Below are 55,936 nucleotides of genomic sequence, written 5' to 3'. Positions count from 1 at the left end.
AGTAACTAGCATAGCTAAATTACTAAACGATGCCGATGCTACTGATGAACAACTTCCGTTGGATGCTGTTACGGTATAACTTGTACCAACTGTCATTCCACTTATCAATCCGCCTGCTCCTGCGGTAGGACCAGCTGGTGTAAAAGTATACGTTAACGCTCCGTTGTAATTTGTGATAGTAGATATTCCATCTGATGAACACGTTGGAGCTGTTGTTGAAATCGTTGGTTGCGATGGAACTGCTAAAGTAGCCAAATTAGTAAACGATGCTGATGCTGCCGATGTACATGATCCAACTGTAGCCGTTACCGTATAACTCGTGCCAAGAATCATACCCGAGATTAATCCTGTTCCATCAACTGTTGGACCTGCAGGGGTAAACGTATATGTAGTTCCTCCTACATAATTCGAAATTTGACTAAATCCATTTGCTACACATGTTGGTGCTGTAGTATTAATCGTTGGAACCGGTGGTGCTCCAGCTGGAGGATTAATCACAACCACTGTCGCAGTTGACACACAGTCAGTTGTGGTATTTCTAACAGTAACATTATATGAACCAGGAACTAAACCTGAAAAAGTGGTTCCTGATTGATAAACCACATCATTTATACTATATTCTAATGTAGCTCCTAATGGCGCTGTTACAACAATAGTTCCTGTAGTAATAGCACATGTTGGCTGTGTAACTGTAACTGTTGGAGCTACAGGCGGTGTATCACAAATTAAACTAGCTGAAACTTGTATATCATAAGTACAAGAAGTTCCTGCAAAACCGTCTAAAACAATTAAGTAACATTGATTAGCTGTAGCTGTAAAGGTATAGTTATAATCCGTTGTTGATCCTGGATTTTGACAAACTACCGAAGTAGCTGTTCCTGCAGTAATTTGCGCACAAGTAGTTCCTGGTCCATAAATAGACAACTGAAGACCTTGTGTACTATTACAAACCTGATTATTTACATTTAAATATGCCAACTGACCTACTGGCCAGTTTGCAGGCGCACACCATTGGTACCAAACATTATTTTCTACAGAACCCGAAGCTGGATTTTGACAAACACTCGGACCATCAGCTGTACTATCTGCATTTGTAGATGTATATGAAACATTATTTTGCAACACAAAAGCATTAGAACATGCATCATTAGAAGCTACGTGTGGCACTGTACTCGTTATACAGGTTGCAGCAGCATTTGCTGTTGGATACCCACTAAAAGCCGCAGCAGATTGTGAAACCATTATATAATAAGTCTGTCCTGCAGTCAAACCTGTCACATTTAAAGTCCCATTAATAGGAATTGAAGCTCCACAAGCAATCTGAGTTAAACTAGAACATGTTCCTGAAAAAACCACATAATCTCTTTGCTCAGCAGTCGCAGCACCCGCACCTGAATAATCTGTTAAATTTGTAATTGTAAAAGAAGTCGTTGTTGCAACCACTTCAATCCATCTAACTGATTGTGCTGTTTCATTATCAGTAGTACATGCAGGATTTATTGTACTTGTTCCTGTCATCGGAACATTATTGCCTGAAGCTTCTTCTGTTTGATAGTGTCCTGCATATTGCGGCCCAGATTGATTTCCGCAACCGGTGTAAGGATATAATTGTAAAGCATCACAAGGACTACTTCCTGCTTGAGAAAAAACATTAAACCCTGTAAAAAACAACAATAGTAGTATAACTTTTTTCATATTACTTAGTATTAGTTGTAAAAGAATTTACTACTACATAATCCTCAATATTTTTATTTTTTCCAGAAATTAAATCTTGACGTGAAAAAATTTTAATTCTTCTTTTATCATCAATTTGAAGATAAACTAATTCGGAATCCTTTCTTAAATCATCAATTTTTTCTAATAATTCAGAAGTAATTGAAACTGGTTCAACATCCATTTTTAGAATTTCTAACTGAAAAGTCCCTTTTACAACTTCTAAATTTTTAACTTTGTCTTGCGAAAAAGCTATAACAGAACTTAAAAAAGAAATTATTAAACAAATTTTTTTCATAATGTTAATATTAACAATTAATAAATAATTTGTTAAAAATATTTGTTTTTTCATAACTTGTTAACACAATGAGTATTAAATCGATGAAATGTGAAAATAATCGATGATTAACATAAATTTAACACAAAACAACTTGAAAATTTACTTTACATCCGATCAGCACTTTGGAGCACCAACCCCAGAATTAAGTTTTCCAAGAGAACAAAAATTCATTCAATGGCTTGATATTGTTAAGCAAGATGCTGATGCAATCTTCCTTTTGGGTGACTTATTCGACTTTTGGTTCGAATACAAAACCGTTGTCCCAAAAGGATTCGTTAGAGTATTAGGAAAATTAGCCGAAATTAAAGATTCTGGCATTCCTATTTATTTCTTCGTTGGAAACCACGATTTATGGATGAGCGATTACTTTCAAAAAGAGTTAAACATTCCTGTTTATCATGATAATCAAGAATTTACCTTTAACGGGAAAACTTTCTTAATTGGTCACGGTGACGGAAAAGGACCTGGCGACATGGGTTACAAACGAATGAAAAAAGTCTTTACCAATCCGTTTTCAAAATGGTTGTTTCGTTGGTTACATCCAGATATTGGTGTAAAATTAGCCCAATATTTATCAGTTAAAAACAAATTGATTTCAGGAGCAGAAGACGTGAAATATTTAGGAGAAGAAAACGAATGGCTAGTACAATACTGCAAACGAAAGTTAGAAACTAAAGAATACAATTTCTTCGTTTTTGGCCACCGCCATTTACCTTTGGAAATTGAATTAACCGAAAATTCTAAATATGTAAACTTAGGCGATTGGATTGGTTACTTCACCTATGGTGTTTTTGATGGAGAAAAATTGGAATTGAAAGAATTCAAAAATTAAATCGTTTCCAAATCTTTTTCGATATCTAATTCCCTGAATTTTGGTGATGCTACAGCAGTAACGCCTACAATTCCTAAAGTCATCATTCCGCCAAAAACCACTGCTGGAACTACTCCCATGATTTTAGAAGCCAAGCCACTTTCAAAAGCTCCTAATTCATTGGAAGAACCCACAAAAATAGAATTCACAGAAGACACGCGTCCTCGCATGTGGTCAGGTGTGTAAATTTGAAGAATCGTTTGACGAATGACTACTGAAATTCCATCTGTTACACCGCTCAAGAACAAAGCTACGACTGATAACCAAAAGTTTGTTGATAATCCGAAGACGATTATACAAACTCCAAATCCAAAAACAGCTAACAATAACTTTTTACCTGCTTTTTGATGTAATGGAATGGATGTCGCAATTAACATCGTAAGTAACCCTCCAATAGCAGGAGCGGCTCTTAAAATTCCAAATCCTTCCGAACCTACTTTTAAAATATCTTGAGCAAAAATGGGTAATAAAGCAATAGCTCCACCAAATAAAACCGCAAACATATCTAATGAAATAGCATTTAAAATTGTTTTATTTTGAAACACAAACGATAATCCTTCTTTCAGACTTTTGAAAATTGGTTCGCCTATTTTTGGATTTAAAATTGGTTTTCTTTCAATTTGTGTCAATACCATTAAAGCCATAATCACACAAAAAACCACAAAAAATAACGACCAAAAAACACCAACCCAACCAATAGCAAATCCCGCTAAAGCAGGTCCAATTACAGCCGCCACTTGCCAAGTAGAACTACTCCAAGTCGCCGCATTTGGTTGCTCTTTTTTCGGAATAATCAATCCCAATAAACTAAAAACAGACGGAATTAAAAACGCTCGAATAATTCCACCTACAAAAACTAGAGCGTAAATTCCGTACAAAATGGTGTTTTTTGAAAAAGAATCGATGAAATTCGGATGCACTAATAAACACATCAAAGCACTGATTGTTGCTAATCCAGAAAAACATTTGATTAATAAACTTTTTTTCTCGTTTTGATCTACAATGTGTCCAGCAAACAATGCCATACTAATCGCTGGAATGATTTCCATCAAACCTATTAACCCCAATGACAACGGATCTTTTGTGATGCGATACACTTCCCACTCAATCAACACAAACTGCATCGACCAAGCCAACACAATAAACAATCTCATGGCTAAAAACCAGCGAAATTCAGGAATTCGTAAAGATGAAAATGGGTCTTTTTTAGCCATTTGAAGTATTGATATCGCGTAATTGCAGTTGCAAAGTTACAGTATCTTTCCATTCATTTTCTTCCAAAGAGAAAATTGCATCAAATTTATTCTTATTGGTAACCAAGTCTAATTTATTTCCCAATCCAAAACCAATAGCTCCAAAACTTTCCGAGTTTCCTTGTTTTACAAATGCTTTCAAATGTTCGTTATCGGAACCTAAAGTCTTCGCATAACCTGAATCGATTAATCCTTTCGCTAAAAATAACGGCGTCATATTTTCCGGACCGAAAGGTTCGAATTGTTTTAATAATCGCATTAATTTCGGATTGATTTCGGATAATTCGATTTCGGCATCATATGAAATTTCAGGTGTCAACAAATCGGGATGAATGGTTTCTTGCACGACTTTTTCGAAGGCATTTTTGAAATTTTCATAATTTTCTTCTAAAAGCGTCATTCCAGCCGCATACATATGGCCACCGAATTGTTCCAAGTGTTCCGCACAAGCTTCCAAGGCATTATAGACGTCAAAATCTTTCACAGAACGTGCCGAAGCCGCTAATTTTTCACCACTTTTTGTAAAGACAATCGTTGGGCGATAATAATTTTCTACCAATCTTGAAGCTACAATTCCGATAACGCCTTTGTGCCAATTCTCTTGATATACAACAGTTGAAAATCGATTTTGTTCGTTATTTTCCTCGATTTGAAGTAAAGCTTCTTTGGTAATTTGTTTGTCTAATTCTTTTCTATCGGAATTATGTTGTTCGATTTCGGATGCGAATTGCTCCGCTTGGTCTAAATCGTATTCGGTTAATAAAGCAACTGCTTCGTTTCCGTGTTTGATTCTACCTGCGGCATTGATTCTTGGTGCCACAATAAAAACGACATCAGTAATTGTCAAGACTTTCTTCTTTACATTTTGAATCAAAGCCTTAATTCCTGGTCGCGGATTCGAATTAATAACCTCCAAACCAAATTTCGCCAAAACTCTATTCTCACCATTTATCGGAACAATATCGGCAGCAATCGCAGTGGCGACTAAATCTAAATATTCCACTAAATCTTCAATGGTTTGGTTTCTATTTTCGGCTAAAGCCTGAATCAATTTAAATCCGACACCGCAACCACATAATTCATCATACGGATACGAACAATCTTCGCGTTTTGGATCTAAAACTGCAACGGCATCGGGCAAAATATCGCCTGGTCGGTGATGGTCGCAAATGATAAAATCGATGTTTTTTGCTTTGGCATAATTGACATGATCAATCGATTTGATGCCACAATCCAAAGCGATTATTAAAGAAATATCGTTGTCTTCGGCATAGTCAATTCCCATATAAGAAATACCGTAACCTTCTGCATATCTATCAGGAATATAAGTCGCAACATTTGGATAAAAACTACGTAAATAGCTAGAAACTAAAGAAACAGCGGTTGTTCCATCGACATCGTAATCACCGAAAACTAGGATGTTTTCATTATTAGCAATGGCATTTTCAATTCGCACCACCGCTTTGTCCATATCTTTGATGAGATACGGATTGTGTAAATCGGCTAAAGTGGGACGAAAAAAGGTTTTGGCTTGTTCGAAGGTTTCGATTCCTCTTTGAACTAAAAGTGTCGCAATAATTTCATCGACTTGAAGTGCTTGCTGAATGGCTTGTACTTTTTCTGGCTTTGGCTTAGATTTTGGATTCCAACGCATAGTTTAATTACGAATTAAAAATTATGAATTATTTATTTTGGCTTATATTATTGAATAACAAAGGTATAAATATTTTTGAATTTACTTAATGAAAAAAATTAACCACATAGAAACATAGGTTGATTTTTATCAAATTAGTCGTTACACTTTTTATAGGTTAGATAGACTTTGTGTATTAAGTATGAACTATAACAATCTTTTTATCTATGTTTCTATGTGGTAAAACCTCTAAATTATTTATATTTTATGATAAAAAATCGCTACCTCAACTTTTGCAAATTGACGGAACATTTCCATTACGCCACAATATTTTTCTACCGATAAATTTACAGCTTTTTCTAACTTTTTTTCGTCTAAATTGTTACCGTAAAAATGGTAATCTACTTTTACGGTGTGATAGGTTTTTGGATGTTCTTCGGTTAGTTCACCTGATGTTTCAATTTTGAAATCGGCTACTTCTAACTTCATTTTTTCCATTAACGAAGCGACGTCTAAACCTGTGCAACCCGCTAAAGCCGATAACATCAACGCTTTTGGACGCAAGCCTTTTCCTTCTCCTCCGTTTTCTGGTCCGGCGTCAATTGAAATGATATCGCCACTTGGATTAGTGGACTCAAATTGCATGTTACCTTTCCAGGTAGTAGTTATGTTGTGTGTTTCCATTGTTTTTTTGCTAAGAACAAACTATTTTAATTAATTACTATTTGCGATTCTCTTTAACAGTGATGTTGTTTTTTCATCTAAACCAGCATTAAAATTTAATCTCGTTGGATTTTTATTCGTAATCATTTTATAAAAAATACAAGCGTTTAAAAACGAACCTATTTTTGAAGGATGATAATCATCATCATACAACTGAATTTCTGGATATTTATTTCTAATATTAAAATGAATATTTGGATGATTAGAAATTATCATCTTTTGTTTTAAATTTATCTGATTTAATGCTTCATTCAAAATTCTGAGATATTCTTTTTCATTTAAAACTTCTTCTGAACAAAACTTTTCATCTGAATTTAAATTATTAATTGGAAACTTTACATAATCAAAATCAGATTTAGGCAAACAAATACTCTTTATTGGATAATGTTGAACTTTTGGAATCCATGTATTAAAAAATATATACTTACAATTCTTATTACGATTTAACGCCTTTATTTCTTCTATATCTGACTGAACTAGTTCATCAACCAACTCTTTAGAAAACAACATATCTGGTGCTTCTTGAATGATAATCAAATCCCAACTTCGAGAAGAAATTATTTTTTCTGTTTCAGTTATCTCAAAATCATTTTTGCGCATCGTATAAATATGATCTCCTTCTCTTTTGTAAATAATGTTATTGAGATGACTATTTAATGTCATACCTGGAAAAGTAGCTTGTTCTATTAGATAATGTGTTGATTTCTCATCCAACATTTGCTTTACCATTTTTGGCATATCATGATAATAGGTCAAGCTATTACCAATAAACAATATATTTACTTTCTGAACCTGTTCGACAGGTTTTGATTTACAGCTATAAAAAATAATAAATAGTAATGCTAAAATTTCTTTCATATTAACTTACTTCAAACTCTTCCCTCCCACAACCACAACAATCTCCCCTTTAGCCGGTTTTGCTTCAAAGTGTTTTAAAACTTCTTCGGCGGTTCCTCTGATTGTTTCTTCGTGTAATTTGGATAATTCTCGAGATACTGAAACCGGTCTGTCAGCTCCAAAATATTGTACAAATTCGGCTAAGGTTTTGTTTAATTTGTGTGGCGATACATAGAAAATCATCGTACGATATTCTTCTTGTAACGCTAAAAATCGGGTTTGTCTTCCTTTTTTATCGGGTAAGAAGCCTTCGAATACGAATTTATCATTGGGCAAACCACTATTTACCAAAGCCGGCACAAAAGCAGTTGCTCCTGGCAAACATTCTACATCAATTCCGTTTTCCACACAAGCTCTCGTAAGCAAAAAACCTGGATCAGAAATCGCTGGAGTTCCAGCATCGCTGATTAAAGCAATGGTTTCGCCCGCTTGTAATCGCTTGACCAAATTTTCAACGGTTTTGTGTTCGTTGTGCATGTGGTGGCTGTGCATATGCGTTGCAATTTCGAAGTGTTTTAGCAATTTTCCGCTGGTTCGTGTGTCTTCTGCTAAAATTAAATCGACTTCTTTCAGTACTTTAATCGCACGAAAAGTCATGTCTTCTAAATTGCCTATTGGCGTTGGAACGATATATAATTTACTCATTTATAAACGGTTTGAATAAACAAAGGTTTTACCACATAGACACATAGCTATACGTGCTAAACAAAACTCAAACAAGAAAAAACCTATGTTTCTATGTGGTTAAAATTAATAACTCAAATTTTAACTAAAAATCTCTGTGTTATTAACTAAACTTTTTCTCCACAATTTCCATGAAACGCGTTTCGAATTCTTCCGCACCTTCCCAATTGTTATAATCGGGTTTTACGAAATCATCTACAAAAGCTTTTGCTTCTTCAAAACTATCAAAAGTATTTAATTGCGAAATTACACGGTTGAAATCATCCGAACTTCCGCCAAATAATTTCTTTTCAAATCCAATTCTATCATTTAAACCGAAAGTAATAGCCTTATTCAATCTATCATTTAGCGAACTGATTTTTGGCTCTTGGCTTACTTTTTCAAAAGTTGCTTTTACTTCTTCTTCTAATACTTTTGGTTCCGAAGTTTCGGAATCAGCAACAGGTTCTGGTTGAACTTCTTCCTTAACTTCTTCAACAGGAGTTACAGCTTCAAAAACAGTTTCAGTAACTTTTTCAACTTCTGCCGGAACATCCTCTACTTTCACAAAATCCAATTCTTGATAATCGTGTACCAATAAATCTTCAAACGAAATTTGTTTCGCTGGTTCTTCTGTTTTTGGTTCCGAAACTTCGGAATCGGCAACTGGTTCTTCTTCGATTATTTCTTCCTCAATTGGCTCTTCTTCCATTGGAGTCATCAAAACTTCTTCCTCTTCTTCGTCATCTTCCACAATTAATTCTGCGATTACGACTTTTTCTTCCGCAATTGGTTCGGCAATAGTTTCTTCCTCTTCTGGAGCAACTTCTATTTTTACTTCTTCCGGAGTTTCAACAATTTTATCCTGAATAGGCGCATCAAAAACTTCTGTTGGTTTTCCTTCTAATTTTTCAGCTAAAACTTCTTCTGAAATTTCGTTTTTTACCAATTCGAAATTCTCTTCATAAAAGCGTAAAATCGTCAATTGATCGTACAAATTTTTAGCTTCTTGTTGCAATTGAACGGTTTCGGAATGGTTTTTTAACTTTAAAATTCGGTGGGCAATACTGATTAATTCAGCGCTTACTCTTTTCTTCATAACTTTATTGGATGGAATTGAATATATCGATACTTTTTTAATAATTTTGTTTTGATTACAAATGTAACAGAAAATAATTTTTAACGTACGAAAGATACAAAATGTTTCTCGAAAATACCGTAAATCAACAAGAACAATTTGGCTGGATTGAAGTAATTTGTGGCTCCATGTTTTCGGGTAAAACCGAAGAATTAATTCGCCGCTTAAAACGCGCTCAGTTTGCTAAACAAAAAGTAGAAATCTTCAAACCGGCTGTCGATACTCGATATGACGACGAAATGGTGGTTTCGCACAACAAAAATGAAATTCGTTCTACACCCGTTCCTGTTGCTGAAAATATCCGAATTTTAGCTCAAGGTTGCGATGTCGTAGGTATTGATGAAGCCCAATTTTTCGACGAGGAAATTGTTGCTGTTTGTAATGATTTAGCCAATTCAGGAATTCGAGTGATTGTTGCTGGATTGGACATGGATTTTAAAGGAAATCCGTTCGGACCGATGCCTGCGCTAATGGCTACAGCCGAATATGTTACCAAAGTGCATGCTGTTTGTACACGCACTGGAAATTTAGCACATTATAGTTTCAGAAAATCAGATGATAAAAGACTGGTTATGCTTGGCGAAACCGAAGAATACGAACCACTAAGTCGTGCTGCCTATTTTAAAGCCATGCGTGAAAACATGGAAGTAAAAGATGTTGAAATTATAAACAAGCAAAAAGACGATAATCAATAAATTGAACCTCAACCTAACTCATATTATTTCGTTTTGTAAAGGCGTTTTTCACGGAAATTCGACTGAGTTTACTGCAAATCACATTTCGATAGACAGTCGTTCGTTGCAAAATGGAAATAACACTTTGTTTTTTGCTATCAAAGGACAAAATCACGATGCGCATTTGTATTTGGAAGAGTTGATTGCAAAAGGCGTTCGCTATTTTGTAGTCGAATATATTCCAGAACATGTATACGAAAAAGCGAATTTCATTATCGTTGAAAATTCGTTAAAAGCGCTACAACAAACTGCTATTGGCTACCGAAAACAATTCGATTTTCCATTTGTGGGAATTACGGGAAGCAACGGAAAAACCATCGTAAAAGAATGGTTGAATTTCTTATTAAGTCCAAATCATTTGATTGTTCGAAATCCAAAAAGTTATAATTCGCAAGTCGGAGTTCCCTTATCGATTTTAGCGATTGAAGGCAATTATGATTTAGGAATTTTTGAAGCAGGAATTTCGTTACCCAATGAAATGTCAAATCTAGAACAGATAATTCAACCGAAATACGGCGTTTTAACGAATATTGGTTCGGTTCATGATGAAGGTTTTGCAAATCGCGAGGCTAAAATAAAAGAGAAAATCAAACTTTTTGAAAATTGTTCCGATATTTTCTTGGAAAAAAATGCTGAAATTGAAGTTTTACTTCCAAAAAACAGTCAAAAACATACTTGGAGTTTTTCAGATGAAAGCGCGAATCTTTTCGTTTCGAAGAAAAATGAAAATGGTAAAACCGAATTAACTTTTAAAAATGCAACCAACACTTTTAATGTAAATATTCCGTTTTCCGATGAAAATTCGATTGAAAATGTAATTACTTGCGTGAATTTCATGCTGTTTTTAGGCGAAGAAATTGCGTTTATTCAAAATAGAGTTTCGGAATTATATCCAGTAGAATTAAGACTTCAAGCTAAAAAAGGCATCAACAATTGTTTGGTCATCGACGATAGTTATTCGGTGGATTATCAATCGTTGAAAATTGCGTTGGATTTCTTGGAACAACAAAAATTACACGATAAAAAAACGATTATTTTATCCGATATTTTCACGAGCGGAATTGCTGTGGAAACGCTTTACAATCAAGTAAAACAACTGCTTTCGAAAAATAAAATCGAGCGCATTATTACCATTGGCGAAACCATCGGAAAACAATTGAACGATTTACCGAATGTGATTTCCTTTGCCACTACGCAAGAATTTTTACAGCAATTCAACACGCAGTCGTTTCAAAACGAAACCATTCTTGTGAAAGGTGCTCGCGGATTTAACTTTCATGAAATTGTGGTTTTGTTGGAAGAGAAAAATCACGAAACTATTTTAGAAATCAATCTCGATGCAATTAGTCACAACTTGAATTTCTACAAATCCAAACTAAAACCAGATACCAAAATTATGGTCATGGTGAAAGCGTTTGGCTACGGAAATGGCGGTTACGAAATTGCCAAATTGCTCGAACATCATAAAGTCGATTATTTAGGCGTAGCGTTTGCCGATGAAGGCATCGAATTACGAAAAGCTGGAATTACGACTCCAATTATGGTTTTAAATCCCGAAAACAGTAGTTTTAGAGCCATGATTGCTTATAATTTAGAACCTGAAATTTATTCGATTACGGGTTTACAAGCGTTTTTAAAAATTGCACAACACCAAAATATTTCGCATTATCCGATTCATATTAAATTGGATACCGGTATGCATCGTTTGGGTTTTGAACCACATTTGATTTCCGAATTGTGTTCCTTACTAAAAAACAACAATTTTGTTAAGGTAAAAAGTGTGTTTTCGCATTTAGCCGCGAGTGATGACTTGCAACTAGACGATTTCACGAAATTACAATTTCAACGTTTTGATGCAATGTATTCCGAATTAGAAAGAGTATTGCCAACAAAACCAATTCGCCATATTTTAAACACCTCTGGAATTTTCAATTATGCTGAAAAACAAATGGAAATGGTGCGATTAGGTATTGGTTTGTATGGTATTGGAAATTCGGAACAAGAATTGAAAGTGTTGGAAAATGTGAGCACTTTAAAAACGATAATTTCACAAATCAGAGAAGTAGCTCCCGAAGAAAGCATTGGTTACAGCCGAAGATTTAGAGTAACACAGAAAATGAAAGTCGCTACGATTCCGATTGGTTATGCAGATGGCATTCGAAGAGCTTGGGGCAATGAAAAAGGATTTGTTACCATCAATAATCAAAAAGCAACCATTTTAGGTTCGATTTGTATGGACATGATGATGGTGGATGTTACGAACATTTCATGTAAAACTGGAGATGAAGTGATTGTTTTTGGAAAAAATCCGAAAGTAACCGAAATGGCTAGTGTTATTGGCACGATACCTTATGAAATTCTAACTGGAATTTCGCAACGTGTGAAACGAATTTTCTTCAAGAATTAACATTTTGTTTTAAATTTTGTATATTCGTTATACTAAAACAAAAACTAACTCTTAAAATTAAAAACTATGGGAATGATTTCAGAATTTAAAGATTTTATTGCAAAAGGTAACGCAATGGATTTAGCAGTTGGAGTAATTATTGGTGGTGCTTTTGGAGCTATCGTTAGCTCATTAGTATCTGATGTAATAACACCAGCATTATTGAATCCAGCATTAAAAGCAGCTCAAGTTGAAGATCTAGCTGGATTAAAAACAGAAGGTGGAATTTTATATGGTAAATTTTTAGCAGCTGTTATTAGCTTTTTAGTAATTGCTTTTGTTATTTTCTTAATGGTTAAAGCAATTAACAGTATGAAGAAAAAAGAAGAACCAGCTCCAGCGGCTCCAGCAGGACCAACACAAGAGCAATTGTTAGCTGAAATTAGAGATTTATTAAAAAAATAGTCGATACCGCTACATTATATATTCTAACTAAACCCCGATTCGTCGGGGTATTTTTTTTGAAATTGATTAGATTTGTTTTGAAATAAATTTACTTAATGAATTCAAATACCAAAATTTACCTACTTAGCTTAATAACTATAATTGGTTCATTTATTCTATATTATGTTGAACAAGATAAAGAAAACAAACTTGTTCCTGTAAAATGTAGAATTTTAGATTATGATTGCTTTGGAAAAGCTGCAAACACAACCTTTATTTATAAAAATAAAAAATATTCTATTGGTGGAGCACCGAATGAATTATGCAATGAAAAAACAAACAATAAAGAGTATGCAACTTTATATTATTTCGTAAAAGACGATAGTTTTTATTTGAAAAATTCAACAAATTCAAAAGTTTACTTATATTTTATTTTACTTGGAATCTTTTTATCTATAATCCCTTATATTAGAAAAAAAGCTGATGATTCTATTCTGAAAAGAGAATTTAAAAAAAGATAGTTATTAAAATCGTAATAGGATTTTTAAAATCTTGTTACAACTCAAAACTTTTGTTATAATTTCATCAATATTTGCTAAGTCGTTTGAATATTCTATATTTTTGCATCATTAAATAACACACACAATGAGAGTAGCCGTAGTAGGCGCTACCGGAATGGTAGGCGAAATAATGCTTCAAGTATTAGCAGAACGTAATTTTCCTGTAACAGAGTTAATTCCAGTTGCTTCTGAAAAGTCAGTTGGAAAAGAAATCGAATGGAAGGGTAAAACCTATAAAGTAGTAGGTTTACAAACCGCTGTTGACATGAAACCTGAAATTGCTTTGTTTTCGGCAGGTGGAGAAACTTCTTTAGAATGGGCTCCAAAATTTGCTGCTGCAGGAACAACTGTAATCGACAATTCATCAGCTTGGCGTATGGATGCTACTAAGAAATTAGTTGTTCCAGAAATCAATGCTTCAGTTTTAACAAAGGAAGACAAAATTATTGCGAATCCAAACTGTTCGACAATTCAAATGGTAATGGCTTTGGCGCCTTTGCATACTAAATATGACATCAAACGTATTGTAGTTTCTACTTATCAATCCATTACAGGAACTGGAGTAAAAGCCGTGCGTCAGTTAGAAAACGAATATGCGGGCATTCAAGATGAAATGGCGTATAAATATCCAATTCATAGAAATGCGATTCCACAATGTGATAGTTTTGAAGCAAACGGTTACACCAAAGAAGAAATGAAATTGGTGCGCGAAACACAAAAAATCTTAAACGACAACACTATTGCGGTTACAGCAACTGCAATTCGTATTCCTGTCGTTGGAGGACATAGTGAAGCGGTAAACATTCAGTTTGAGAATGATTTTGATGTGAATGAAGTGCGTCAAATTTTACACAACACGCCTGGTGTAACGGTTCAAGATAATTTAGACACGTTTACCTATCCAATGCCAATTTACGCACAAGGAAAAGACGATGTTTTCGTAGGAAGAATCCGTAGAGATGAAAGCCAACCAAACACCATTAACATGTGGATTGTTGCCGATAATTTAAGAAAAGGAGCGGCAACTAACACGATTCAAATTGCAGAATATTTGGTTGCGAATAAATTAGTATAATACAAGCCACAGATTTCACAGATTAACACGGATTTAATCCTTTTGAATCCTTTAATCCGTGGCAAAAAACAAATAACCACGAACTAGCGAAATAAGTCATCAAAACTTAAAAATTCGTTAATTCGTGGTTTCTTTTTTTCGTTTCTTTCAAAAAAACTATCTTTGTCATTGTGAAAAAGAAGTTACTCTATATGAACATTGGCTTGATGCTCGCAGTATTGTTTGCTGTAAGCTATCAGTCTATTCACACTTTTTCGCACGAACATCATGTAAAGTCGGAATGTTGTGATGATTCGCATCATTTGACTTTTAAAACTTCTGAAAAAACGTTTACGGAAAGTGATGACTGTCCTGTTTGTGATTTCAAATTTGCAGCTTTCCTTTCACCAGAAGTTTTTCACTTTGACTTTATTCCTACTTTTTACGAAATTCCGTATCAATTCAACAGTAATGAATCTTGCATTACGTTTGAAGGGAATTCGTTTTACCTTCGTGGTCCGCCTGCTTTAGTTTAAAAATATATTTCGATATCATTACCAAAAATAATGATACGTTGTTGTTACATTTAAACTAAAAGAAATGCGATTCTTATCGATATTATTTTTCTTTTTGGTTGGCTTTTTCGGATATACTCAAGTTACGATTACTGGCGTTATTTCGGATGAAAATGGCTTACCACTAAGAGATGCTCACGTACACATTGCCAATAAAACTATTTCAACCGATGCAAACGGAACTTATGTTTTATCAGGCATTCCAAAAGGGAAACAGAAACTCTATATTTCGTTTATAGGCTATTATGCTATTGAGGAAACTATCGAAATTTCAACCGATTTAACTATCAATCGTCAATTGAAATTAGATGTTACCAAATTAGATGATATCACCATCCAACAACTTTCGAATTCAAAAAGTGAAAGTAGTAACGAACAAGTTTTGAAAAGTGCTACCATTGAAAAATTTAGCAATCAAACCTTGGGTGAAGCCTTGAAAGAAGTTTCTGGAGTTTCTATTTTAAAAACCGGAAGTACTATTGTTAAACCAGTAATTAATGGTTTGCATAGTAATCGTGTGCCAATTATCAATAATAATGTTCGATTAGAAGACCAACAATGGGGAACCGAACACGCACCTAATTTCGATATCAATGCGGCTGGAAAAATCACAGTGATTAAAGGTGCTTCAGCTTTGCAATATGGCGGTGATGCTATTGGTGGAATTGTTGTCATCGAATCTGAAGTAATTAAAAAAGACACTTTGGTTGGAAAAACAATTCTAAACTTAGCCTCTAACGGAATGGGCGGAAGCTTGAGTTCAAGTCTTCAAAAAGGAAATCGTTATGGTTGGAGTTGGAATGCTTTGGGAACTTTCAAATATTTAGGCGATCGCGAAACGCCAGATTATGTATTGTCCAATTCAGGAAATCGCGAACAAAATTTTTCGGGAGGCATTCGTTATGCTCAAGAAAAGTATAATTTCAATGCGATGTACAGTTTTTACAATGCACAAATTGGAATCATCAAAGCATCTCACATTGGAAATGTGAATGATTTGTACAATTCTATCAACAACCAACAACCAAGCTTAATTGAACCTTTCACCTACTCGATTGATGCTCCAAAACAAGAAGTACAACATCATTTAGCAAAAGTAAATTACCAAAGATGGCTAAGCGAAAACACTTCGATTGATTTGCAATATGCATTTCAATTCAACAATCGTTTAGAATTTGACGTTAGAAGAAACGATGAAAATACTAACAAAGCTGCTTTGGATTTACAATTAGCAACGCATACTTTTTTAGCTGATTATAAAACGAATGTTGGAAATTGGAGATTGAAATCGGGATTGAATTTGGGTTACCAAAACAATTTTGCGAATCCAAAAACAGGTGTTCGTCCATTAATTCCGAGTTATGAGAAATTGGATGCTGGCTTGTACGGAATTGCCGTTTATAAATTCGACAATGCTACTTCGTTAGAATCGGGAATTCGTTATGATTTTTCGAGTATCGAAGCAACAAAATATTATTTGAAATCAAGATGGACTGAACGTGGTTATGATGCTGAATTTTCACATTTTATTGTGGGTGAAGAAGGCAATCAATGGTTAACGAAACCTACTTTTGATTATCATAATATTACAGCAAACATTGGATTTAGAAAGCAATTTCATCATGAAATGGAATGGTTAGTAAATGTGAGTTTGGCTTCTCGAAATCCAAATCCGTCTGAATTATTTAGCGATGGATTACATCATTCAACTGGTCAAATTGAATTAGGTGATTTGCGCTTGGAAAAAGAGCAAGCCTATAAATTCAACACAACTTTTAAGAAAGATTGGAAATCGTTTCAAGTGCAACTTAATCCGTTTATTAATCGAATTTCAAATTTCATTTATTTGCAACCTATTGGTTTTGAAACTACTATTCGCGGCGCTTTTCCAGTTTGGGAATTCAAACAAACAGAAGCTTTGTTGACAGGTTTCGATGTTAATACCAAATGGAGTATTTCCAACCATTTTTCACACGAATTAGGATTGGCTTATGTAAACGGGCAAAATCTAAGTACTGACGAGTATTTAATTGATATGCCGCCATTTGTAATCAATAATAAAATTCAATATAAAAATGAATCTTGGTTCAATTTCGTTAGCGAGTTAAAAAGTGAAGTGATTTTCAGACAAAATCAATTCCCAAATTACAATTTTGAAACCAATATTGTTGTAGATGATGCATTAACTCCTGTCTTGGTTGATATAAGTTCGCCACCAAAAGGCTATCATTTATTGCATTTTTACAGTGAAATGACGTTTAAAATCAATAAAAAAAACAGCTTAACCACCTCTTTTAGTATTCAAAATATAATGAACACAACGTATCGAGATTACCTAAATCGTCAACGCTTTTTTGTAGACGAAATGGGTAGAAACATTCAAATTCAATTAAAATTTAATTATTAAAAAATCAAAACATGAAAAATTTAAAACTTATCGCGCTATTAGTAATTCCAGTAATATTTTCAACTTCTTGTTCTAACGATGATGCTCCTGTTAACGAGGAAGAAGTTATCACAACTGTAACAACAACGCTTGTTGGAGGTGGACAAACTATTACTTTAACTTCAAGAGATTTAGATGGTGACGGACCAAATGCACCAGTTATAACAGTTTCAGGAAATTTAACAGCAGGAACAACTTACACAGGTTCAACAACATTTTTAAATGAATTAGAAAGTCCGGCTGAAGATATCACAGTAGAAGTGGAAGAAGAAGGAGCTGATCATCAGGTTTTTTACCAACTTCCATCATCTATTGGAACCGTAACTTACACCGATACAGATGCTAATGGAAGACCAATAGGATTAAACTTCACTTTAGTTGCTGGAACTTCTGGCTCAACTGGAACTTTAACTGTAACCTTGAGACACTTACCAAATAAAACCGCTTCTGGAGTTTCGGGTGGTGACATCACAAATGCTGGTGGAAATACGGATGCAGCTGTTAGCTTTTCAGTTGCGGTAAACTAAAAAATTAAATCAAATTTGTTACAAAACGGCTGAAATTTCAGTCGTTTTTGTTTTTTAACAAATCTTTAAAATTCAAATGAATATCTTTGTTTTAATCAACAAATACTATATGAAAAAAACAATAACATTATCGGCTATTGTTTGTACACTTGTTATGAACGCACAAACAAAAATCAATTATCCTGAAACAAAAAAAATCGACCATGTTGACACGTATTTTGGCGAAAAAATTAACGACCCTTACCGTTGGTTAGAAGACGACCGAAGCGCAGAAACGGAAGCTTGGGTAAAAGCTCAAAATGTGGTGACGTATGGTTATTTAGAGCAAATTCCATACAGAAATCAACTGAAATCCAGAATGGAAAAATTATGGAATTACGAGAAAATTTCCGCTCCATTCAAAGAAGGTGATTATACGTATTATTACAAAAACAACGGTCTTCAAAATCAATCGGTTTTGTATCGAAAAGACAAATCGGGTAAAGAAGAAATCTTCTTAGATCCAAATACTTTTTCAAAAGATGGAACTACATCTCTAGGTGGATTAAATTTCAGTAAAGATGGAAGTTTAGTAGCTTACTCTATTTCCGAAGGCGGTAGCGATTGGAGAAAAGTGATTGTAATGGAAGCTAAAACTAAGAAAATCATTGGCGATACGATTGTGGACGTAAAATTCAGTGGCGTTTCTTGGTACAAAAACGAAGGTTTTTATTATTCAAGTTACGACAAACCAGTTGGAAGTGAATTATCTGCAAAAACAGACCAACACAAATTGTATTATCACAAATTAAACACTTCGCAAAAAACAGATAAATTGGTTTTTGGTGGTGATGTAAAAAGAAGATATGTTGGTGGTTATGTTTCGGAAGATGAAAAATATTTATTCATTTCGGCAGCGAATTCAACCTCTGGAAACGAATTGTATTATTTAGATTTATCAAAACCAGATAGTAAAATTGTAACGTTAATTGATAATTACGAAAATGATAATGATGTTTTAGACAACAAAGGTTCTAAAATTTATTTGGTTACCAATTACAAAGCGCCAAACAAACGCGTGGTGACTTTTGATTTATCAAATCCTGCAAAAGAAAACTGGAAAGATTGTATCGCTGAAACCGAAAATGTATTGTCGCCAAACACAGGGAGCGGTTATATTTTCACAAGTTATATGAAAGATGCGGTTTCATTCATTAAACAATACGATTACAACGGAAAATTAGTTCGTGATATTCAATTGCCAGGCGTTGGAACTGCTGGTGGTTTTGGTGGAAAAGAAAAAGAAACTACTTTGTATTTTTCGTTTACGAATTATGTAACGCCAGGAACTATCTACACTTTTGATCCAAAAACAGGAAAATCAGCGGTGTATCAAAAACCAAAAGTTGATTTTAATTCTGCTGATTACGAATCAAAACAAGTGTTTTATACTTCAAAAGATGGCACAAAAGTTCCGATGATTATTACATATAAAAAAGGAACAAAATTAAATGGGAAAAACCCAACTGTACTTTATGGTTACGGAGGATTTAATGTGAGTTTAACTCCGGCTTTCAGTATTGCAAATGCGGTTTGGTTAGAAAACGGAGGAGTTTACGCTGTTGCGAATTTACGCGGCGGTGGAGAATACGGTAAAAAATGGCATGATGCTGGTACCCAATTAAAAAAACAAAACGTTTTTGACGATTTCATTGCGGCAGCTGAATATTTAATCAAAGAAAACTACACTTCTTCAGATTATTTAGCGATTAAAGGTGGTTCAAATGGAGGACTTTTAGTAGGTGCCGTTATGACACAACGCCCAGATTTAGTAAAAGTAGCGTTACCAGCTGTTGGTGTTTTAGACATGTTACGTTACCACACATTTACCGCTGGAGCAGGTTGGGCTTACGATTACGGAACATCAGAACAAAGCAAGGAAATGTTTGAATACATTAAAGGTTATTCACCTGTTCATAATGTAAAAGCAGGTGCAAAATATCCAGCAACTATGGTAACTACAGGCGATCATGACGACCGAGTAGTTCCTGCACATAGTTTTAAATTTGCTGCAGAATTACAAGCGAAACAAGCGGGAGACAATCCAGTTTTAATTCGTATTGATGTAAATGCGGGTCATGGAGCTGGAAAATCTGTTGCGGCTACCATTCAAGAAAATGTAGATATGCAAGTATTTACACTTTACAATATGGGTGTTAAAGAATTGAAATAGAAAAGTTAAAAAACTGATAAAAGAGCCTTCGGGCTCTTTTTTTATGCAATAAAACTTAAAAAAACGGGTTTTCTATTTATGAGAATTCTAGTTTTTATATTCGTTTTAATCATTTCCATTGGATTACAAAGTTGTAATTCGACAGTAAAAAGTGTGTATCGTGATGACTTTAGAAGTGCTTCCAAAACAGAAATCGAGAATATTCAGAAAGAAGCAAATGCTAAAAGCAGTAACAAAAGTATTTTATTCCTGACTCAAGTGTACAAAGGAGAAAAAATCATCATTTCACAAAATGGAAAAACGATCTACTCTGAATATCCCATAACTAATTTAAACAATAGAATTGCTTCTTATTTAAGTTTTAACAACCAACAAGATTTGGTAATTAAAGATGTAAGCTCTAAAAAAGAAATCTTAATTCCCACTAAAAAGTCGAGCAAACACAAATATGTTTACTTGATGAAAAAAGTTACTAAGGGAAAATTTCAATTTATCATTACGTATAGCAATACGCTTAGACCTATTTAGTACTTGTGACTAATTGCGACATCTCCGTAAAATTGCATCAATACAAAAGCACCAATTAAACTAGAAGCAACGCCTTCAAAAAATAAAACACCACAATATTGAATGATATTTATTTTTCCAACAAAAAAGAAAGTGTCTGATAATGTTGTTAAATAGCTTTCTCCTCCTTTTAGATAAATAAAAAATATAAGCCCAATTATCCCTAAAAAAACACCAAACACTCCAGTAATAAAACCAGAAAATAAATTTTCAAAGTAGTCCATCTTCCCTTTTAGGTAATTATGCTTTATTGTTTTATGAATACCATATAAAACTATAAAAGCATTTAAAAAGCGAAGGTAATTTTTACTTGCCAATCCTAATAAATCCATTAAAAGGAAAAACAATCCGATTCCTAAAAAAATTAGAAATCCATTTTGTAACACTGTTTTATTTTTCATGATTTCCAGAGTTTAGATTAATAAAATTATAAATTTTAATCTAAACTACTGAAAATCAATACATAAAAATATGTTAAATTAAAATCGGTTATCGCCGTCAAGCATTCTTCCTAAACCTCCAAGTAAGCTTCCTTCTTCTCTTCCGCTTCCTCCTGCTTTTGGTGCCGATGCAATAATTCTATCGGCTAAACGTGTAAATGGTAATGATTGAATGTAAACAATTCCAGGTCCGCGAAGTGTTGCAAAGAAAATTCCTTCACCTCCAAAAATAGTGTTTTTAATTCCTCCTACAAATTCAATATCGTAATCTACATCTTTAGTAAACCCAACTAAACATCCTGTATCCACTCGAAGTAATTCGCCAGATTTTAATTCCTTTCTAGCTAAAGTTCCACCAGAATGGACAAATGCCATTCCATCTCCTTCTATTTTTTGCATGATGAAACCTTCACCTCCAAACAGTCCTGTTCCTAATTTTTTAGAAAATTCAATCCCAACAGAAACTCCTTTTGCAGCGCATAAAAACGAATCTTTTTGACAAATAAACTTTCCTCCAAATTGTTGCAAATCAATAGGCACAATTTTTCCAGGATAAGGAGAAGCGAATGAAACTTTACGTTTTCCCATATCTTGGTTTTGGTAAGCTGTCATAAATAAACTTTCTCCTGTTAAAACGCGTTTCCCTGCTGATAACAGTTTCCCGAAAACACCTTGTTGTTGTTCTTGACTTCCATCTCCAAAAATAGTTTCCATTTTGATGCCGTTTTCCATCATCATAAAACTTCCAGCTTCAGCAACAACTACTTCTTGTGGATCTAATTCGATTTCCACATATTGCATTTCTTCACCATAAATATGGTAGTCTATTTCGTGTGCTCTCATAATTTTTAGTTTTCTTAATTAGTCGAACAGATAAATAAAATGTTACTGTAAAAACAAAAATCAGAAAACAATATTGCTTTCGGATTTAAATTATAATTAGAAATATGTTATTTCATCAATTCAGATAATTTTAAGGTTTTTCCGCACATATCAGCAGTAATTTTAAAAATCACATCCCCTTTTTTACCTTCATTTGCCCAGCGTACTTCTTTACCAACATTACATCCAATACTTGTTTTCGAACCTTTATTCAAAGACACAAAGCCAGTTCCGGTGTGAATCGAAATTTTGTCTTTTGAATCGTTTATAAGGGAAAAACTTTCGCCAATTACAATTTCAGAATTTGACGTTTTGTTTAAACTTACTTTTTCTACTGTTCCAAAAGCGGTTAACATTACAAAGCTTAAAGCTAAAATGACTAATTTCATAGTATTACGTTTTTAAATTATTGATTACTAGATGATATAAAATTAAAAATGGCCTAAAACCGATTTTCGAATTAACGAATTAAATAATTTATATCCTAATAAACGTCTAATAAAACTCATAAAATTAGCGTCAAAGCCAATGGTGTATCGCTTGAAATTTTTCTTTGGATTTTCTGCTATATGCAATAAAGTTTTAGTGATTATTGGTGTTAGATTGGTGTTTTTCTTAGTTTTTTTATGTAAAATCGCAGTCACTTTATCCATCAATTTATTGTAAGAATCAATTTCAGTAGCAGTACATTTTGTTACGTTAGCCTGAAAAGAAGTAGGTGCATTACCAAATTGAACTGTACTAACGCTAATATTAAAATCAAGAAGTTCATACGCCATGCATTCCGAAAAACTTTCTACTGCTTGTTTTGTGGAATGATAAAAACTCCCTAACGGTAAATTAACCAAACCTGCAATCGAAGAAATAGTAATGAATTGCCCGAAATCTTGTTCTCTAAAAACGGGTATGAAAGCCCTACAAACTTTAACAGCGCCCAACCAATTAACATTAACAATGTTATCAATTTTATTATCTTCAGACAACTCTACAAAACTTCTGTAACCCAAACCCGCATTGTTTAGAACAACATCAATGGTTTTGTGATTGTTTAAAATTTTATCTTTTGCTTTTGTAATACTATCCGATGATGTTACATCAAGCTCGTAGCAAAATACATTTGGAGTTGTTGCTAAATCTTCGGCCAACTCAATTGAAATCATCGTAGCGATAACGTTCCAATTATTTTTTGCAAAATACAACGTTGTTTCTTTACCAATTCCGCTTGAAGCGCCTGTTATTAATATTGTTTTTTTCAAATTTGTGTTTTTAATAATCCAATTTCACGTAACCAATTTCTCTGCTGATTTTGGCTTTTCTTCTGTTGATATAAGAGGAAGAATTGGATGCTTTGTATTCTCTTGGATTTGGTAAAATTGCGGCTATTCCGGCAGCTTCATAACGTGTTAAACTCGACGCGTCTTTTCTGTACCAATGTTTTGCTGCGGCTTCTGCTCCATATACGCCATCTCCCATTTCGATACTATTAAGATAAACCTCCATAATACGTTTTTTACCCCAAATTAGTTCAATTAAAACCGTATAATATGCTTCTAAACCTTTACGAACATAGCTTCTTCCCTGCCATAAGAAAACATTTTTTGCGGTTTGTTGCGAAATAGTACTTCCGCCTTTTAGCCTTTTACCTTTTGAATTACTCTTGAAAGCTTTTTGCATGGCTTCAAAATCGAAACCCCAATGTTCTAAAAAGCGACCATCTTCACTAGCAATAACCGCTTTTTGAAGGTTTAATGAAATTTCGTCAATTGGCACCCATTCATGACTACAAACCATATCTTTTCCGGCACTATTATGCTCTAAAGCTCTTATTCCCATTAAAGGCGTAAATGGAACGGGAACAAACTTGAACAACAAAACAACCGAAAAACTGATGATATTAAACCATAAAAAAAGCAACCAAAAGAAACGTAAAATCTTTTGACCAGTGGTTCTTTTCTTTGCGGGAGATTTTGGTGATTTACTTTTTGGAGTAGTTTTTTTTGCCATTTTAAATTATTTCTTAATGACTTTAATTGTTTTTTGGACATTATTATTAAATAATATTTTTGCCAAATAAATACCATTTTCAAAATTCGACAAATTTAACTTAATATTATTTCCTTCAATTTCTTTCATTTTCATTAAAACTTGACCTCTTAAATTATAAATAGAAACCTCATAAATATTATTGCCTAAAATATTTAAAACATTGTTTGTTGGATTTGGATAGACACTCAAATTCTCATTTGTAAACTCTTCAGAATTTAAAGCTGAAGATAACGTTAAATCATCTAAATATGCATTATCACCATTACCAGCATTACTTTCACCAATATGCTGCAATGAAACTCTAATGTCTTGACCTAAAAAAGGAGTTAAATCATATTGATATGTTTCAAAATTATCTGAATTACTAGTCAAAGGTATAATTTCATTATTTAATACAACTCCATTTACAACAACTCTAAATCTTGATTTATCAGATGAATCTTTATAAGTTTGCTTTAATCTGAAACTTAAATATAATTGTGAAAAATTTTGACTACTAATTTTAAAATCGACTTTAGAAATAAATCTCTGATTATCTAACCAAATATCTCCTTGAGAAATTTTAAATAAAGAATTATTGTTAGAACCAGACATTCTTAAAACTTTATTTGAAGTATTATTAATTTCTGGAACAATATTTACAACATTAGTTTGAGTACTTTCCAATATAAGTCTGTTGTCTATACCATTTTGAAAATCAAAAACTCCCGAATTATCAATAATAGTTTCATAACCTTCTTTTAATTCAAAATTATCCGCAATCAAATTAACAGAACCACTGTATATTGGATTAATTAAAAAACTATATGTACCAGAAATAATTGGGGTATAATAATAATCTAACTGATTGTAATTATACTCGGACAAAACTCCATTAATACCTAAATCTGTTTCCATATAATGACTCTCATGCCCTCTTCCCACTGACATCAAAATCTGCATTGGGCTATATTGATAAGATTTTCTTGCTTGCAAACTAAACTTATATGTAACCCCTGAAATAAGATTAAAGACTGGAGAATGAATTCTTGTTGAATAATTATTAAAAAAATGTAAATAGGTACTATCATCATAACCATTTATAATATGATCAGGATTGTAGAATGAATTCGAAAATAAAGTTTGTGGGCTATTTTTCAAATTGAAATTACCAATTAAATATTTAAAACATTCAGGCAAAATATTTGTCCCATATTGTGACAAATTTCGAAAATCTTCAATCCAAGGTAATTGATTAGAAGAACAACTTGTTGTTAGTTTAATAGGACCGATAGTAACTGAATTATTAACATTACATACTGTTTTGAAATAAAAATCATAATTACTTGCCTCTAAAAGTCCATTTATATTTAGTTCATTTAAATTAGTACTCAAATGAACTCCTGTACCTTGTATAAATCCTTGGAGTCCATATTCAACTTCAATTAAAGAACCATTTGTATTATCCCATTCAACTAAAGCTGAATTATTAGTTATTTGAGTAAAATGAATATTTATTGGTTCTTTACACCCATTTTTATCTTCAAAAATAACATTATCAATTTCAACCATATTACCAACAATACCAGGAGGATGTAAAATTTCTTTTGGTAATTTAATAACAAACATTTTATTAGATCCTAAATAGTTTTCAAAGTCAACATAAATTTCCTTACCATATAAAGGAATATCGTCTAAATCAATTGTCTGATATTCTTCATACGTATTTAAATCTAATGGATTTTTTATTGTACCAACCGAAATTGTCTCAACTGCATCTCTTTCCTGTCCTAAAACCCAAAATTTAAGCTTCTTATTGTTGTTAAAATCACCTATGTATGGTGAAATCAAATATGCATTTTCAATTTCACCACTATTTGAAATTTTTAAAGAATTTGGAGAACTTGTAAAATTTGGTATTTGTGAATTGGATATATGCATGTAAATTGAACTCTGCCAATTTTCATTTGTTGTCCAACAGATATCCGGTTGCAAGTTTACATTACTCCCTGTTATATAGGCATCAAAGTTTTCATAATAAGGTGATGTAACATAACATGAAGATTTAAAATCGTAAAAATCGCTCCAATTAATTGTACTTGACGAACAATTATTTCTGACTCTGAATTGATATTTGGTGTTTGGATTTAACCCTGAAATAATCGTAGGAATCGAAGTTGTATTAATTATAGTCCCTGTTCCTGGAGTAAAACCGATTTCTCCATATTCAATTTGACAGTCTATTGAAGCACTTCTATTTGTTTGCCAACTCAATTCTATACCGTCTAAACTAATTTGGCTTGCCATTAAATTACTTGGTCTTGTGCAATCATTTTGTAAATACTCAAAGTCATCAATAAAAACTAATGTATTATTATTGTTAGCATCCGCAATTCTAATGCCTACATATTTATCAGTACCATAATATGTAGAAAAATCTACAAAATTTTGAATCCATTGATTAATCGCTAAACCAGATAACCTTTTGTATAAAGTAAAGGTTGTAAAATCATCAGGATTAGACAAAGTTCCTATCTCAATTGTTGCTCCAACCAAATTTAAGTAAGACCAAAAAGAAATTTTCTTTTCGTTATCGAAATCAATTAGTCTTGGCGTAACGAGAATCTTTCGTTCTATTTGATTATTTTGAATTCCTGCATTAATGTGATACAAATTAATTGATTTATTTCCCGTATGTCTTCTTTGAGAATCATAATTAATTTGAGAATTTGGCGAATAAAAAGACCTCCTTATTTGTGCTGTTAATCTTCTCCAACAAGTATTTGTATCGAAACTTCCTGTTTCAAAACCATCAACATAACCTGCATAAACCCCTTCACATCTAGTTTTGAATGTTCCTCTATCCGACCAGTCACTGTAACCTGAACTACAGCTATTTCTTACATAAAAATCATATTCTTGATTAGAATTTAAATTAGTCAAAATAAAAGTATTTGAATTAACAACTACAATTGTCCCGGTTCCTGGAACAAAACCAGTTGGACCATACTCTATTTCTGAAAATGTGTTTGATTGAGAAGATACATTATCCCATACTATTTCAGCATAATTATAATCTGTTTTAATACATTTTAAATTAAATGGTTCCTTACATGATGGAATATCCTCATAAGTAAAATCGTCAATATGAAATGTACTACCAATATTTCCTTGCTTAATTGCAATATAATTATGATTCAAGTTCGTATTATAACTATCTAAATACACAATATGCTCTTTCCAATAATCATTAACCTCAAAACCATTAATTTCATTCATTTCAAGCGGTGAAATCGTAGAAAAAGGCACAAACGTACTTGTGTCATTTGGATTTGATAAAGTACCTATTACTAGTGGATTTAAATTATAATCAGAATCACCTCTTGAAACTAGATAAAATTTTATTCTTTTATTATTGTCCAAATCATTAATGTAAGGTGTAATTAAAAATGATTTTTGTGATGTTGAAGTGGAACTATTATACATTTGTATATACTTTGTTCCTGTCCTAGGAATAATACTTGTATTACCCCCTATTGGCGCTTGATAAATATTACTGTAGAGTGTTGAGGTGGTCCAGCATGGATCTATATAACTTGATTCTAAAAAACTCGTCGAATATCCTGAATTAATATTTTCACAAGGTGTAGCAAAACTAACTAACGGTGTCCAATTTGAATATAAACCAACGGCACAATTAGCTCTAATTTTAATCTCGTATGTTGTTTCTCCAGTTAAATTTTCTAATAAAAATGGGGTTTGGTTAACTAAAAATGTCTCTACAATATTATGCGTTACATCTTTCTTATAAACTTCCCATGAAGTTTGATTGATATCTGCATCAAAATTTATTAAAGCTGTAGACTGAGTAATATTTGAAATGTTCAAGTTAGTATTGTCAAAACAATTTACAGATTGCTCATAAGTAAAATCATCAATATAAATATCTCCAAAAGTGCCTTGACTCTTAATTGCAATATAAGAATCTCCCGATTGATAATTATTCATAAAAACATCTACTTTTTGAAAACCAGCACCCCCATTCAAACTAACATTGCTTAATGGATGAAAAGTTGAAGGATCGTACGGATTGCTTATAGTACCAATTTGTATATTATAATTTCCTTGATAACTATCTATATAAAAAGAAAACTTTTTATCTGTTGATAAGTCGGATATTTTTGGAGAAACTAACATAACTCCATAATTACTAACCCATCCCATATATAAAGATTCTCCAGAAACACTATAACCAGGAACTAATACTTCTTGGACATTACTATAAGTGTTAGAAGTGACATTTTGAAGCCTATATCCTCTCCAACCTTCATCTAAATCACTCCCTTCAAAGTCATAAGAATATCCAACACTCTTAGGTAAAATACTAGGATAATTCCCATTTATAACGAAATCGGCTTCCCAAACCGTTGGTTGCCCAAAAGAATTATAAAAATTTCTACTAAATTCATAAGTTATGAAAGGATTTAGCTTAATAGTTGTTGAACTACTATAAACTGTTCCTCCATTAATATAAGTACCACTTCCTAATGGTCTATATCTATAACTCCACCAAACAGAACTTGTTCCGTTAATTTTAAAATTCCCATTAATATCTATTTCAACAACTTGTGAAAAAACATTTAGAGAAAGTAGTAATAATAAGTAGTAAATTTTTTTCATAATATTTTATATCAAATCTGCTAATTCTTGCCCGACTAAACTGCCAATGGCAACTCCCATTCCCCCCATTCTAACTCCGCAATACACATGGTTTGAAAGTTGTTCTACTATAGGTTTTTTGTGTGTTCCCACGCCCATAGTGCCGCTCCATCGGTGTTCAATCTCGAACGTTTGATGTGGCAAAATTACAGTTTTTAATAACTCTTCCAATTTATTTTGAATCAATTCGGTTGTATCATGTGAAGTAGTAGTTTCGCCTTCGAAATCTAAGTTTCTTCCGCCACCAAAAAGAATTCTATCGTTGATATTTCTAAAATAAAAATAGCCTTTATCTAAATGAAAAGTACCTTTAATATCTAAATTCGGAATTGGTTTTGTAATCAAAACTTGCGCTCTTGCCGGCTTAACTTGATTATTGGTCAATTGCAATGCAAAACCATTTGTGGTGTATAATAATTTATTGGTTTTGAATGTAATTCCGTTAGTTTCCACCTCAACACCATCGTTTAGTTCTTGAAAGCTTGTTACTGTTTGATTGTTTAAAATAAGGATGTCGTTTTGATATGCTTTTTTTAGCAACGCTTGCATCATATTCCCAGTGTCGATTTGCGCTTCAAATGGATTGAAAATCAAATTTTCGAAAATACCTCCAAAATTAAATCGATCTATTTCTTTCGAAAAAACATCCGTTTTAAAAAGCGGTTTGATAATATCATTAATGAACGGTATTTTTTGAATACATTCGTTATAAAACGATTCGTCTTCTTTCAAAAACAACTCATAACCACCATAAGGTTTCAAATCAATAACGGAATCACCGAGATTTTTTCGAAGCAATTGCAATCCTGCATATCGTTTTTGAATCAATTGTATTACTTCTTCTTCGGTATGCGTTTTTAAATCGTCTATGATTTCGGAAATACTTCCAAAACAAGCAAAACCAGCATTTTTTGTACTCGCTCCTTGAGGCAAAACACCTTTTTCGAGAATTAAAATTTTTGATGAAGGAAATCGTTCGCGCAAAGCTAATGCAGTATGCAAACCTACAATTCCACTACCAACGATAGTAAAATCTACGTTTGAAAACCAATTTTTTATTTCCCAATAACTGAGTTGCATTGTTCTAAATTTAAAAAGTAAATGTAAGAATTTGTTTTTAGTTACACACTAAATCTCGTTATTTGCGTTATGATATAAAAATCTGAAAAAATGAGAATTTATTTACTTTTTACAACGCTGTTTTTTAGCCAAATTATTTCTGCCCAAAATTCCTCAAAAAGTATAACCCTAGTTTTCAAAAAAAGCAATTACCATTTTGAAGAAACTTCAGGATTTAAAAGAATGAATTCGTTAATAAATTATTCGGAACACAATTCGTACAGAGAAACTTATCTTTCACCAAATAACAAAGAAAAAAACGACACGATACAATTGAATATTGAATCGGATAAGATTTTTTTAATTCACAATTGGAAAGAATTGAATAAAAGTTCAAGGGTCATTTTGTATGCAAATGATGTGGTTGAAATTGATTACGAAAAAGGATTTCCAAATTTCAAAATTCAAAACAGAGCGGTAAAACCGTTTGATTTAAACCTTGAACACCAATTAAATTTAAGTTTTCCGATTGATAATTTTGTCTTTTATCAAACGAATAAAAGAAGTAGAAATTCAAAAGAAGAAAAAGAATATAAAACGGAGTTAGCTAGCTTTATTCAAAGCTCTAAAGTAGCATTGGATGAACTTTTAAATTTGGATAAAATTTCACAAGAAACGTATGATGCGCAATTGAATTACATTACTTTTTACACGTTAAATACAGATACAAAAACAAATTTTTTTGATTATAAAAACAATCTTCAAAACGAAGAATTAATTTGGTTAAAATCGTATCGCTATTTTTTGGAATTATATGTAAAAAACGAACTTAAAATTAAGAAATACGAAAAAGAAATTAAAGATTTTGAACTAAAAACCACTAACAACAAAACCAAAACTAAAGATGTTAGCATTCAGTATGAAGATAGCGAAAATAGTTTCCTTCAAATTGAGAAATCGGACTTGTTTTCTGCAAAAGCAAAAGAATATTTGTTGTACGTTTATTTGAATCGAATTGCAAAAACAGATTCACAAAAGCTATCAACTTATATCTCAATTTTTAAAAAACATTCAAACGATAAAAAATTAATCGAAGGTTTTGAAAGTGCCTTTTTAGTTGATATTGAAGCTTTAAAGCAAAATACTTCAGAAGTTGTTTTATATGACGAATACAAAAAAGCAACTACGTTATCATCTTTTATTGAAGCTAATAAAGGTAAAATAATCTATATAGATTTTTGGGCGAGTTGGTGTGCGCCATGTAGAGCTGCATTTCCAAGTTCGAGAAAATTACACGAAGAATTCAAAGAAAAAGAAATTGTGTTTTTATACTTATCTACAGATGCCAACTTTGAAGCTTGGAAAAAAGCAAATCAATTTGAGAAACTAAACGAAAATAGTTATTTCATCATTAATCCAAAAACCTCAGAATACTTAAAAAAACTAGCTATTGATTTTATTCCAAGATATGTTTTAATTAACTCAAACGGTGAAATTTCAAATTCAAAAGCACCTTCTCCTGATTCTGATAAAATCAAGCAAGAGTTGAATAACTTATTACAAAGTAATAATTAATCCGTTGTATTTTTTCTTGCTTTAATTGCTTTCATAACCAATGGAAAAGTAGTTACTGCAATTAAAATTAGGATTATTTTTTCGATGTGTTTCTTTAAATCGATGCCAAATTCTTCGTTAAAGAATCCGTACAAATAATGTCCAGCAAAAACCAAAAGAAACGACCATAAAAGCGAACTCAACACGTTATAAAACATGAATTTACTTTTTTCCATGTGAACAATTCCTGCGATAATGGGCACAAAAGTTCTAACTATAGGAAGAAAACGAGCAAAAATGATAGCTTTTCCTCCATGTTTTTCAAAAAACGCTTGCGATTCGTATAAATATTTCTTTTTGAAAAAGAAACTATCCTCTTTATTGTATAAAAACTGACCACTTTTGGCACCAAACCAATACCCAAAAATATTTCCTAAAGTTGCCGCTGTAGCAATCAACAATGCCAAAATCGTAACATTAGATAAATCACTTGGAATCATGAAAAAGGTTTCAACTAATTCACGACTATAAATTCCCGAAAGAAACAAAAGACTATCTCCTGGAAGAAAAAATCCAGCAAACAAACCTGTTTCTGCAAAAACGATGAATAAAACCATGTAGATTCCAATAGGAATTCCACCGACTTCCATAGTAATGTAGAACTCAGGATTAAAAAGTTTGGTCCAATGAAAATCGTTCATAGCTATGCCAATTTATTTACAGATTTAGCTACAATCATAGAAACTGCAGCGTCTCCAGTAACATTAACAGTAGTTCTACACATATCTAAAGGTCGGTCAATGGCAAAAATTAAAGCTAAACCTGCTTCAGGAATTCCAGCTTGTGCTAACACAATTACCAACATTACCATTCCGGCACCAGGAACAGCGGCACTTCCGATAGAAGCTAAAGTTGCGGTAACAATAATTCCTAATTGAGTAGCTAAAGACAAATCCATACCAAAAGATTGTGCAATAAAAACAGCTGCAACCGCTTGATATAAACTGGTTCCATCCATATTAATTGTGGCACCAATTGGCAAAACAAAACTGGCTACTTCATCATCAACTCCTAAATTATCAACCGTTCTTTCCATAGTAACTGGTAAAGTAGCTGCACTTGAACTCGTTGAAAAAGCTAATAATTGAGCTGGAGAAATTCCATTGATAAAGAATTTTGGGCTTTTCTTAGCGAATACTTTAACCAAAAATAAATAGAAAGACATTACTAAAATTAATCCTATAATCACGGTTAAGCCATACATCCCAAGTGCTTTAAATAAATCTAAACTTGGTGATTCGGCTACAATAGCAGCTAGTAATGCAAAAACACCAATAGGCGAAAACAACATGATAATATCAATCATTTTCAAAATAATTTCATTGAAACTATCGAAAAAATCTTTAACGGGCTTAGATTTATCTTCAGGCAATAAAATCATAGCAATTCCAAAAATTACTGCAAAGAAAATTACCTGCAACATATTTCCGTTATCAGCAGAAGCTTTAATAATATTATCAGGAACAATATCAATCAATGATTGTAATGGACCAACTTCACTTTGCTTATTTGCTGCTTCAATTTTTGAATTAGCATCAGCAGTATAACTTGAAACTAATTCGGTTCTAGTTTGTTCAGAGATAAAACTTCCAGGTTTAATAATATTAACAATTACTAATCCAATAGAAACAGCAATAACCGTTGTTAGTATATATAATCCGATAGTTCTTCCGCCCATTTTAGACAGCTTAGAAATATCTTTTAAGTCAGAAATTCCTTTAATTAGTGAAGCCAAAATAAGTGGAACTGCAATTAACTTTAATAAATTAATAAATATGGTTCCGAATGGTTTTACCCAATCCACAATAACGTCTTTTCCCCATGTAAATTGAATCAATATAAAAGCAAATAAAACCCCGAAAACCATTCCTAGTAATATTTGCCAGTGTAGTGCTAATTTTTTCATTATCAAGTTTGCTTTTAAGATTGTGAAAATAGGCATATTTTTTGAAAAAATTGCTACATTTAGCTTCGTTTTAAAAATAACAGATATGAAAAATTACATTTTTCTCATTTTCAGCATGATAAGTATGAGTACATTAGCACAGCAAAACCTAACTCCAGAAACCTTATGGCAATTAGGAAGAGTAACACCTTTAGGAATTTCAAAAGATGGAAAACTTTTGGTTTATAAAGTCGGAACGCCTTCCATTGAAGAAAATAAAATCAATTCAAAATATTACACGATTCCAGTTCAAGGTGGAAATGCAACTTTGGTGGAAGATTATAAATCATTATTAGCTGATAAAAACGTTTCTCATGATGGAAAAAACCTTTTATTTTCAAAAGAGGTGAAAGTAGAGAAATTATTAGGAAAAGACATTTATCCAGAATTATCAAAAACTACTGCCCAAGTGTATACAGGCTTAGATTATCGTCATTGGGACACTTGGAATGATGGAACTCACAACCATGTTTTCTATTCCGAAAATAAAAAAGATGCTATTGGAATTGATATTATGCCAAACGAACCATTTGATGCACCTCAAAAACCTTTTGGTGGTGATGAAGATTACATTTGGTCACCTGATGGAACAAAAATCATCTACGTTTGCAAAAAAAAAGCAGGAACTGCTTATGCAACAAGCACTAACACTGATTTATACGAATACGATTTAGCAACCAAAACCACAAAAAATCTTACCGAAAGCAATTTAGGTTACGATACGCATCCGATTTTTTCTCCAAAAGGTGATTTGTCTTGGTTACAAATGAAACGCGATGGTTATGAAGCCGATAAAAATGATATTATCGTTCGTCATAGAGGATTAGACATCAATTTAACTGCTGGTTGGGACGGAACAGTTGATAGTTTTACTTGGAGTACCGATGGAAAAAAAGTATACTTCATTGCTCCAATTAAAGGAACGAAACAACTTTTTGAAGTTAATTTTCCAGGTTTAACAAAAATTGCTGTTCGTATAACTCAATTAACGGATGGCGATTTTGATGTGAATGGAATTGTTGGTTTCTCAGGAACTTCGGTTATAGTAACTAGAAACGATATGAACCATGCTCCAGAAGTATATTCTTATGATTTAGCTAAGAAAACTTGGAAACAAATTACTAAAGTAAACGATGAAGCTTACGCTAAAATCGCTTCTTGTAAAACAGAAAAACGTTGGGTTACGACTACCGATGGCAAAAAAATGTTGGTTTGGGTAATTTTACCTCCAAATTTCGATAAAACTAAAAAATATCCAACGCTTTTATACTGCCAAGGTGGACCACAAAGTGCGTTGACACAATCGTATTCTTTCCGTTGGAATTTCCAATTAATGGCTTCGCAAGGTTATGTAATTGTGGCACCAAATCGTAGAGGAATGCCAGGACATGGAACGGCTTGGAACGAACAAATTTCAGGCGATTGGGGCGGACAAGTAATGGATGATTATTTAGCAGCAATTGACGATGTAGCAAAAGAATCATTTGTAGATAAAACGCGTTTAGGTGCTGTTGGTGCGAGTTATGGAGGTTACTCTGTATTTCAATTGGCTGGAATTCACAAAAACCGTTTCAAAACATTCATTTCGCACTGTGGAATTTTCAATACAGAAAGTATGTATGGAACTACAGAAGAAGTGTTCTTTACGAATTGGGATTCCGGTGGCGCTTATTGGGAAAAAAATAATGCTACAGCTCAAAAAACGTATAACGAATTCAATCCAATTAAGTTAATCAACAACTGGAATACTCCGATTTTAATTATCCAAGGCGGAAAAGATTACCGTGTGCCAATTGGACAAGGACAAGAAGCCTTTCAAGCGGCGCAATTAAAAGGAATTAAAAGTAAATTCTTGTTGTTCCCAGATGAAAACCATTGGGTACTAAAACCACAAAATGCGCTGGTTTGGCAAAGAGAATTTTTTGGTTGGTTGAAAGAAACGCTTTAAAATTTCAAGGGCAAGAGCAAGTTAAATTTTCAAATTGTTCTTGCTCTTAAATTTGATTTTTGACCTTAAAATGATGCCATTCGAAGACATAGAACTTACCATCAAAACCTTTCACAAGCATGATTTAGTGAAAGAAGCGGGTTTGTGGCTTTTAAAGATCTACGAAATGGAGCATCCTAATTTTGGAGGTTTTGAGTTTAGAGACGAAATTCAACCCGACAGTATTTTAATGACAGCTGAAGGAATTATTGGCGGACCTCAAATTGTTAGAATTCCTAAAAATACGTTTTCATTTTCTTTGGTCTTGGTTTTGAATTTATTGGCTCACGAAATGATGCATGTTAAACAAAAAGCACCAGGAATTGCCATGCAAGACAAAAACGAGCGCGAATGGCAAGCGTATTACGAAATGTTGTTTCACAAAGAATTCCCTTTAATTCCGAAGGCTTCTGTACATCATCAAAAGTTTTTTGCAGAAAAAGCGATGGTGTATTACGACCGTTCTGAAAAAGAAGTCAATCCGTTGCGATTGAAGTATGAAAATCAGAAACTAGAAATTGAGGAATTAATAAAAAGTTTAGGATAAAAACCAACACATTAAAAATTGAAAACAAAAAATATCAAATTAGTTTTATACTTTACATTTTTCTTTTCTTTTAGTTGTAAAAACAAAGAAAATCAAGTTTTTATTTATCATTCCGATTATTCATCAATTGAAATCATATCAAAAAATAAAGCTATAGAAAAGAATAAACTTAAACAGATTTTTAATGAACTTGAAAAAGTTGAATACATTTCTCAAAAACATTTCGTTAAAAAAGACACTATTAAAAGAATAATATATTTTGATAGATCATTAAAAAACAAAGTTGTTGTTGATTTCAAAATAAAAAACAATAACTTGACATTTAAAATAAAGGATAGAAAAATCAATAACTTAGAAAATGATTATCTAAATGATTTCATAAAAAACTTAAAACAGGCAATAGATAATAACGAAGATATAAATATTGTTTTTGAATTATATCTTCCTGTAAATTTATACAACGATAATAATAAAATTCAGCCACCACCACCTCCGCCTTTTTAAAACATAAAAAAAGCGATTTCAATTGAAATCGCTTTTTTAGTTATTATTCTTGAGGATCTTTCATTACAAAAGATTCCATGAATTTTGTAGTATAATTTCCAGCCACATAATCTGGTTCGTCCATTAATTGTCTGTGGAATGGGATTGTAGTTTTGATTCCTTCTATTACGAACTCATCTAAAGCGCGCTTCATTTTATTGATAGCTTCTTCTCTAGTTTGAGCTGTTGTAATCAACTTAGCAATCATAGAATCATAATTTGGTGGAATTGTATATCCAGCGTAAACGTGTGTATCTAAACGTACTCCGTGTCCTCCTGGCGCGTGTAAAACCGTAATTTTACCTGGTGAAGGACGGAAATCGTTATAAGGATCTTCAGCGTTAATACGACATTCTATAGAATGTAATTGTGGATAGTAGTTTTTGCCAGAAATTGGCACACCAGCAGCAACTAAAATTTGCTCACGAATTAAATCGTAATCAATAACTTGCTCTGTAATTGGATGCTCTACTTGGATACGTGTATTCATCTCCATGAAGTAGAAGTTTCTGTGTTTGTCAACTAAGAATTCAACGGTTCCAGCACCTTCATATTTGATATACTCTGCTGCTTTAACTGCTGCTGTACCCATTTTTTCACGTAATTCATCTGTCATGAATGGTGAAGGAGTTTCCTCAGTTAATTTTTGGTGACGACGTTGAACTGAACAATCTCTTTCTGATAAGTGACACGCTTTTCCAAAAGAATCTCCAACAACTTGAATTTCGATATGACGTGGCTCTTCAATCAGTTTTTCCATATACATACCGTCATTTCCGAAGGCTGCAGCCGCTTCAATACGTGCACTTTCCCAAGCTTTTTCAAGTTCTTCTTCTTTCCAAATAGCACGCATACCTTTACCACCACCACCTGCAGTAGCTTTCATCATTACGGGATAACCGATTTCTTTTGCTACTTTTTTAGCTTCTTCAAGAGATTCTAAAATCCCTTCAGAACCTGGAACACAAGGAACTCCAGCTTCAATCATCGTTGATTTTGCCGTAGCTTTGTCTCCCATTTTTTCAATCATCTCTGGAGAAGCACCAATAAACTTGATACCATGCTCTTGACAAATTTTTGAAAATTTCGCATTCTCAGATAAGAATCCGTATCCTGGGTGAATAGCGTCTGCATTTGTAATTTCGGCAGCAGCTATAATATTTGACATTTTTAAGTAAGAATCTTTACTTGGTGCAGGTCCAATACAAACCGCTTCATCAGCAAATTTTACGTGTAAACTTTCAGCATCAACAGTTGAATAAACCGCAACCGTTTTGATGCCCATTTCTCTACAAGTTCTAATTACACGTAGTGCAATTTCACCTCTATTGGCAATTAATATTTTTTTAAACATGTTTTTTTAATTAGATAATTAGACAATGTGTCAATTAGACAATTATGAAGAAAGAAAACTTCTAACTTCCAACTTCTAACTTCTAACTTTATTATGACGGATCAACTAAGAATAATGGTTGATCAAATTCAACTGGAGATGAATCATCTACTAAAACTTTTACAATTTTACCAGACACTTCAGATTCGATTTCGTTGAATAATTTCATTGCTTCAATTACACAAAGAACATCTCCTTTTCCAATGGTTGAACCTACTTCTACAAACATTGGTTTGTCTGGAGCTGGTTTTCTGTAGAAAGTACCAATGATTGGCGATTTTACTGTGATATATTTTGAATTATCATCAGCTGCAGGAGTTGCTGCTGGTGCCTCTGTCACTGCTGGTGCTGCTGCTACTTGTGGAGCGGCCATTTGAGGTGCTGCATGCATAGGCATTTGTTGCACGTAAGTTGTAGTGCTTTCAGCTCCTTCAGTTGTTGTTTTTATGGTGATTTTAAAATCGTCCATTTCTAATTTTACTTCTGTAGCACCTGATTTAGCTACAAATTTGATTAGGTTTTGAATCTCTCTAATATCCATAATATTTGATTTAGTTTAGTTTTGTTTTTATTTAGTGTAAGCCCATTTTAAATAGATAGCACCCCATGTGAATCCGCCACCAAAAGCTGCAAAGATAATGTTATCTCCTTTTTTCAATTGGTTTTCGAAATCTGATAATAATAATGGTAGGGTTGCTGATGTGGTATTCCCGTATTTTTGAATGTTGATTAAGACTTTAGATTCGTCTAATTCCATACGGTTTGCAGTTGCGTCAATAATTCTTCTGTTTGCCTGATGTGCTACTAACCAATTGATATCGTCGTGCGATAAATTGTTACGTTGCATGATTTTTTCGCTTACATCGGCCATTCCAGAAACGGCATATTTGAAAACGGTTTTTCCGTCTTGAAAAACAAAATGTTGTTTGTTTTTAACGGTTTCTTCTGAAGGAGGTAAAATAGAACCACCAGCTTCAATTTTTAAGAATTCTCTTCCGATTCCATCACTTTTCAGAATTTCATCTTGTAGACCTAATCCTTCTGTATTCGGTTCAAACAATACAGCTCCTGCTCCATCACCAAATATGATACAAGTAGCTCTGTCTGTATAATCAATAATTGACGACATTTTATCGGCACCAATCAATAAGACTTTTTTGTATTTTCCAGATGCGATATAAGCTGATGCTGTTGACATTCCGTAAAGAAAACTCGAACAAGCAGCTTGTAAATCAAATGCAAAAGCATTCGTTGCACCAATTTGCGTAGCTACATAAACTCCCGTTGAAGCTACTGGCATATCTGGAGTTGCCGTTGCCATAATCACTAAATCGATATCTTTAGGATCTAAATTGGCTTTTTCTAATAAGTTTTGAGCGGCTTTAATCGCCATGAAAGAAGTCCCTTGTCCTTCTTCTTTTAACAATCTTCTTTCTTTAATTCCGGTACGAGTGGTAATCCATTCGTCATTAGTATCTACTAATGTTTCCAATACTTGATTCGACAAAACAAAGTCGGGAACATAAGAACCTACTGCCGTAATTGCTGCTGTTATTTTATTCATCTTCGATTAATTTTTCCTTCTGAATTTTTAGGATTCAAAAAGTGGTGGAAATTACAAAAAAAATTTCAAACGAATCCTATTCGTTTTTATTAATTTAAAACGAATGGGTACTTAACAAAAAAACTCTCACAATGTGAGAGTTTTCTCTATTTTTTTGTTGATGCAATTAAGCTACTGCTTCATTTTTATCAATTACAACTTGACCTCTGTAGTACATTTTACCTTCATGCCAGTAAGCTCTGTGGTATAAGTGTGCTTCACCAGTAATTGGACATGTTGCGATTTGAGCAACTGTCGCTTTGTAATGTGTTCTTCTCTTATCTCTTCTTGTAGACGACTGTCTTCTCTTAGGATGTGCCATTGTTCTATTTTATTTATCCGTTAATAGTTTTTTTAAATTCTCCCACCTAGGGTCAATATCATTATTTTGTTGTTCTTCTTTTTTGTTTTCTTTTGGAGAAAGCGATTCTAATTTTTCAATTACATCAGACAGCGAACCATCTTTAACACCTGGATGTATTCTTCGTAACGGCACTGATAAAATGATTGACTCATAAATATACTGTGCTACATTTACCTGAAATTCGCCATGAGGTAAAACGAGCAACTCCTCATTTTCATCATTAAAGGCATCTCCAAACTTCACTAAAAGTTTTAATTTTCCTTTAATTGGCAAATCAAACTCTTCACCCGATACATCACATGGCACATTTACAGTTCCTTTGTGCTTAAAATCGAGTTCAAGCATGGTGCTTTTCTTCTCTAAAACAATATCTACTTTAACTGAAACGTCATTAAATTCGTCGTAATCAAAGTTTTTAAAGAACGTATTATCTATTTGATAATCAAACTGATGCTTCCCTATTTTTAATCCCACAAATGGAATTAAATATTCTTTTAAATTGTTCATAACAACAGTTTTACCTTTTTAAAAGGTGTGCAAAGATATAAAATATTTATAAATTCAAACTAGTTGTAAACATTTTTTTGTTTATAACTGCTTTTCTTTTGTTTTTAAAGGGTTTTTAATCAGCTCTTGATAGTCATTTCTTTTGTTATAAATATCAATTGCTAAATAAACGGCCTCTTTAAATGACTCGTGATTAGCCACTCCTTTACCTGCAATTTCATAAGCAGTTCCATGATCGGGAGAAGTTCTAATTTTATTTAATCCTGCCGTATAATTCACTCCGTTACCAAACGACAACGTTTTGAAAGGAATTAATCCTTGATCGTGATAAGTTGCAATTACCGCATCATATTTTTCATATTGTGCCGAACCAAAAAATCCATCTGCTGGAAAAGGTCCGAAAACCATATTTCCTGCTTCAAATAATTTTTTCAATGCCGGTTTTATAATTTTTTCTTCTTCTTGACCAATAACACCATTATCACCCGAATGTGGATTTAATCCTAAAACTGCCACTTTTGGTTTTTCAATTTCAAAATCTTGTTTTAACGTCTGAATAATGGTTTTAATTTTGCTCGAAATTAATTTTTCGTTCAAATGTTTTGCTACCTCATTCACTGGAACGTGATCCGTAAGTAATCCAACACGTAAATCATCATGTACCATTAACATTAAAGCATCGCCTTCCAATTCTTTATCCAAATAATCGGTGTGCCCTGGGAATTTAAATTCTTCTGATTGAATGTTATACTTATTAATAGGTGCTGTTACCAAAACATCAACTAATCCTTCTTTCAGTGCTTTAGTAGCTGCTACAAAAGATTTTATAGCATAACTTCCTACTACATCATCATTTTTTCCAAATTCTAAATTTACACCTTCGCGCCAAACATTTAGTACGTTGATTTTTCCAACAACCAATTGCTCTATTTTATCAATTCCGTGAATCGCGATATCAATATTCAACTCTTTTCTTAAGAAAGAAACAATCTTAGCATTTGCAAAAATTACTGGCGTACACAATTCTAACATTCGAGTATCTTCAAATGTTTTTAAAATAACTTCGCTTCCAATACCATTTAAATCTCCAATCGAAATTCCTACAATTATATTTTCTGCTTTTTTAACCATAACAAATGTGATTTATTGCTTACTTTTGATGTGCAAATTTAGTAAAATTAAATCAGTTATGTTTACCGGAATTATAGAAACCCTCGGAATTATAAAAGAAATCGAAAAAGATCAGGAAAACCTGCACTTAACGGTAGAATCTGACATTACCCATGAATTAAAAATTGACCAAAGTGTAGCGCATAATGGTATTTGTTTAACAGTGGTAAAAATTGAAAACAAAAATTACACCGTAACGGCTATTAAAGAAACGATTGACAAAACTTCTATTGGGACTTGGAAAGTTGGAGATTTCATAAATTTAGAACGCGCCATGAAACTTGGCGATAGATTAGACGGACACATTGTTCAAGGCCATGTTGATCAAACTGGAACTTGCACTAATATTAAAGAAGCTAATGGGAGTTGGGTTTTTACATTTGAATACGATGCTTCATTAAACAATATTACTATTGAAAAAGGTTCGATTACCGTAAACGGAACCAGCTTAACCGTTGTTAATTCTGGATTAAGCACCTTTAGTGTAGCTATTATCCCATACACATTTGACCATACTAATTTTAACACTTTTAAAATTGGTACTAAAGTAAATTTAGAATTTGACGTAATTGGAAAATACGTAAGTAGATTGAACGAATTAAGAAAATAGAAACATTAAAAAAGGCTCTTATAAAGAGCCTTTTTTAATAGATATATATTTCTTAGATAAATAATAACCCGAAACTAACGCCAAAAAGAATAGTATTACCAATCCACCATCAATAGGCAACCCAGGTGGAACTGGAGGTGACGGAGGCGGAGGCGTTTCATTAGCAAAAACACCTTGAATACTAAAAAGTACTACTAAAACTGTTATAATTTTATTCATAATTGTTCTCATTGGGCGCAAAAGTATAATTTATATCATTCTCTTACTAATAAAAGAAATTATTTAATAATAAGTTAATATTCTGTAACACAAACTCATTATGAAACACGAAAATATAAATATTTTTATACTTTACAAGTTATTTTCAGAAAAAAACTTAAAAAAAACTTAATTTCTGTGATTTATAAGTATTTTCTTCTTAAATCTTAACAATAAAAGTGGTCCCACCTGGGCTCGAACCAGGGACCACCTGATTATGAGTCAGGTGCTCTAACCAACTGAGCTATAGGACCAGTATTGAAGTTGCAATATTAAGACTAATTTTTATGGCACGCAAATCTTTTTTAAAACTTTATTTAATTTCTTGACAAAGCTCTACTAGTACGCCATTAGTGCCTTTTGGATGTAAAAATACAACCAATTTATTATCAGCTCCTTTCTTAGGAATCTCATTTAAAATCACAAAACCTTCGTTTTTTAGTCTAATAACTTCTTCATTAATGTCATTTACGTCAAAAGCGATGTGATGGATTCCTTCTCCTTTTTTTTCTAAAAATTTAGCAATTGGACTATCTGGATTAGTTGCTTCTAATAATTCGATTTTATTTGGCCCATTCATAAAAAAAGAAGTTTTAACTCCTTCACTAACCACTTCTTCTTCCTTGTATGGTGGTTGACCGAATAATTTTTCAAATAATAAGTTTGATTCTTTCAAACTTTTTACCGCAATTCCTATATGCTCTATTTTTCTCATATTTTCAAAACTTTTATATTTAAAACAAAGTTAACAAAAAACAAGAACAGCTAGTATAAATAGTGTATTAGCAACAAAAGAATTCCGCTTGTTTATTTTTTTGTATTTTTGCATCATGGAAACAAATAGACAAAAAAAAATAGGAGCACTTTTACAAAACGACTTAGTTTCAATACTACAAGGTGAAATTCGTAAAAATAATATCAACAATTTGGTAATCTCTGTATCAAAAGTAAATGTAACATCAGATTTATCAATTGCAAAAGTGCATTTAAGTGTATTTCCTACAGATAAAGCACCCGAAATTTTAGCAGCAGTTAAAAGCAACGCACCACTTATTAAACACGATTTAGCACAACGTGTAAAAAATCAATTGCGAAAAGTTCCTAATTTAATTTTTTATATTGACGACAGTTTAGATTACATTGAAAAAATTGATAAGGCTTTAACTGGAGAAGAAAACCCAATTGAAAACCCAGACTTATTAGAAAAAAGAAAGAAATCATAATTTGAACCTTTCCTTTTACATAGCAAAAAGATATGCTGTAAGTTTCAGCAAGAACAAAGCAATAAACATTATTACAGGAATTGCTTCTGTTGGAATTATAGCTAGCACTATGGCGCTTTTTGTTTTCTTATCTGTTTTCAGCGGATTGAAAGAGTTTAGTTTAAATTTCGTAAACGTTTCGGATCCTGATTTACGTATTGAAAACGCTACAGGTAAAACTTTTTTTATAAGTCCAAAACAAGAGGAATTACTAAAAAAAACCTCCCATATTTCTTCCTACAGTAAAATTATCGAAGAGCGTGTTTACTTTATGTATGACAACAAAGAATTAGTAGCTCACATAAAAGGGGTTGACAATCATTTTATACAAGTAACCGATTTTAAAAAACATTTATATGCTGGAGAATGGTTTGAGACCGATTCTGAGCATGTAGTTGTAGGAGCTGATATTAGCAGAAAACTTGGCTTAGGATTATTTGATTACAACAATGGTTTAGAAGCATTTGCGCCAAAACCTGGAAAAGGAGATATTGAAAATCTGAATGAAGCTTTTAATAAAGTACTATTATTCCCATCTGGAATTTATTCTGTTAACGAAGAATTAGATGGGAAATATGTCTTCTGCCCTATTGATTTAGCACAACATTTTCTTGGGTTAAAAGAAAACGAAATTACTAATCTTGAAATCAAATTAAAACCAAGTGCAAACGAAAATCAGGTTAGAGAAGAACTAACTTCTATTTTAGGTAAATCCATCAAAATAAAAAACAGAGCGCAACTTAACGATTCGCTTTATAAGATGCTTCAATCTGAAAACTTATTTATTTATTTATTCAGCACATTAGTTGTAATCCTAACTTTATTTTGTTTAGCAGGTGCTATTGTTATGATTGTTATTGATAAAAGAGAAAATCTTAAAACTTTATATAATATAGGAGTAACTCCAAATTCCATTCGTTCCATATTTTTTACTCAAGGGATAATCATAACTGTTTTTGGATTAACTATTGGATTAGCACTGGCTATAGGAATTATTTTACTACAACAATATTACTCTTTCATCATGATTACTCCTACCATGCCTTATCCTGTCCTTTTTGAATGGCAAAACATGGTAATAGTAATAATGACTATATTAATTTTAGGAATCATATCTTCTTGGATTGCTTCTGGAACAGTCAACAAGAAATTACTTCAAAAATAATTATTCTTTAGGTAGCGGAGCTCCAACAGCAATATCACATCTATGTCCTTCTTGACCATGAGGCGGATTCATCCCTGGAAGTGTTGTAGTTCCAACAATTGTAGCCGCACCATCTTTTGAATTGATTTTCATAACAGGTTGTTCTGAAGGTTTTGGCGTAACAACTTGAGTTGTTTTTGGCTGCTCTTTTTTTACTGGATTTGAATTCAAAGGTGCTCCTACAGGAATCTCACAGCGATGACCTGGCTGACCGTGAGGAGGATTCATTCCCGGAGCTGTTTGTGCTGTCTGTTGTTGTGTTTGAACTACTTGTTGAGCTTGTTGCTGAACAGGTTGCTGCTGCCCTTGCCCTCCTACTCTTTGCTTTAACCAAGCTTCACCTGAAAAAGGTTGTGCAGGCTGTTTTGTTTCTTCAACAGGTTTAACCTCTTCGTCTTTTTTACAAGAAACAAACAAGATTGAACTTATAACACCTAATAAAAATATTTTCTTTTTCATTATTTGCAATTTTAATGTGTTCAAATATAAAACTTTAATTTTTATTTAAAAACTAAGAATAAGATTTTGGCAAATAAAAAAACCTCTCATTTCTGAGAGGTTTAGTACCCGGAGTGGGAATCGAACCCACACACCTAAGTACACGAGTTTGAGTCGTGCGCGTCTACCAATTCCGCCATCCGGGCAATGGAAAATAATGGTTGCATCATTAAGTGGGTGCAAATGTAAAAAATATTTCTGCAATTCATAAAAAAATAGTTAAAAATATCCTTTCAGAGTTCGATTTTATTTCTAAATTTGCACCTCGTTTACACGACACAACACTAACTAACTACTAAACAATAAATTAACATGCTGTATCAAGAACCAGAAGCAAAAATTTTTGCATGTTCTCAGAGTGTGTATTTAGCTGAACAAATTGCTGAAAAGTATGGCGTTCCGCTAGGTAAGATTACGTTCTCTAAATATAGTGATGGCGAATTTCAGCCTTCTTTTGAAGAATCGATAAGAGGATTGCGCGTATTCCTTGTTTGTTCCACTTTCCCAAGTTCGGACAATTTAATGGAATTATTATTGATGATTGATGCAGCAAAAAGAGCATCAGCACGTCATATAACAGCGGTTATCCCTTACTTCGGTTGGGCAAGACAAGACAGAAAAGACAAGCCAAGAGTGCCAATTGGAGCAAAATTAGTTGCAAAACTATTAGAAACAGCTGGAGCAACCCGAATTATGACTATGGATTTACACGCCGATCAAATTCAAGGGTTCTTTGAAAAACCAGTAGATCACTTGTTTGCTTCAACAATCTTTTTACCTTATGTGAGAAGTTTAAATTTAGAAAATTTAACCATCGCATCTCCAGACATGGGAGGTTCAAAAAGAGCTTATGCGTATTCTAAATTTTTAGAATCTGACGTTGTAGTTTGTTACAAACAAAGAAAAAAAGCGAATGTAATTGACACAATGGAGCTAATCGGAGACGTAAAAGGCAGAAATGTTATTTTAGTTGACGACATGATTGACACCGGAGGAACATTAGCAAAAGCCGCTGATGTAATGATGGAAAAAGGAGCATTAAGTGTAAGAGCAATATGTACTCATCCAATTTTATCAGGTGAGGCATACGAAAAAATAGAAAATTCTAAATTATTAGAATTAATTGTTACCGATTCAATTCCATTAAGAAAAGAATCAAAGAAAATAAGAGTCGTAAGTTGTGCTCCATTATTTGCAGAAGTAATGCATATGGTCCAAAACAACAACTCTATTAGTGGTAAATTTTTGATGTAATCAAACAACCACTTTAATAAGAATTTATTAATTATATATATTTTACAATGAAATCAATTACGATTAAAGGATCAGAAAGAGAAAACGTAGGTAAAAAGGCAACTAAAGCCGTACGTGATGCTGGAATGGTTCCTTGCGTTATCTACGGAGGAAATCAGCCAGTTCATTTTGTTGCAGACGAAAGAGCATTTAAAGATTTGGTTTACACTCCAAACGCACACACAGTTGTAGTTGAGTTAAACGGAACGTCTTACAATGTAATTATGCAAGACATTCAGTTTCACCCAGTTTCTGACAAAATTTTACACATTGACTTCTTCCAATTAAGTGATGACAAAGAAATCATCATGGAAGTACCAGTTAAAGTTACAGGAACTTCTCCAGGTGTATTATTAGGAGGTGTTTTACGTTTAAACCAACGTCGTTTAAAAGTAAAAGCTTTACCTAAAAACTTACCTGACTTCGTTGAAGCTAACATTTCAGAATTACAAATGGGTAACAAATTGTATGTAACTAAATTAGAAACAAACAATTTCAAATTAATGCACCCAGACAATACTGTAGTTTGTCAAGTGAGAATTTCTCGTGCGGCAATGAAAGCAGCTCAAGAAGCAGCGAAAGCAGAAAAAGGTGGAAAAAAGAAAAAATAATTTCTTTACAAACTATACAAAAGAAGCATCAGTTTTTACTGGTGCTTTTTTTATGTTTTCTACTTTCTAAACTTTGTGTTACTTTTACATCATGAATTGGTTTTTAAATATTTTTAAGAAAAACAAACAAGAAGAAATTATTCCAATGAAGAAATTCTTAATCGTTGGGCTTGGAAACATTGGCTCAGAATACGCAAATACAAGACACAATATCGGTTTTAAAGTTTTAGACTATATTGCCAATAAAGAAGGGATTTCGTTTCAAACAGTTAAATTAGGTGAAGTTGCCGAGCTAAAAATAAAAGGAAGAACTATTCTATTATTAAAACCAAACACCTACATGAATTTGAGTGGGAAAGCAGTAAAATACTGGTTAGAGAAAGAAAATATCGAGAAAGAAAACATGTTGGTTATTACTGATGATTTAAATTTAGCTTTTGGAACCATCCGAATCAAAACTAAAGGAAGCGATGGCGGCCATAACGGACTTAAAAACATTCAATTATTATTAAATTCAACCGAATATCCTCGTTTTCGATTTGGCATCAGCGATGCCTTTAAAAAAGGACAACAAGTCAATTATGTCTTAGGAGAATGGGATACGGAAGAAAAGGAAAAACTAAAAGAACGTCTTGAAATAAGTTCAGAAATAGTAAAATCGTTTGCGTTAGCTGGATTAAACAATACGATGAATACGTATAACGGAAAATAAAAAAGGGAAGCTTAAAGCTTCCCTTTTTTCTATAACTACATTAAATTATTGAACTACAATTTTCTTAACCTCTTTTCTAGAACCATCTTGAACAGTTACAAGATAAACACCAGATTGAATACTATCTAATTGTAATGTTTCATTAAACAAACCATTATTGTTATATGATTTATTTAAAATTTCTCTTCCTCTCATATCATGAATATTTACTTTGATTTCATTCCCTGAAGTTGAAGTAAATTGAATATTGAAATTACCGTTATTTGGATTTGGATATAAAGTGAAATTTTGTAAACCAAAAGAATCAGAATTTAATGTAACCACCGTATCAAGTCTACATAATGTTAAAACAACACTTGAAATAGTATTTGTGGTTAGTGTACTTTTAGCCGCAAAACGCCAAATACCTGCTGAACTAATTCCATCTAATGAAGACAATGATGTTGTAGGTATATATCTTTGTCCAGTAGCAGTTGCATTACAATTAAAAGCAGCTCCTTCATCGTCAAAAATTGCATTTAAATTAACTCTACTATTTGTACATCCTGAGGTTGGACCATCAAAAACAACTACATCAACTACTGAAGAACCTGGCTTAACCAATCCAAAAGAAACCTGATTAGTTCTAGCTGCCGTAGAAACAACTTTAAAATCAACATCCGTAATAATATAATCATCCGTAATTGCAATACCTGGCCCTGGTATACCATAAGCACTCCATCCAGTTGTCATAGCTGCTGGCGTACTAAATGTTCTAGAATAGTCTGTACAAACTGTTGTTTGTGTAACCGTATAACCTATAGAAAAACTAGGCGAAACTGCATAATAAATATTCCCAACTGCCTCTACAATAATTCTACAAAATGGTGCAGCAACACTAGGCATTGTAACCGCTTGATTTCCATCATTAGCTGTGTTAGCTAATAAAGTAGAAAACGTTACTCCTCCATCGGTTGAAATTAATATATTTACATTACTAGTATTGATTCCGTTAGCATTTGTACCAGCTACATCCCATGTAATTGTTTGAGTAGAACCGGTATCATATGACGCATTTAAAGTAGGACTTGTAACTACAAAAGGACCTGCGGCACCAACAGTTGTAACTGTCATATTTGCTCTTGCAGTTTGCCCTCCTGTTGGTGTTTGATTATCTCTAACAGTCAATGCAAAATTTAAAGTTCTACCTACAGTTGGTGTAACTTCCCAAGTAGGAGCTAAATCACCCGATAAAACACTTTGGAAATTAGGAAAATATCTTTTATTTGAAGTAGATGGATTTAATGATCTGTAAACAGGACCTGTAGTTTGAGTAGATGTAGGAAAATTAGTTCCTGCGGCAGCATTAGTTTGCTCCCAACAATACGTTAATGAAGCTCCAGCGTTAGCATCTGTTGCGTTTCCTGTTAACACAAAAGCAGTACCTTTTGGAATTGTGTAATTTGATAAAGCTGCTATAACTGGAGGATTATTCCCATTATTAGTTTGTGGAGCACAATTTCCTGTACCAACCATAACTGCATTCATACTCGCAATACTTACAGCATGAAAATAAGCGTCTGAATTTGATTGTACATTCTCCACACAAATTCCGGCATAAGCCATAATTGTAGAGCCACTGCCAGGCTCAACAGCATTTGCGCTACTTACATTACCTGCATTACAATTATATCCCGCTGGATCATCATTAGAACTAAAAGTATGAGGCCCACCAAATTGATGCCCCATTTCGTGTGCTACATAATCAATATCATAAGGATCTCCTACAGGAGAAGGAGAACCTGTAATTCCACGAGCTTTATTTGCACTATTACAAACAACTCCTAATCCAGCTAAACCACCTCCACCTGTACTAACAGTATGACCTATATCAAAATTTGCAGAGCCAATAATTGCTGTAATTTCTGTTTGACTTTCACCTATAAGATTTCCAGCATCATCATTTGAAAAATTATCAGAATCAATAAAAATAACCAAATCATTATTTGCCACTAAATTCATTCTTAAAGACATATCTCTCTCGTAAATTCCATTTACACGAGTCATTGTAACATTCATAGCAGATAAAACTGCAGCTTTTTTCTGTGCAAGTGTTCCAGCACCTAAACCAGCAGCTGTAACATGAAAAGCAGCATATTCTATAGTACATGCCATTGCCAATCTATATTGTCTAAATTTTTCATCAGTAGCTAAGGTTTGGTTTTCAACAGCACTTCTATTTTGTTCTGCAATTTCTTCATGATTGTCTTGGAAATGACAAGCAAATGTTCTTACTGTATAAAGATCTTTTCTGTTATAAACAATATAGTTATTTAAATCTTTAGTATACGTATCAATGTAGTATGTACCCTCATCTCCTGAAGTAGACATAACATGTAATCCAAAAAGAGTAACGCTAAATCTTAATTTAACAGAAGGATTATCAACACCTACAGCAGCATAAGATTTTATATCTGGATATCTATCAGCAAGTCCTTTTTCCATAATTGGCGCTTCATAAACTCTAAATCTAGAAAGCTCTCCTTTTGAATTTGGAAAATTTACAATCGTGTTAGAAAACGCACCTTCTGTATCAACTGGAGCACCAACTAAAGATTGTTTAAAAGCATTTAAATCTAAATGCATAATTTGATAAACAGACGGCACAGATGCTCTCTCCATCTTTTCTAGATCACCTAGTTTCTCTTCAGAAACTTTTGTCCATAATTTACTTTGCCCGTAAGAAAACCCTACAGACAGAATAAACACTAATAAAAAGTGTATTTTTTTTCTCATTTTATGATTATAATTATTTGGTTAGCAAGCAAATGTATTGCTATTTGATTAAATTTCAAAAAAAACACAGCTTTTTTAAACATCAAACAACAATAAAAGACTATGAGAAAAACATGAGATTCGAAAATTTAACACAAAAAAAACAAAAAAACCATATTATTTTAACAAATTAAATATTTTTTATATACTTTTGGAAGATTAACCTATTATTCAAAAAATGAAAAAAATTACTTTATTAAGTGCTTTTTTGTTTAGCATATTTTCATTGAATGCACAAGAAGCAAAAAAAACAACAAAAAAATTTGGCAAAGAAATTTCTGCCGAGAAAATCGCTCCTACTGGACACATTAGATGTGCAACAGACGAATACGAAGCTTATCTACAGGCCAAAGACCCAAGTAGAATGAATAAAGATCAATTCGAAGCTTATCTTGCTCCTTATCTGAAATCTTACAAAAATAATAAAGATTCAAATGAGACAAATTCTCAATCTGGTGGAATTATCTACATCCCTGTTGTGGTTCATATAATTCACAATGGTGATGCTTATGGAGTTAGCGAAAACATTACTGATGAGCAAGTAGCTTCTCAAATAACTGTAATGACACAAGATTTTAGAAGAATGATGGGTACACCTGGATACAATACAAATCCACTTGGCGCTGATATTCAAATAGAATTTGTTTTAGCTAAAGTTGACCCAAATGGAAACCCTACAAATGGTATCACAAGAACCAACATGTGTGAAGATTTCTGGGAAATGGACGCTATTGACTCAACTGTAAAACCAGCTACAATTTGGGATCCTACACAATATATGAATATGTGGTCTGTGAATTTTGGAGGTGCTGACAGTGACATTTTAGGTTACGCTCAATTCCCTAGCAATGGTACAGCTACTGCCAACACAGATGGTGTGGTAGCAGGTTATAGCTATTTTGGAAGTTCAGCTTTATATCCTGCTGGAAATTTTTCAGCTCCATATGACAGAGGACGTACTATGACACATGAAGTAGGTCATTTCTTAGGGCTTTATCACACTTTCCAAGGAGGTTGTGCAGGAGAAAATAATACGGCAGGAGATTTTTGTGCTGATACGCCAGCAGTATCTAGCCCTAATTACGGTTGTACACCAAGAAATTCTTGTCCTACAGGTGCAACTGATATGATTGCAAACTACATGGATTATACTGACGATACTTGCATGAATATATTCACAATTGAACAGAAAGCTAGAGTAGTATCAGTAATGAATACTTTTCCAAGAAGATTAGATCTAAAAACATCAACTAAAGATATTGCAATACCTTTATTTGCAAATGATGCTGAAGTAAAAATTGAAAATCTATGTACTACAGTAGAACCCACATGTGCTGCGCCAATTTCTTCAACAGTAGCAAAAAAAGTATTATTATACAATAGAGGTACTTCAAACTTAACTTCTGCTACATTAAGCTACAATATGAATGGTGGAACTAATTACAACCAAAACTGGACAGGTAATTTAGCTCCAAATAAATACGCTTTAATAACATTAACTAATTCAACTGGAAACGGAACATTAAACGTTTCTGTTGCAACAGCAAATGGAGGAGCAGATCAAAGAGCTTCAAATAATACTGCTACAAAATCTTTTGGAACAAATATCACAATAGCTTATGCTAATGCAACTTCATTTACATTTAATTTATTTGGAGATTCTTATGGTTCTGAAACCACATGGACTTTAAAAAATCAAGCTGGGACTACATTGTATAGCGGCGGACCTTATCCTGACAGAACTCCAGGAGGAACATACCAACATGTTACTAATCAAGTATGGAATTTACCAGCAAATGGTTGTTATTATTTAACAGTTAGCGACTCTTATGGTGATGGTTTATTTGATGGTGTTGGTCAAGGCTATTATACTGTTACTGCTGGTGCTACAACAGTAGTAAACGTTACTGACTTTGTTGAATCTGGAAATGCTGCAAATACAGTGATTTCAAGATCTAGCTATTTTACGAATAACTCGACTCTTTCTTCAGACGATTTCAACTTATTAGAAGATGTTAGTTTATATCCAAATCCATCTAGAGATTATTTCACGATTAATTTACCGGCTGGAATTGAAAGAAAAGGAAAAATTGAAATTTACAACAGTATTGGACAAAGAATTGCAGTAAAACAAATTCAATCTGATACTGATTTAAACATCAATGTATCTAGCTACTCAAATGGAGTTTACTTCTTAAACCTTAACATTGGAGAAGCTACAAAAACATTAAAATTCATCAAAAATTAATTTTTTTTAAATTTTATCACTTAAAAAGGATTGAACTAGTTCAATCCTTTTTATTTTTGTAAAAATTTAGTTTTGAAAGTATCCAATTCCATTAATTCATTTGATTGCTCAAAAAAAACCATAATCACCATTGGAACTTTTGATGGTGTTCATTTGGGGCATAAATCTATCTTAGAAAAGATGAAAAATGCAACTCAAAACAATCAATATGAAAGTTTAGTACTTACTTTTTTTCCTCATCCAAGGATGGTTCTACAACAAGATTCATCTATTAAATTATTAAACACGATTGATGAAAAAGCTACTTTACTAGAAAAATTTGGAATTGACAATTTAATAATTCATCCTTTTGACGAAGTTTTTTCTAATTTATCTGCCGAAGAATTTGTAAAAAATATTTTGGTTAATAAATTAAACATTCACAAAATAATTATTGGACACGACCATCGTTTTGGAAAAAATAGAACTGCCGATATTAATGATTTGATTTTATTTGGAAAAAAATACAAATTTGAAGTAGAGCAAATTAATGCCAAAGAAATTGACGAAATAGCAGTTAGTTCTACCAAAATTAGAAAAGCTTTATTAGAAGCTAACATTAAACTAGCCAACGAATATTTAGGATACTCTTATTTTATTTCTGGAAAAGTTGTTGAAGGCAAAAAAATAGGACGAACTATTGGTTTTCCAACAGCTAACATTCAAATCAACGAAAACTACAAACTTTTACCAAAGAATGGTGTTTATATTGTTTCAAGCAAAATTGATAACATTTTGCATTTTGGCATGATGAATATTGGCAAAAATCCAACTTTAGGCGACAACGAACAATCAATTGAGATCCACTTTTTTGATATTAACGAAGATATTTATAACAAAAACCTTCAAATTTCGATTCTGGAACACATTAGAGAAGAGCAAAAATTCAATTCACTAACCGAATTACAAGCCCAACTTGAGAAGGACAAATTATTTTCACTAAATTATATTCAAAATTTAAAATGAAAATCTTTTTCAAAGCAATAGATAACAGTCCATTAATTGTTTTCCGAATCTTTTTTGGATTTTTAGTTGCTTGTGAAAGTTTTGGCGCCATTTTAACCGGATGGGTAAAACGCGTTTTGATTGACCCTGAATTTACATTTTCTTTTATTGGTTTTGAGTGGCTTCAACCTTTACCAGGTTTTGGCATGTATTTCTATTTTGCTCTAATGGGATTTTTCGGATTAGCGATAATGCTTGGTTATCGATACCGAATCGCCATAATTGCCTATACTCTTTTGTGGGCTGGTGTCTATTTCATGCAGAAATCATCATACAATAATCATTATTACTTATTGCTTTTAATTAGTTTTTTGATGATTTTTCTTCCAGCAAATAGATATGCCTCACTAGATGTAAAACAAAATCGCGTTTCAGAAGAAAAAACAATGCCTTATTGGATAAATTTACTTTTTATTATTCAAGTTGCTGTTGTTTATTTTTATGCTTCAATTGCAAAATTTTATCCCGATTGGCTAGACGGCACTTTTACAAAAAACTTGTTAGCTAGCTCCACTTCAAAACCTTTATTTTTAGAATTTTTTTCTCAAAAATGGTTTTACCTTTTTATTGCTTATGCCGGAATTTTATTTGATTTATTGATTGTACCATTGCTATTGTTCAAAAAAACAAGAACTCTTGCTTTAATCGCTTCCGTGATTTTTCACATTTTCAATTCGATAACATTACAAATCGGAATTTTCCCGTTTTTTGCTCTGACTTTTGCCTTGTTCTTTTATGAACCCGAGACCATCCGAAGAATATTTTTAAGAAAAAAGTCAAAACTTGAAGATGAAAACTTAAGTCAAAATTTCTACAGAAAAAGAATCCTTTATTTTTTAATGATTCCGTATTTAATAATTCAAATTGCACTACCTCTTCGTCATCATTTTATTGAAGGTGATGTACTTTGGACAGAAGAAGGACACCGATTAAGTTGGCGCATGATGCTTCGCGAAAGAAACGGCTACATCACAATCCAAATTAAAGATTCAAAAACGGGAAGTGTTTCAATTTACAATTACAGAAAAAACCTAACCGATAAACAAGCGCAAAATTTAGCCACAAAACCCGATTTTATTTGGCAATACTGTCAACGCATCAAAGAGGAATACAAAGGAAAACCTATTGCCATTTATATTGATTGTAAAAACAGCATCAATCGAAAAGAATACAAAACTTTAATTGATCCAAAGTTTGATATGGCTAAGGCCAAATGGAGTCATTTTAAACATAACGAATGGATTGAACTCCAATAAAAAATCCCGATTTACATCGGGATTTTTTTTATTTATTCATTTCTGTAAAATACTTGTAGAATAACGGAATGGTTTCAATTCCTTTTAAGTAATTGAAAACACCAAAATGTTCGTTTGGAGAGTGAATTGCATCACTATCTAAACCAAAGCCCATTAAAATGGTTTTGCTCTTTAATTCCTTCTCAAATAACGCCACAATTGGAATACTTCCTCCTGAACGAACTGGAATTGCAGGAACTCCAAAAGTTTCAGTGTATGCTTTGTTAGCTGCTCTATAACCAACGCTATCAATTGGCGTAACATAACCTTGTCCACCATGATGTGGTTTTACCACTACTTTCACTGATTTAGGCGCGATACTTTCGAAATGTTTTTTGAATAATTCGGTAATTTCTTCCCAATCTTGGTTAGGCACTAAACGCATCGAAATTTTCGCAAATGCTTTACTTGCGATAACTGTTTTAGCTCCTTCACCAGTATAACCACCCCAAATTCCATTAACATCTAAAGTTGGACGAATCGAATTTCTTTCATTGGTAACATAACCTGTTTCTCCATGAACATCTTCGATATCTAAGGCTTTTTTGTATTT

General features: G+C 32.8%; 51 protein-coding genes, 2 tRNA genes and 1 pseudogene (1 of these 54 running past the window's edge). 24 read left to right on the top strand and 30 right to left on the bottom strand.

The window, feature by feature from the left end; translation table 11 throughout:
- Together B0I03_RS13215 and B0I03_RS06820 are read right to left on the bottom strand one after the other, a co-directional pair.
- Positions 1-1,695 (bottom strand): annotated as a pseudogene (locus tag B0I03_RS13215) (hypothetical protein); the annotation flags it as partial.
- A 1-nt stretch (position 1,696) separates the two neighbouring features.
- Entirely contained in the window at positions 1,697-2,011 is a 315-nt protein-coding gene (locus tag B0I03_RS06820) for a hypothetical protein (RefSeq protein WP_146603266.1), read from the bottom strand.
- Between the two features lie 103 nt (positions 2,012-2,114).
- Here B0I03_RS06820 and B0I03_RS06815 point away from each other — a divergent pair, with 103 nt between their 5' ends.
- Positions 2,115-2,885, top strand: a complete 771-nt coding sequence (locus B0I03_RS06815; RefSeq protein ID WP_111566700.1) for a UDP-2,3-diacylglucosamine diphosphatase — start codon at positions 2,115-2,117, stop codon at positions 2,883-2,885.
- Here the strand turns inward: B0I03_RS06815 and B0I03_RS06810 are convergent.
- The 6 genes from B0I03_RS06810 to B0I03_RS06785 all read right to left on the bottom strand — a co-directional run bounded on the left by B0I03_RS06810 (position 2,882) and on the right by B0I03_RS06785 (position 9,192).
- Positions 2,882-4,138 carry an MFS transporter gene (locus B0I03_RS06810; RefSeq protein WP_111566699.1) on the bottom strand — a complete coding sequence of 419 codons (1,257 nt, stop codon included), beginning with the start codon at positions 4,136-4,138 and terminating at the stop codon, positions 2,882-2,884. The two genes, B0I03_RS06815 and B0I03_RS06810, sit on opposite strands and share 4 nt — an antisense overlap.
- Positions 4,131-5,831: a single-stranded-DNA-specific exonuclease RecJ gene (gene recJ, locus B0I03_RS06805; RefSeq protein ID WP_111566698.1), complete on the bottom strand. Its 1,701-nt coding sequence runs from the start codon at positions 5,829-5,831 to the stop codon at positions 4,131-4,133. The genes B0I03_RS06810 and recJ overlap by 8 nt, the downstream gene beginning before the upstream one ends.
- A 237-nt stretch (positions 5,832-6,068) precedes the next feature.
- Positions 6,069-6,494, bottom strand: coding sequence for an OsmC family protein (locus B0I03_RS06800; RefSeq protein WP_111566697.1), 426 nt, complete (start codon positions 6,492-6,494; stop codon positions 6,069-6,071).
- 30 nt (positions 6,495-6,524) lie between these two features.
- The gene (locus B0I03_RS06795) at positions 6,525-7,391 is read right to left on the bottom strand and encodes a DUF4886 domain-containing protein (protein WP_111566696.1); all 867 of its coding nucleotides are present in this window, start codon (positions 7,389-7,391) and stop codon (positions 6,525-6,527) included.
- A 6-nt stretch (positions 7,392-7,397) separates the two neighbouring features.
- Complete coding sequence (rsmI, locus tag B0I03_RS06790; RefSeq protein ID WP_111566695.1) at positions 7,398-8,075, bottom strand: 16S rRNA (cytidine(1402)-2'-O)-methyltransferase; 678 nt, start codon at positions 8,073-8,075, stop codon at positions 7,398-7,400.
- Positions 8,076-8,217: 142 nt separating this feature from the next.
- Positions 8,218-9,192, bottom strand: coding sequence for a hypothetical protein (locus B0I03_RS06785; RefSeq protein ID WP_111566694.1), 975 nt, complete (start codon positions 9,190-9,192; stop codon positions 8,218-8,220).
- A gap of 101 nt (positions 9,193-9,293) precedes the next feature.
- Here B0I03_RS06785 and B0I03_RS06780 point away from each other — a divergent pair, with 101 nt between their 5' ends.
- From B0I03_RS06780 to B0I03_RS06735, 10 genes are all read left to right on the top strand, one after another.
- A complete protein-coding gene (locus tag B0I03_RS06780) occupies positions 9,294-9,926 on the top strand; it encodes a thymidine kinase (protein WP_111566693.1) in 633 nt (210 codons plus the stop codon).
- A 1-nt stretch (position 9,927) separates the two neighbouring features.
- Positions 9,928-12,372: a bifunctional UDP-N-acetylmuramoyl-tripeptide:D-alanyl-D-alanine ligase/alanine racemase gene (locus tag B0I03_RS06775; protein WP_181452359.1), complete on the top strand. Its 2,445-nt coding sequence runs from the start codon at positions 9,928-9,930 to the stop codon at positions 12,370-12,372.
- 66 nt (positions 12,373-12,438) lie between these two features.
- Positions 12,439-12,816, top strand: a complete 378-nt coding sequence (gene mscL / locus B0I03_RS06770; RefSeq protein WP_111566692.1) for a large conductance mechanosensitive channel protein MscL — start codon at positions 12,439-12,441, stop codon at positions 12,814-12,816.
- A gap of 95 nt (positions 12,817-12,911) precedes the next feature.
- On the top strand, positions 12,912-13,316 hold the full coding sequence (locus tag B0I03_RS06765) for a hypothetical protein (RefSeq protein ID WP_111566691.1): 405 nt from the start codon (positions 12,912-12,914) through the stop codon (positions 13,314-13,316).
- Positions 13,317-13,440: 124 nt separating this feature from the next.
- Positions 13,441-14,430, top strand: coding sequence for an aspartate-semialdehyde dehydrogenase (locus B0I03_RS06760; protein ID WP_111566690.1), 990 nt, complete (start codon positions 13,441-13,443; stop codon positions 14,428-14,430).
- Between the two features lie 206 nt (positions 14,431-14,636).
- Entirely contained in the window at positions 14,637-14,945 is a 309-nt protein-coding gene (locus B0I03_RS06755) for a hypothetical protein (protein ID WP_146603265.1), read from the top strand.
- Between the two features lie 64 nt (positions 14,946-15,009).
- On the top strand, positions 15,010-17,391 hold the full coding sequence (locus B0I03_RS06750) for a TonB-dependent receptor (RefSeq protein WP_245902959.1): 2,382 nt from the start codon (positions 15,010-15,012) through the stop codon (positions 17,389-17,391).
- Positions 17,392-17,402: 11 nt separating this feature from the next.
- Positions 17,403-17,957 carry a type 1 periplasmic binding fold superfamily protein gene (locus B0I03_RS06745; RefSeq protein ID WP_111566687.1) on the top strand — a complete coding sequence of 185 codons (555 nt, stop codon included), beginning with the start codon at positions 17,403-17,405 and terminating at the stop codon, positions 17,955-17,957.
- Between the two features lie 109 nt (positions 17,958-18,066).
- Positions 18,067-20,169: a prolyl oligopeptidase family serine peptidase gene (locus tag B0I03_RS06740; protein WP_111566714.1), complete on the top strand. Its 2,103-nt coding sequence runs from the start codon at positions 18,067-18,069 to the stop codon at positions 20,167-20,169.
- Positions 20,170-20,247: 78 nt separating this feature from the next.
- On the top strand, positions 20,248-20,697 hold the full coding sequence (locus B0I03_RS06735) for a hypothetical protein (protein ID WP_111566686.1): 450 nt from the start codon (positions 20,248-20,250) through the stop codon (positions 20,695-20,697).
- Here the strand turns inward: B0I03_RS06735 and B0I03_RS06730 are convergent.
- The 7 genes from B0I03_RS06730 to B0I03_RS06700 all read right to left on the bottom strand — a co-directional run bounded on the left by B0I03_RS06730 (position 20,694) and on the right by B0I03_RS06700 (position 29,882).
- Positions 20,694-21,137: a hypothetical protein gene (locus B0I03_RS06730; RefSeq protein WP_111566685.1), complete on the bottom strand. Its 444-nt coding sequence runs from the start codon at positions 21,135-21,137 to the stop codon at positions 20,694-20,696. The genes B0I03_RS06735 and B0I03_RS06730 overlap by 4 nt on opposite strands.
- Before the next feature lie 78 nt (positions 21,138-21,215).
- Positions 21,216-22,019 carry a TIGR00266 family protein gene (locus B0I03_RS06725; protein WP_111566684.1) on the bottom strand — a complete coding sequence of 268 codons (804 nt, stop codon included), beginning with the start codon at positions 22,017-22,019 and terminating at the stop codon, positions 21,216-21,218.
- A gap of 107 nt (positions 22,020-22,126) precedes the next feature.
- Positions 22,127-22,447 carry a hypothetical protein gene (locus B0I03_RS06720; RefSeq protein WP_111566683.1) on the bottom strand — a complete coding sequence of 107 codons (321 nt, stop codon included), beginning with the start codon at positions 22,445-22,447 and terminating at the stop codon, positions 22,127-22,129.
- Between the two features lie 42 nt (positions 22,448-22,489).
- Positions 22,490-23,314, bottom strand: a complete 825-nt coding sequence (locus B0I03_RS06715) for an SDR family NAD(P)-dependent oxidoreductase (RefSeq protein WP_111566682.1) — start codon at positions 23,312-23,314, stop codon at positions 22,490-22,492.
- A gap of 10 nt (positions 23,315-23,324) precedes the next feature.
- Positions 23,325-24,062 (bottom strand): monofunctional biosynthetic peptidoglycan transglycosylase, encoded by a 738-nt coding sequence (gene mtgA, locus B0I03_RS06710; RefSeq protein WP_111566681.1) that lies wholly within the window; start codon positions 24,060-24,062, stop codon positions 23,325-23,327.
- A gap of 6 nt (positions 24,063-24,068) precedes the next feature.
- Entirely contained in the window at positions 24,069-28,763 is a 4,695-nt protein-coding gene (locus B0I03_RS06705; RefSeq protein ID WP_111566680.1) for a fibronectin type III domain-containing protein, read from the bottom strand.
- 6 nt (positions 28,764-28,769) lie between these two features.
- Positions 28,770-29,882 (bottom strand): NAD(P)/FAD-dependent oxidoreductase, encoded by a 1,113-nt coding sequence (locus B0I03_RS06700; protein ID WP_111566679.1) that lies wholly within the window; start codon positions 29,880-29,882, stop codon positions 28,770-28,772.
- A 90-nt stretch (positions 29,883-29,972) separates the two neighbouring features.
- On the opposite strand from B0I03_RS06700, the gene B0I03_RS06695 reads away from it, so the two are divergent.
- Complete coding sequence (locus B0I03_RS06695; protein WP_111566678.1) at positions 29,973-31,436, top strand: TlpA family protein disulfide reductase; 1,464 nt, start codon at positions 29,973-29,975, stop codon at positions 31,434-31,436.
- Here B0I03_RS06695 and B0I03_RS06690 read toward each other — a convergent pair.
- Positions 31,433-32,116, bottom strand: a complete 684-nt coding sequence (locus B0I03_RS06690) for a DedA family protein (RefSeq protein ID WP_111566677.1) — start codon at positions 32,114-32,116, stop codon at positions 31,433-31,435. The two genes, B0I03_RS06695 and B0I03_RS06690, sit on opposite strands and share 4 nt — an antisense overlap.
- 2 nt (positions 32,117-32,118) lie before the next feature.
- Positions 32,119-33,381 carry a dicarboxylate/amino acid:cation symporter gene (locus B0I03_RS06685; RefSeq protein ID WP_111566713.1) on the bottom strand — a complete coding sequence of 421 codons (1,263 nt, stop codon included), beginning with the start codon at positions 33,379-33,381 and terminating at the stop codon, positions 32,119-32,121.
- Between the two features lie 85 nt (positions 33,382-33,466).
- On the opposite strand from B0I03_RS06685, the gene B0I03_RS06680 reads away from it, so the two are divergent.
- The 3 genes from B0I03_RS06680 to B0I03_RS06670 all read left to right on the top strand — a co-directional run bounded on the left by B0I03_RS06680 (position 33,467) and on the right by B0I03_RS06670 (position 36,458).
- Complete coding sequence (locus B0I03_RS06680) at positions 33,467-35,368, top strand: S9 family peptidase (protein WP_181452358.1); 1,902 nt, start codon at positions 33,467-33,469, stop codon at positions 35,366-35,368.
- 70 nt (positions 35,369-35,438) lie between these two features.
- Positions 35,439-35,954, top strand: a complete 516-nt coding sequence (locus tag B0I03_RS06675; RefSeq protein ID WP_317048045.1) for a hypothetical protein — start codon at positions 35,439-35,441, stop codon at positions 35,952-35,954.
- A gap of 18 nt (positions 35,955-35,972) precedes the next feature.
- Positions 35,973-36,458 (top strand): hypothetical protein, encoded by a 486-nt coding sequence (locus B0I03_RS06670; protein WP_111566674.1) that lies wholly within the window; start codon positions 35,973-35,975, stop codon positions 36,456-36,458.
- Between the two features lie 43 nt (positions 36,459-36,501).
- Here the strand turns inward: B0I03_RS06670 and accC are convergent, their stop codons facing one another.
- The 6 genes from accC to pdxA all read right to left on the bottom strand — a co-directional run bounded on the left by accC (position 36,502) and on the right by pdxA (position 41,495).
- Positions 36,502-37,851: an acetyl-CoA carboxylase biotin carboxylase subunit gene (accC, locus tag B0I03_RS06665; protein ID WP_111566673.1), complete on the bottom strand. Its 1,350-nt coding sequence runs from the start codon at positions 37,849-37,851 to the stop codon at positions 36,502-36,504.
- A 91-nt stretch (positions 37,852-37,942) separates the two neighbouring features.
- Positions 37,943-38,431: an acetyl-CoA carboxylase biotin carboxyl carrier protein gene (gene accB, locus B0I03_RS06660; RefSeq protein WP_111566672.1), complete on the bottom strand. Its 489-nt coding sequence runs from the start codon at positions 38,429-38,431 to the stop codon at positions 37,943-37,945.
- A gap of 27 nt (positions 38,432-38,458) precedes the next feature.
- Positions 38,459-39,454: a beta-ketoacyl-ACP synthase III gene (locus B0I03_RS06655; RefSeq protein WP_111566671.1), complete on the bottom strand. Its 996-nt coding sequence runs from the start codon at positions 39,452-39,454 to the stop codon at positions 38,459-38,461.
- A gap of 166 nt (positions 39,455-39,620) precedes the next feature.
- A complete protein-coding gene (gene rpmF, locus B0I03_RS06650) occupies positions 39,621-39,815 on the bottom strand; it encodes a 50S ribosomal protein L32 (RefSeq protein ID WP_008255033.1) in 195 nt (64 codons plus the stop codon).
- A 9-nt stretch (positions 39,816-39,824) separates the two neighbouring features.
- Entirely contained in the window at positions 39,825-40,364 is a 540-nt protein-coding gene (locus tag B0I03_RS06645) for a YceD family protein (protein WP_111566670.1), read from the bottom strand.
- A gap of 81 nt (positions 40,365-40,445) precedes the next feature.
- Positions 40,446-41,495, bottom strand: coding sequence for a 4-hydroxythreonine-4-phosphate dehydrogenase PdxA (gene pdxA, locus B0I03_RS06640; RefSeq protein WP_111566669.1), 1,050 nt, complete (start codon positions 41,493-41,495; stop codon positions 40,446-40,448).
- 58 nt (positions 41,496-41,553) lie between these two features.
- On the opposite strand from pdxA, the gene B0I03_RS06635 reads away from it, so the two are divergent.
- A complete protein-coding gene (locus B0I03_RS06635; protein ID WP_111566668.1) occupies positions 41,554-42,144 on the top strand; it encodes a riboflavin synthase in 591 nt (196 codons plus the stop codon).
- A gap of 18 nt (positions 42,145-42,162) precedes the next feature.
- Here the strand turns inward: B0I03_RS06635 and B0I03_RS06630 are convergent, their stop codons facing one another.
- From B0I03_RS06630 to mce, 3 genes are all read right to left on the bottom strand, one after another.
- Positions 42,163-42,363 carry a hypothetical protein gene (locus B0I03_RS06630; protein WP_181452357.1) on the bottom strand — a complete coding sequence of 67 codons (201 nt, stop codon included), beginning with the start codon at positions 42,361-42,363 and terminating at the stop codon, positions 42,163-42,165.
- Between the two features lie 219 nt (positions 42,364-42,582).
- Positions 42,583-42,656 (bottom strand) — tRNA-Ile (locus tag B0I03_RS06625).
- Positions 42,657-42,715: 59 nt separating this feature from the next.
- On the bottom strand, positions 42,716-43,117 hold the full coding sequence (gene mce, locus B0I03_RS06620) for a methylmalonyl-CoA epimerase (protein WP_111566666.1): 402 nt from the start codon (positions 43,115-43,117) through the stop codon (positions 42,716-42,718).
- 115 nt (positions 43,118-43,232) lie between these two features.
- On the opposite strand from mce, the gene rbfA reads away from it, so the two are divergent.
- Entirely contained in the window at positions 43,233-43,625 is a 393-nt protein-coding gene (gene rbfA / locus B0I03_RS06615; protein ID WP_026726411.1) for a 30S ribosome-binding factor RbfA, read from the top strand.
- 1 nt (position 43,626) lies between these two features.
- On the top strand, positions 43,627-44,829 hold the full coding sequence (locus B0I03_RS06610; protein ID WP_111566665.1) for an ABC transporter permease: 1,203 nt from the start codon (positions 43,627-43,629) through the stop codon (positions 44,827-44,829).
- Here the strand turns inward: B0I03_RS06610 and B0I03_RS06605 are convergent, their stop codons facing one another.
- Both B0I03_RS06605 and B0I03_RS06600 read right to left on the bottom strand, forming a co-directional pair.
- A complete protein-coding gene (locus tag B0I03_RS06605; RefSeq protein ID WP_111566664.1) occupies positions 44,830-45,327 on the bottom strand; it encodes a hypothetical protein in 498 nt (165 codons plus the stop codon).
- Between the two features lie 105 nt (positions 45,328-45,432).
- Positions 45,433-45,512 (bottom strand) — tRNA-Leu (locus B0I03_RS06600).
- Between the two features lie 166 nt (positions 45,513-45,678).
- Here B0I03_RS06600 and B0I03_RS06595 point away from each other — a divergent pair.
- The 3 genes from B0I03_RS06595 (at position 45,679) to pth (ending at position 47,982) form a co-directional block, all read left to right on the top strand.
- On the top strand, positions 45,679-46,620 hold the full coding sequence (locus tag B0I03_RS06595) for a ribose-phosphate pyrophosphokinase (protein WP_026725217.1): 942 nt from the start codon (positions 45,679-45,681) through the stop codon (positions 46,618-46,620).
- Between the two features lie 47 nt (positions 46,621-46,667).
- Positions 46,668-47,270, top strand: a complete 603-nt coding sequence (locus B0I03_RS06590) for a 50S ribosomal protein L25/general stress protein Ctc (protein WP_111566663.1) — start codon at positions 46,668-46,670, stop codon at positions 47,268-47,270.
- 145 nt (positions 47,271-47,415) lie between these two features.
- On the top strand, positions 47,416-47,982 hold the full coding sequence (gene pth, locus B0I03_RS06585) for an aminoacyl-tRNA hydrolase (RefSeq protein WP_111566712.1): 567 nt from the start codon (positions 47,416-47,418) through the stop codon (positions 47,980-47,982).
- Positions 47,983-48,027: 45 nt separating this feature from the next.
- Here the strand turns inward: pth and B0I03_RS06580 are convergent, their stop codons facing one another.
- On the bottom strand, positions 48,028-50,757 hold the full coding sequence (locus B0I03_RS06580; RefSeq protein ID WP_111566662.1) for a zinc-dependent metalloprotease: 2,730 nt from the start codon (positions 50,755-50,757) through the stop codon (positions 48,028-48,030).
- 217 nt (positions 50,758-50,974) lie between these two features.
- On the opposite strand from B0I03_RS06580, the gene B0I03_RS06575 reads away from it, so the two are divergent.
- From B0I03_RS06575 to B0I03_RS06565, 3 genes are all read left to right on the top strand, one after another.
- Entirely contained in the window at positions 50,975-53,044 is a 2,070-nt protein-coding gene (locus tag B0I03_RS06575) for a M43 family zinc metalloprotease (protein ID WP_111566661.1), read from the top strand.
- Positions 53,045-53,116: 72 nt separating this feature from the next.
- The gene (locus tag B0I03_RS06570) at positions 53,117-54,049 is read left to right on the top strand and encodes a bifunctional riboflavin kinase/FAD synthetase (RefSeq protein WP_111566660.1); all 933 of its coding nucleotides are present in this window, start codon (positions 53,117-53,119) and stop codon (positions 54,047-54,049) included.
- Positions 54,046-55,344, top strand: a complete 1,299-nt coding sequence (locus B0I03_RS06565; protein WP_111566659.1) for an HTTM domain-containing protein — start codon at positions 54,046-54,048, stop codon at positions 55,342-55,344. Before B0I03_RS06570 ends, B0I03_RS06565 begins: the two co-directional genes overlap by 4 nt.
- A 28-nt stretch (positions 55,345-55,372) precedes the next feature.
- Here the strand turns inward: B0I03_RS06565 and B0I03_RS06560 are convergent, their stop codons facing one another.
- Positions 55,373-55,936: the final stretch of a dipeptidase gene (locus tag B0I03_RS06560; RefSeq protein WP_111566658.1), read on the bottom strand. 825 nt of this gene lie beyond the right edge of the window; only the last 564 of its 1,389 coding nucleotides appear in the window; the start codon falls outside the window, past its right edge; its stop codon occupies positions 55,373-55,375.

Source organism: Flavobacterium aquaticum (assembly GCF_003259835.1).
GTDB classification, from domain to species: domain Bacteria; phylum Bacteroidota; class Bacteroidia; order Flavobacteriales; family Flavobacteriaceae; genus Flavobacterium; species Flavobacterium aquaticum.
This window is presented reverse-complemented; position numbering and strand designations above follow the sequence as displayed.

What these genes read in the sequence shown, in the direction of transcription:
- B0I03_RS06580 (WP_111566662.1), bottom strand. Translation starts at nt 50,757, where the DNA reads ATGAGAAAAAAAATACACTTTTTATTAGTGTTTATTCTGTCTGTAGGG.
- pth (WP_111566712.1), top strand. Translation starts at nt 47,416, where the DNA reads ATGAAGAAATTCTTAATCGTTGGGCTTGGAAACATTGGCTCAGAATAC.
- rsmI (WP_111566695.1), bottom strand. Translation starts at nt 8,075, where the DNA reads ATGAGTAAATTATATATCGTTCCAACGCCAATAGGCAATTTAGAAGAC.
- accC (WP_111566673.1), bottom strand. Translation starts at nt 37,851, where the DNA reads ATGTTTAAAAAAATATTAATTGCCAATAGAGGTGAAATTGCACTACGT.
- B0I03_RS06755 (WP_146603265.1), top strand. Translation starts at nt 14,637, where the DNA reads ATGCTCGCAGTATTGTTTGCTGTAAGCTATCAGTCTATTCACACTTTT.
- B0I03_RS06645 (WP_111566670.1), bottom strand. Translation starts at nt 40,364, where the DNA reads ATGAACAATTTAAAAGAATATTTAATTCCATTTGTGGGATTAAAAATA.
- B0I03_RS06820 (WP_146603266.1), bottom strand. Translation starts at nt 2,011, where the DNA reads ATGAAAAAAATTTGTTTAATAATTTCTTTTTTAAGTTCTGTTATAGCT.
- B0I03_RS06630 (WP_181452357.1), bottom strand. Translation starts at nt 42,363, where the DNA reads ATGAATAAAATTATAACAGTTTTAGTAGTACTTTTTAGTATTCAAGGT.
- B0I03_RS06655 (WP_111566671.1), bottom strand. Translation starts at nt 39,454, where the DNA reads ATGAATAAAATAACAGCAGCAATTACGGCAGTAGGTTCTTATGTTCCC.
- B0I03_RS06685 (WP_111566713.1), bottom strand. Translation starts at nt 33,381, where the DNA reads ATGAAAAAATTAGCACTACACTGGCAAATATTACTAGGAATGGTTTTC.
- B0I03_RS06590 (WP_111566663.1), top strand. Translation starts at nt 46,668, where the DNA reads ATGAAATCAATTACGATTAAAGGATCAGAAAGAGAAAACGTAGGTAAA.
- B0I03_RS06750 (WP_245902959.1), top strand. Translation starts at nt 15,010, where the DNA reads ATGCGATTCTTATCGATATTATTTTTCTTTTTGGTTGGCTTTTTCGGA.
- rpmF (WP_008255033.1), bottom strand. Translation starts at nt 39,815, where the DNA reads ATGGCACATCCTAAGAGAAGACAGTCGTCTACAAGAAGAGATAAGAGA.
- B0I03_RS06800 (WP_111566697.1), bottom strand. Translation starts at nt 6,494, where the DNA reads ATGGAAACACACAACATAACTACTACCTGGAAAGGTAACATGCAATTT.
- B0I03_RS06705 (WP_111566680.1), bottom strand. Translation starts at nt 28,763, where the DNA reads ATGAAAAAAATTTACTACTTATTATTACTACTTTCTCTAAATGTTTTT.
- B0I03_RS06810 (WP_111566699.1), bottom strand. Translation starts at nt 4,138, where the DNA reads ATGGCTAAAAAAGACCCATTTTCATCTTTACGAATTCCTGAATTTCGC.
- B0I03_RS06565 (WP_111566659.1), top strand. Translation starts at nt 54,046, where the DNA reads ATGAAAATCTTTTTCAAAGCAATAGATAACAGTCCATTAATTGTTTTC.
- B0I03_RS06745 (WP_111566687.1), top strand. Translation starts at nt 17,403, where the DNA reads ATGAAAAATTTAAAACTTATCGCGCTATTAGTAATTCCAGTAATATTT.
- pdxA (WP_111566669.1), bottom strand. Translation starts at nt 41,495, where the DNA reads ATGGTTAAAAAAGCAGAAAATATAATTGTAGGAATTTCGATTGGAGAT.
- B0I03_RS06720 (WP_111566683.1), bottom strand. Translation starts at nt 22,447, where the DNA reads ATGAAATTAGTCATTTTAGCTTTAAGCTTTGTAATGTTAACCGCTTTT.
- recJ (WP_111566698.1), bottom strand. Translation starts at nt 5,831, where the DNA reads ATGCGTTGGAATCCAAAATCTAAGCCAAAGCCAGAAAAAGTACAAGCC.
- B0I03_RS06740 (WP_111566714.1), top strand. Translation starts at nt 18,067, where the DNA reads ATGAAAAAAACAATAACATTATCGGCTATTGTTTGTACACTTGTTATG.
- B0I03_RS06675 (WP_317048045.1), top strand. Translation starts at nt 35,439, where the DNA reads ATGATGCCATTCGAAGACATAGAACTTACCATCAAAACCTTTCACAAG.
- accB (WP_111566672.1), bottom strand. Translation starts at nt 38,431, where the DNA reads ATGGATATTAGAGAGATTCAAAACCTAATCAAATTTGTAGCTAAATCA.
- B0I03_RS06760 (WP_111566690.1), top strand. Translation starts at nt 13,441, where the DNA reads ATGAGAGTAGCCGTAGTAGGCGCTACCGGAATGGTAGGCGAAATAATG.
- B0I03_RS06635 (WP_111566668.1), top strand. Translation starts at nt 41,554, where the DNA reads ATGTTTACCGGAATTATAGAAACCCTCGGAATTATAAAAGAAATCGAA.
- B0I03_RS06605 (WP_111566664.1), bottom strand. Translation starts at nt 45,327, where the DNA reads ATGAAAAAGAAAATATTTTTATTAGGTGTTATAAGTTCAATCTTGTTT.
- mtgA (WP_111566681.1), bottom strand. Translation starts at nt 24,062, where the DNA reads ATGGCAAAAAAAACTACTCCAAAAAGTAAATCACCAAAATCTCCCGCA.
- B0I03_RS06780 (WP_111566693.1), top strand. Translation starts at nt 9,294, where the DNA reads ATGTTTCTCGAAAATACCGTAAATCAACAAGAACAATTTGGCTGGATT.
- B0I03_RS06700 (WP_111566679.1), bottom strand. Translation starts at nt 29,882, where the DNA reads ATGCAACTCAGTTATTGGGAAATAAAAAATTGGTTTTCAAACGTAGAT.
- B0I03_RS06730 (WP_111566685.1), bottom strand. Translation starts at nt 21,137, where the DNA reads ATGAAAAATAAAACAGTGTTACAAAATGGATTTCTAATTTTTTTAGGA.
- B0I03_RS06680 (WP_181452358.1), top strand. Translation starts at nt 33,467, where the DNA reads ATGAAAAATTACATTTTTCTCATTTTCAGCATGATAAGTATGAGTACA.
- B0I03_RS06595 (WP_026725217.1), top strand. Translation starts at nt 45,679, where the DNA reads ATGCTGTATCAAGAACCAGAAGCAAAAATTTTTGCATGTTCTCAGAGT.
- B0I03_RS06695 (WP_111566678.1), top strand. Translation starts at nt 29,973, where the DNA reads ATGAGAATTTATTTACTTTTTACAACGCTGTTTTTTAGCCAAATTATT.
- mscL (WP_111566692.1), top strand. Translation starts at nt 12,439, where the DNA reads ATGGGAATGATTTCAGAATTTAAAGATTTTATTGCAAAAGGTAACGCA.
- B0I03_RS06690 (WP_111566677.1), bottom strand. Translation starts at nt 32,116, where the DNA reads ATGAACGATTTTCATTGGACCAAACTTTTTAATCCTGAGTTCTACATT.
- B0I03_RS06765 (WP_111566691.1), top strand. Translation starts at nt 12,912, where the DNA reads ATGAATTCAAATACCAAAATTTACCTACTTAGCTTAATAACTATAATT.
- rbfA (WP_026726411.1), top strand. Translation starts at nt 43,233, where the DNA reads ATGGAAACAAATAGACAAAAAAAAATAGGAGCACTTTTACAAAACGAC.
- B0I03_RS06785 (WP_111566694.1), bottom strand. Translation starts at nt 9,192, where the DNA reads ATGAAGAAAAGAGTAAGCGCTGAATTAATCAGTATTGCCCACCGAATT.
- B0I03_RS06725 (WP_111566684.1), bottom strand. Translation starts at nt 22,019, where the DNA reads ATGAGAGCACACGAAATAGACTACCATATTTATGGTGAAGAAATGCAA.
- mce (WP_111566666.1), bottom strand. Translation starts at nt 43,117, where the DNA reads ATGAGAAAAATAGAGCATATAGGAATTGCGGTAAAAAGTTTGAAAGAA.
- B0I03_RS06795 (WP_111566696.1), bottom strand. Translation starts at nt 7,391, where the DNA reads ATGAAAGAAATTTTAGCATTACTATTTATTATTTTTTATAGCTGTAAA.
- B0I03_RS06575 (WP_111566661.1), top strand. Translation starts at nt 50,975, where the DNA reads ATGAAAAAAATTACTTTATTAAGTGCTTTTTTGTTTAGCATATTTTCA.
- B0I03_RS06815 (WP_111566700.1), top strand. Translation starts at nt 2,115, where the DNA reads ATGATTAACATAAATTTAACACAAAACAACTTGAAAATTTACTTTACA.
- B0I03_RS06735 (WP_111566686.1), top strand. Translation starts at nt 20,248, where the DNA reads ATGAGAATTCTAGTTTTTATATTCGTTTTAATCATTTCCATTGGATTA.